Origin of the sequence: Rhizobium sp. K102 (genome assembly GCF_022385315.1) — a bacterium.
Taxonomy (GTDB): domain Bacteria; phylum Pseudomonadota; class Alphaproteobacteria; order Rhizobiales; family Rhizobiaceae; genus Rhizobium; species Rhizobium croatiense.
The window spans coordinates 1-56,448 of the sequence record NZ_CP092434.1 but is presented as its reverse complement, the minus strand read 5'-3'; the positions used below and the strand labels follow the sequence as shown (position 1 = coordinate 56,448).

Sequence of the window (56,448 nt, the reverse complement as noted above, 5' to 3'; positions counted from 1 at the left end):
GCGCGCTCAAGGGCAAGACCGGGATCCTCGCCAGCCGCTCTGACAAGCAGGAGCGAGAAAAGGCACAAACGAATGCGCCGGCGCTGGCCCGAAATTTGGAGCGCTATCTGCGCCAGCGGGCGGAGGCGGAACGTAAGTTCGAGGTCGAAGAACGCGCTGTCCGTCTGAAGGTCTCGATCGATATTCCCGCGCTGTCGCCAAACGCAAAACAGACATTGGAACGCGTTCGCGATGCGATCGACCGAAACGACCTGCCCGCCGGCCTCGAATATGCGCTCGCCGACAAAATGGTGAAGGCTGAACTGGAGGGTTTCGCCAAGGCTGTCTCCGAGCGTTTCGGCGAGCGGACTTTCCTGTCGCTTGCCGCGAAGGACCCCAATGGACAGACGTTCAATGCCGTCACGTCGGGAATGACGGCCGGACAAAAGGCCGAGGTGCAATCGGCGTGGAATATGATACGGACGGTGCAGCAGCTCGCCGCGCATGAGCGCACGACCGAGGCGCTGAAGCAAGCCGAGGCCCTGCGTCAGACGAAGAGCCAGGGGCTGTCGCTCAAATGAAGATAACCGTGTTTGCGTTCGGGACGCGACGCGCTCAGAGGACGAATGCAGTCGTGCTCTTGGCCCTGGCGGCATCCATCGTTGGCGGCGGTGTTGCTGCCGCGACCGTCGGCGGCTTTCGCATCAACATGACACCCAGTGAACCTCTCGGTCTCTGGCGCATCGTCGCGCTCGATCGCCCGGCGGTTGCCGGCGATCTCATCTTCATTTGCCCCCCGCAAACGACAGAAATGCGGGAGGCGAGAGAGCGTGGTTATCTCCGCTCCGGAACGTGCCAAGGCGGCATCGCGCCGCTCATCAAGACGGTCATAGCCATTGCCGGGCAGCATATCGAAATCGGCGCCGGCGTGACGATCGATGGACGCCCAATTGCATTTTCCGAACTGGCTGAACGGGACGGCAAGGGCCGGCCGATGAAGCCATTTCCCGGCGGCGTCGTGCCTGATGAAAGCGTCTTTCTCCTTTCACCCTTCAGGAGCTCCTATGACTCCCGCTATTTCGGCCCCCTGCCCGCCTCCGGAATCCTCGGCCTGGCGAAACCGGTGCTCACCTATGCGCCGTGAGTATCTCCAGCCAACCGCATTGATTGCCGTCGCAACCGTCGCCGGGACGGTGGGATGGAGTGGCCACGTCCTGCTTCTTCCGGTCGCCCTCGCGTTTCCGGTTCTCTGGGCGCTTGCGCGAGCACGGTGAACGGCCGCGGTCATCTCGGCCGTCTATTTCCTGACCGCATCCCGGGGACTGCCGCAGGGCGCCGCGACCTTCTATTCCTCGGACCTTTGGCCTGGATTATTGCTGTGGCTCTGTGCGTCCGCCGGCTTCGTCATCGTGCATACCGTCCTCTGGACGAAGAAGACGGGTGCTCGTCCGCGTCGCTATCTCCTGGCAGCGGTTCTGATGGCCGTTCCGCCATTCGGCATTGCCGGCTGGGCTCATCCGATCACCGCTGCAGGCGTACTATTTCCAGGATGGGGATGGTGGGGACTGGCTGCCGCGACAGCCGGCCTCATGGGCCTCGTAACCCGCATGTGGCCAGCTGTCGCGTTTGTCCTGGCAAGCTTTTGGATCTGGTCCGCCGCAACCTGGGACGAACCGAACCCACCGGAATCCTGGCAGGGGATCGACCTCGAAATGGGTGCGTCGCTGGGGCGGGATGCCAGCATTGAGCGTCACCGTGATCTGATTGCCACGGTGACGGATCGGGCATCCGGTGGCGCCCGGTCCATTGTTCTTCCCGAAAGCTCTCTTGGCTTCTGGACGCCGACCGTCAAGCGGCTATGGGTGCGAGCTTTGCAGGCAACTGACGCCACCGTTATCGCCGGCGCGGCAGTTGTCGATGCGGGCGGATACGACAATGTTCTGATCGCCATCTCTGGCGACGCCGCTCGGCTCCTTTATCGCGAACGTATGCCGGTGCCAGGCTCGATGTGGCAACCTTGGCGTCCCTTGCTTGGGGCAAGTGGCGGCGCGCGGGCGCACTTCTTTTCGAACCCCGTCGTGACCGTTGCCGGCGGACGCATCGCACCGCTGATCTGCTACGAGCAGCTGATCGTCTGGCCCGTTCTGCAGTCTATGCTGCAGGAGCCGGATATCCTCGTCGCTGTCGGCAACGGCTGGTGGACCAAGGGGACATCCATCGTCGCCATCCAGCGCGCCAGCACGCAAGCCTGGGCGCGCCTGTTCGACAAGTCCGTCGTTTTTTCCTTTAACATCTGATTTCCCAGGAGCCCAAGATGCTCGATGCCGCCCTGATTCAACAATGCGCCGACCCTTCACTGAAGCCCGCGATCGTCGAGCAGTTCGTGACCGCGGCGGGCGCAAATGATCCCTTTGCCGTCACCGTCAAATCAGGTGGCAGATTGATCCTCGTTCCGAAGGCGACAACGCAGGACGAGGCAATGGCGATCATCCGGCAGTATGTCGGCCAGACCGTGGTGCGCGTCGGCCTGACGCAGTTTCCGGCGGGCGTTGGCGTGAAGGACGCCGCCGATCTGAACTCCGATCTCGTCGATCCTTGCGAAAACCTCCGCAAGGGAACGGCGATGTTCGCCAAGGTCTTGCGGATCGTTGCCAAGTGGTACGGCAATCCGAAGAGCGACGACGTCTTCCCCAGATCTTCGACGATGCCGTCTATGCCTGGAAGAGTGGAGAGTTCGAGGGCGTGAGTGTCTTCCAGGCGGACGATCCCGGAAAAAGCGTCACGATCGACAATACGTTGCCTGCCAACCTGGACAAGGCCAGCGCGGACATACCGCCCGCGGATGCAAACACTGAAAGCGTCGAGAAAGGCGAGAGCGTTGGATCGGCAGAAATGCGGATCGACCTATCAAGGATTGGAGGACAATGATCTCCTTGGGAAGGCCGCTATGCCTCCGGAAGCGAATAGCGCGTGAGAACAGCGTCCTCGCCATCGAGGATCACTTCGATGACTTCGTTGACCATAGCCTGCTCTCCCGCCAAATCCTGTAGTATGAGGGCAAACAATTCTCGTTGCTGCGCGGGAAGCACCTGCGGGACAATGATCACCAGGCCCGTATGCAATTCTTCTTTCGCGTACAGCTTCCGGAAGTCGCGAGCATTGTTCGTGACGAAGGTAAAATCCTCCTCGATGATCCGAGGCATCAGATCCCAGTCGGCTTCGCCGCTCAGTCCCAGCCAATTCACATGGAAGCAATCGTGGCCGTGCGCTTGAGCGACGGCCACGAGAGCGTGTGAAGGCATTCATCGATAAGAAACTTCACGAGGTCGAGCCAGACGGTTTGGAGACGTTTTCGTTCCGAAGGCTCAGGCGCTTCACGGATTTCACCTTCAGGCCCTGCTCAGAAAGCTTCCTCGGACGCCCCCTGGCGGGATGGGCCGCAACCCAGATCTCGGCAAGTTCCACCATGCGCTCGGTGAGCGACGGATAACCCTCGACGATTTCCGCTGTACTTGCGCCTTGGGTCTTCATCGCGGCAATTACTCGCACGGGAACACGGGTTCGCTTGAACACCGGCTCGCCGCCCGCGACACCCTTCACACTTTCGATCAGTCGTTCGGCTTCTCGAAGCGCCTCGGCCCGCGCGGCCAGTTGCTCCCGTGCCCGAGCGACGTCGATAATGAGATAGTCGTCTGCTCTCACGGTTTCGGCATCGGGGTTCTGGTCGATCGTATCGAACAAGCGTTTGCGGCGCTCGGCAGACAAGATCGATCCGACGCCATACCAGAGCTTCAACCGAAGCAGATCCTCATCGGTGAGCGCTCGACCCCGGCTGTCAACGAGATGAGTCTCGATGATCCGCTTGTCGATCGCATTGTGCACCGACTTAACAGCGACCTCACTGACAGCCGCCGCCTCGGCGGGCGTGTATGCGTGTGACGTGGTGGTCATAATCATTCTCCTTGTGGAGAATATATAATACAGCTCACGTACCCCGTAAAGACTGTGACCGAGCTTCTCGATACCGGGGTCCCGTCAGACCGGTAAGGAAGATTCACTTCTTTTCCGGCGGCCGCTTCAGCAGATCAGATGCTTCCATTTCCAAAATCGCGGCCAGGCGGTCTACCACATCGATGCTCGCATTGTAGACGCTGCGCTCCAGAGAACTGATGTAAGTGCGATCGATATCTGCCCTGAAAGCAAGCTCTTCTTGCGACAGGCCTTTGGCCAGCCGCGCGGCTTTCAAATTTCGTGCAAATACCTCTCGAATCTCCATGATCGAGAGAGCATCGGCTTGTAGAGTATTTCACCACGGAGTATTCTCTACAAAGACATTCCGTTGACGAATCAAGATGATGCAGCAGCGTCAGAAAGTTAGTTTCGCGCGCGTGCTGAGCCGCTCAAAATATGAACTCCCTCCCATTCTGTGACGATCTGGTATTTAATCGCGAGCGTATGCAGCCTCGGCTCTTGACGTCACAAAATGCAATTTGAGGAGACGGGGATGAAGGACGCCAGCTTATCCGGCGCAGACGAAACAAACGGAAGACAATCTCGTTACAGTTCGATGCTAAAATCGGACTTGAAGGCGCTGGCTATTTCGGCAATCCGGGAACACCGTCGGCTCCTCGCAGCCGACCAAGCCGTATATGACGAGTGGGCGCACGCGAGCGACGATCCGTCGATCTCCGGGTCGGTCCTTCAAGCTCTTCAAAACGAATACATCTCGCGCCAGAAGAAGTCTGAGAACCAGCAGGAGGAACTCTCGGAAATCCTGGACGCGCTCGGCTACGTTCCGGACGTGCTGCTTGAGAATAACGAGTAATCGTCAGAGCAGGCCACGATCCTTGGCAATGGCGACGAGCTGCGGCACGGACTGGGCGTCAAACTTTTCACGCGCCTTGTCGAGATAGTGTTGCACGGTTCTAGCATTGATTCCGGTAAGCATCGCCGTTTCAGGTGCCGTTTTTCCCTTCGTCGCCCAAAGCAAGCACGTCATTTCCCGCGGTGATAGCGTTCGCTTCGGCGCCAGCTGTGTCCTCGCGGCTATGAAGCGCAGCCGGTAATGAACGACCAGCAACGCCTGCAAAGCTTGGAACGTCTGCTGCATCTCAACTAAGTCGGTCCTCGCTTCGGAAGTCGCAAACGTTAGCATCAGATGCGAGCCGAAACTGCCATCGGTCCCTATCGTGACGCCGCTTCTTAGCCCATGATCCACGGCTTGTTCTCGGAATTTTCGAAGGTCGGACGTCCCGCGAGCTGGCCAATTATCTGCAGTCCACCCAAAGGCCTCCTGTCGACGCTTCGCCTCAGTGACTACGGGGTCTATCCGTGTATAGTGACCGGATAAATATGCTTCCTGCCAGTCTTTAGGATAGTTGTTGAATGTACGGACTTCCGCACCTGACGCTTCGAGGTAAGCGTATCGCTCGAGCCCGAATGCAGCTCCATAGTTACGCAAAGCCACTTTGACCGATACCTCGTCCTGTGACGCCTCAACGGTATCGATCAAATTCCTCAGTGCGTCATTCAATCTCACTCTCCCCATGTTCGTGCCACTGTTCGAACATGCGACGGGAATGCGAGGAGATAAATCCCCGAACCGATGCCCCTAACTTGGGGTACCCACGTGAGGCGTGATGAGGTTCAGGTGTACTGCATGAGCTATTGCGGCCGACAGCGTGGGGCAACCGAGCTTATAGCGTGCTGATTTGAGGTAGCCGCGTGTTGTATGCTCGGATAGTCCCAGGATCTTGCCAATGTCCTTGCTATCTTTGCCGCGCGAGGCCCAATGAAGGCACTCGATTTCCCGTGATCCGAGCGCAGGTACGGGATCATTCTCACCGTGGAGTTCGAACACTGCTTTGCGATGCAGAAGAAATCCAAGCTCAAGCCACTCTGGCAAAAACTGGCGCTCGATCAACGTCCATTCTTCATCACTCTTCTGGGAGTTGATCGAGAGGAGCGAACGCCTCGATTTGTCGACAATCGGGACAGAGACTCCGTTGGTGCCGATCCCATGCAGCTCGGCATCGACCATGAACTCTTGCGCAGTCTCGGTAATATCGATCTCGCGCCAATCGAAAGGCAACTGTCGAGAAAAGCCCTCCCGAATGATTGGATCGACGTTTATGTAATCGTTGAGCAAATAGCGTGAAACCCAGCTATCGGGATAGGTCGTTCGTACAAACGGAGCGTCAACGTTATCGACGATTGTTCTCGCAAGATGAAACGTGACGAAATCAATGGGATAGTGCGATTGGAATTCATCCAAAGCGGCCGCCACTGTCGCCGCATTTTTCATCGCGCTGAAAGCGTCGGGATAGGTGGTCGAATGCTCATTTTCCTGCATGCTTCTTTCCGTAACAGTGATTATCGTTTGCGGGTTAGCGACCATAAAATCGCCGAGCTAGTCGCTAAATGCAACCCCTGAGAGCGGGAAAAGACCGACATGCTGCGGCCTCCGCTATCGACGCGAGTATCTTTTGGAGCATTTGCAATGATAAGAGAACTCATTACAGTTGCGACGGTCGATAAGCTTGCGGAAAAATAATATCCTGATCGACGAGCACATTGAATTTGTAGCCTGGTCGGATTTGGATCGTCGGCTGGACATTGAGGTTCTTCGAGATCGTCTGCTCGGCGACGCGACCGAAGCTTTCCGCGAAATTCCGCCTGGCCGCGTCGGACGCCGTGTCCTGCGTCGCAAGCGTTGAACTCTCCGGCATCGACATGTCGATCCCGGTTCCGATCAACGCGACGAGTGCTGCCGAACTCCAGGTGCGCCAGAGATGCCGATCGACCTTGTCCTTGAAGCCACCATATCCTTCGGCATCCGTGCCGGCCATGCCGCCGATCTGCAGCGTCGATCCATTCGGAAAGATGAGGTCGGTCCAGACCACGAGGACACGCTCCTGGCCGAACGAAACTTTGGAATCGTAACGGCCAAAGAGCTTTGCCCCCTGCGGGATGAGAAGCCGGTAACCGGTGGCGCTGTCATAGACGTTCTGACTGACCTGCGCGCTGATGCGCCCCGGCAGGTCGGAGTTGAGGCCGGTGATCAACGTGGCGGGAATGACGGAGCCGCGCTTTAGTTCGTAGGGCGACATTTGAGGCACGACCTGGTTCGGCAGATAGCCGAGATCCTTGATGTCCTGATTGAAAAAGTCCTCCTTGGAACCCTGGGCATTCTGGTCGACGTTCTGGCCCATGAGCCCGGATTTCATGGCGGCGGCGTAGAGGTCCGAGGCATTGTTGGCTGTCGCAGTCGTCGTCTGCCGGCTTGCGTCCGTGGAGTTGTTGGCGGCTTTCTCGACATCGGAGATATCCACCTTCAACGGCGAGTCCAGCGCCGTTGCCCGCGCCTGCAGCCGGGCCATCCTTTGGCGCTGAGCCTCGCGGAAATATTGCTCGTCCTGCTCCCGCTTCAGGCGCGCCTTCCATTCCTCTTCGGATTCAAGCCTCGGCCGCCGTTCTTCCCTCTCCGTCGGCCGGCGGTCTACAATGGGTGTTTCCTTCTCAGCCTTCTGTTCGACGGCGGGCGTTGGCTGAAACGCCTCACGTTCCACCGGCTCGCCGATGATGCCGTCCGTGACGCCGCGTTTGAGTTGGTCTCCGAAGTTCGTTGCGGGAGCATTCGAGGCGCTGTCGAGTTCGATGTTCCGATTGAAGGGGAGCCCGCGCCATGAAAGTCCGATCACCACCACGCCGACGAACAGCGCGATGATGACGATGGCGATGATGACCGGCAGCCGATTGAGACGGCGCATGCCTTTCTGATCGTCAGCCTGATTGGATGCGCCCAGCTGGAGCGATTGGACCATGTCCGCCTCCCCTCAATTCCGCTGGATGATTGAGAGCGGGCTTGCCGGCGTGGCGCCGGCTGCCGTTGTCGTGTAGGCCCGGCCGAGGACGATCGACTGCGTTGAAAGCTGTGCGAGCACCTGACCGTCGACGCCATCGAGCGAATAGGCGAGCTCGACCGGTTTCACGTCCTTTCCGACCTTGCCGTCCTTGACGACCGTGTAGCCCCATCCTTTCAGCGCCGCCTCCAGTGCCGTTGCGAAGTCCGAGGAGTCCTTTTGAATTTTAAGCGTCGTCGCACCTGCCGGACCGATCTGTTCGGCGAGCCAACTCGCCATGTCGCCGGCAATCGCACTTGCAGCGGGGCCAGTGACCGCGACGGGCGTGGAACTGGTCGTCAATCCGTCTTCGGCTGTCTGGCACCCTGAAAGCAGGGTGCCGGCGACGATGATGACGAGAAGCTTGCGCATGGTTCAGCCTCCCCGCCGGATGGTGATTTTTTGCTGACGCCAGCCGACGCCGGAGACGAGGATCGCTTTGTCGATCGCGTAGTCGACGATCATCATGTCGTTCTTCATCCTGTAGTTGACGATGCGGTTCTGACCGCCGCTGACGACGAAGAGCACCGGTGCATCCTGGCTCGAGACTGATTTCGAGAATTGAATGTATGTTTTCATACCATCCGAATAGACACGCTTCGGCTTCCAGGACGCGCTGCCGTTCACCGAGTAGGAGAAGTTCAGTTTGTCAGGTGCCGTCCCGGAGATGCCGCCGGTCTCGAGCCGGGAATTGATATCGGCGAGCTTGGTCGAGACGTCCTCCGGGTACTCGAAGCCGACGCGGGCCATATATTGGCTCGGATGAGACTTGAGTTGAATATGATAGGTGCGGCGCGATGTCGTGACCACCATCGAGGTGACGAGCCCCGGTTCCGATGGTTTGACGATCAGGTGGATCGCCTGCCCGCCGGTGGCGCCCGAGGTCGCCGGTTCCACCTTCCACCGCACGGTGTCTCCAACCAAGACATCGCGGACGATTTCGCCACCTTGCAATTCGATATCACAGACCTGCAGCGGCGAGCAGACGACCGACGGCTGCGTTTCGCCAAAGAGGAAGATGACCTTGCCATCGGGGCCGGTCGTCACCAGCCCTGACGTCCCACGCCACTTCCTGGAGATGTTCGTCCCCTTCACCTCGTTGTTCGTCATGCTCTGCGCCTCAGCGCCCCCGACAAAGACGAGCCCGGCCAGGCAGCCGGCGGCTGCGATCAATCCTGTTCTGTGCATTGAGAAATCCCCTGCCCTTAAAGCTGCGCTGTCCAATCGAAATCCCGGACGTAGAGACCGATCGGATTGAGGCGGATCGTCGCCTCATCCTGCGGCGCGGTGAGCGTAACCGTCGCGATCCCGCGGAATCTGCGTGTGCCGATTTCCTTGCCCTTCCGGTCCCGTTCGTATTCAGTCCAGTCGATCTGATAGGTCTGGTTCGACAGCGCCACGATGTTGTTGACCTCGATCGCCACCGTCGACGATTTCGCCTTCTCGAATGGGGAATTGCCGCGGAACCAGGCGTTGATCTTCTCGGTCGATGGATCAGATGTTCGAAGGAGTGCGTAGGTCCGGTCGATATATTTTTTCTGCACCACGGCATCGGGTGTGATCGAACGGAAGCTGGTGACGAAATTGCCGAGTGTGGCACGCACCACCCGGACATCCGCATATTCGATTTGTTCAGGGAAGCCCGCGGTCACCGCCGTGCCCAGTTTATCGACCCGGACGATATAGGGAACCAGCTTGACCTGAGTGCTGAGATACATCGAATAGCCAAAGCCTATGACGGCCATGGTCAGACCGAGAATGCCGACAATGCGCCATGCGGCGGCTGCCTGGACATAGGAGCCGTATCGCTCGCTCCATTCCTGGCGCGCAGCGAGATACGGGTTTTCGGGGGCGCGGTTCGCTGCCATCGATCGATCACTTTCTGATTGCTGTTAGTCTTTGCGTTCGGGAGGTGATTTTGGTCCGCTTTGCCCGCTGCGCGCCTGATCGAGCTTGGAATTGGCGAGCCCCAGGATAGACCCGGCATAGGCGCCGGGAGAGCCGATGGCCTTCTCCTTGGCAGCCGAGCCCGCTGCTTTTCCTGCCGAGCCGATCCCTGCGCCGAAACCTCGGAGCATCGCTCCTGCAACGGAGGACCCTGCGGCCCGCGCGCTTTGACCAGCCGCGAACCCTGCGCCCGTCGCGCCGGCCGCGAGGAAACCCGCGCCGGTCGCGAAGGATGCCGCCTGCCCACCGTGCCGGATTGCTTCCATGCCGCCCGAGACGGAGGCGCCCTGAACGACACCCTGAATGATGTTCGGCACATACATGGCGATGATGAAGACCACGACCGAGATCCCGGCGATGGCGAGCGTCGTCACGAACTGGTCCGAGGAGGCAGTTGGCGCGTTTGCCAGACCCATGAGGACTTCGGACCCGATCTTCGCGATCATGACTAACGCCATCAGCTTCATGCCGACGCCGAAGGCGTAGACGAGATAGCGGACAGCAAAGTCCTTGGTAAAGGAGGATCCCCCCAGCCCGAGCATGATCATGCCGGCAAGCAGACCGACATACATCTCGACCATGACCGACACGAAAATTGCTGCGACCAGCGAGAAGCAGATGACGACGACACCCATCGCCAGCACGGCCGCGATCGCCAAAGCATTGTCCTCGAACACGCCGAATTGTGCCTGCTGCGACATTTGCGAGGCAACCCGGATGCCTGCGTCGAACACTTCGGCGGGCGACGCGGATCCGCCGCCGGCGCCAATCTGGAAGAGGCTGTCGACGACCGCTCGGGCAAAAGTCGGCCCTTGCGTGAGAACAAAGGCGAAAAAGCCAATGAACATGATGCGCCGGACAAGCTCAGCAAACCAGCTGTCGAGGGAGGCCGCCTGGAGCGCCAGCCAGACCGCGGCAATGCCCACCTCGATAGTTGCCAGGATCCAGAACAGAGATTTCGCCGCATCCATGATGGTGGTCTCCCACCCTTTAGCGGCGGTGGAAACCTGATTTTCTAGTTCTGTCAGGACTTGTCCCTGTTGCGCGAAGGCAGGAGCTGCAAAGACGAGGCAAAGGAGGCCAGCGATCAGGAACGATTGTTCAAGGGTGCGTTTCACCATCTTGGGCGCATCTCCTGGCCGTCCTTGATCGGCGGCGGCTCCATGTTCGAGCCGAAGAACTTCTCCCTGACGGTGCGTTGTTCTTCGGCGAGCGCAGGCTTGTTGGATTCCTTGGAATTGACGATCAGCACGGTCGCCGCTGAGGAGAAAGCTGCCACAAGCGCGAGCACGGCAATGACAACGGCGCGGCTCACCAGCGGGGCTCCATCTTCTGACCTTCGGGAATGCTCTTGATCTCGGCATTGAAGAATTTCTCGCGCCGCGCCTGGGCAAGGTCTTTGTCGGTCTGTTCCGTCTGAAGCCAAGTCCCCATCATTGTCATCTGTTGGGAGACGAGACCGCGAAGCTTCTGCATTTGCGCGACTTGCTGAGCAGCAATCTCGTGGCCGACCTGCAAAGCCTTCATCTGCCCGTCGGCCGTCTCGGACATCGACCGCAGCGAGGACATCGTGCCTTCCTCGCTATCGAACTGGTCCGCCGTCAAACTCGCCGCCTTCAGTGTGCTGGCGATCGTGTCCCGGTTCGTATCGGACCAAGTTTGGTAGCTCGACGAAAAACTTGTCGCGTCCGGCAAATTGGTCTTGAGACTCGAGTAGCTTTGGAAGCGCTGCTGCAGCACGTCATCCGCATTGCCCATCGAAAACGAGATGCTTTGACCCTGATCGACGATGCTGCGCAACTGATTGAGGTCGCTTTCGACCTGCCCCCACATATGCGACGGGAGAGTTGCCGTGTTCTGAAGCAGATTTTGATAGATGTTCAGCTGCGTTTCGATCTGTTGGGCGAGTTGGCTGATCTGGGTGAGCTGGTTCTGGATCTGCTCACCGGACTTCCCGACCAAAGCGACCAGCTCGCCGTTGTTGAGGACCTGCGTCCACTCGGTGGCGGCACCAGTTGCGGTGCCGGCATCTGCGGGATTTGCGGCGGCGATCGTCAATGCGACCGCCGCAAGGCCGGCGAACAGCCTATTCGAAGTTGAGCAGCGATGCGGCATCGTGAACTCCTCTCGTTTGAAGCCAGTGGATCGGCCAGTCGCGGCCGTGTTCGGAATTGAGCGCGCGGATGCGCTTCAAGTCTTCCTTGCCCGATGCGCCGACGAAGCTGAGCGCCACGGGACCGAGCGCCATATCGAATAGGCGCCGGCCATCAAGGGTGACCACGTAATATTCGCGCTTGGGGATTGCGTTCGAAACGATCTCGATCTGTCGCTCATTGAACCCGATCCTCTCATAGAACTCGCGGGTCCCCGCCTCCCTGGCTGCGCCGTTGGGCAGGCAGATTTTCGTTGGGCAGGATTCCTTCAGCACGTCGATGATCCCGGAACGCTCGGCATCCGAAATCGACTGCGTGGCGAGCACAACGGCGCAGTTGGCCTTGCGTAGCACTTTAAGCCATTCGCGGATCTTGCTACGGAATACCGGATGGCCGAGCATCAACCAGGCCTCGTCCAGGACGATCAGGCTCGGTGAGCCGTCGAGACGCTTCTCGATACGTCGGAACAGATAGGTGAGCACGGGCACGAGATTGCGCTCGCCCATGTTCATCAGTTGCTCGATTTCGAAAGTCTGGAAGGCACCCAGCGAGAGACCATCCTGTTCCGCATCGAGAAGCTGGCCCATCGGTCCGTCGACCGTGTAGTGGTGGAGCGCGTCCTTGATCTCGCGCATCTGCACGCCGCTGACGAAGTCCGAAAGCGATCGACCGGCTGCGCTGGCCATCAACCCAATCTGGCGCGAAATGGCGTTGCGATGATCAGGGGTGATGGCAACACCCTGCAGCGTCACCAGCATTTCGATCCATCCCGTGGCCCATGCGCGATCTGCATCATTGGAGAGCTCCGATAGCGGACAAAAGGCCAGTGCCCTCTCCGTTTCGTTGTGATCTCCACCAATCTCATAGTGATCGCCACCGGCGGCGAGCGTCAGCGGTAGCAGCGAGCTCCCCTTGTCGAAGGCGAAGATCTGGGCCCGTTCATACCGGCGGAACTGTGCGGCAATCAGTGCCAGCAGCGTCGACTTCCCCGAACCGGTCGGCCCGAAAATCAGCGTGTGGCCGACATCGTCGACATGCAGGTTCAGCCGGAACGGCGTCGACCCACTCGCCACCTGCATCAACGGCGGCGAGTTCGGCGGATAGAATGGGCACGGCGCGATCGGATTGCCTGACCAGACAGAGTTAAGCGGAACCAGATCGGCGAGATTGCTCGTGTTGATCAGCGGTTCGCGGATATTGCAGTACCAGTTGCCGGGCAGGCTGCCGAGAAAGGCGTCGGTGGCGTTGAGCGTCTCGATCCGCGCGCCGAATCCCTCCGCCTGGATCAGCCGGCGGATTGCTTCTGCTTTTTCCTGCAGGGCCTCCCGGTCGTGATCAAAGAGAACGATCACCGGCGTATAGTAGCCATAGGCCACCAGCTGCGAGGAGGCTTGGGCGATGGCGTCTTCCGTCTCGGCCACCATGGTCATCGCGTCCTGGTCTACCGACCGGCTCTGCGTCTGGAAGAGCTGATCGAAGAACGGCCGCACCTTCTGCTGCCACTTCTTACGGGTGCGTTCGAGTTTTTGCCGCGCCTCTTCCGCATCGAGGAAGATGAAGCGCGATGACCAGCGATAAGTGAGCGGCATCAGATCCAGGCTGTTGAGAATTCCCGGCCAGCTCTCGGCCGGCAGTCCGTCGATCGCCACGACGCCGAGGAAACGGTTTTCGACCTTCGGCGTCAGGCCATGCTCGAGCTCGGCAGTTGCAAGCCAATCGAGATACATCGGGGCATCCGGCAGCCGGATCGGATGGTTCTCGCCTGTGACGCAAAAGCGAACGAATTGTAGCAGCTCGTCATAGCGGGCGACCCGCTCCCCTCCCCTCTCGACGGTTTCCCGGGTTTCCATGCGACGGATTGAAAGGGTGTTGGCGAAATACTGCTCGATCTCCCGGACAGCGTTCTTGAAAATGAACAGCACCGTATCCGCATAGGTCTTCTTTCGGCTTTCCTCGTCCGAGTAGATGTATTTGCTGAGCGCCGTCTTTTTTGATTCAAGCGGCCGATAGGTGAGGACGAGCGCGTGCTTGCTCTCGAAATGCCCCTGCTCGCGCGCGAAGTGTGCCCGCCGCTCGGCGTCGATCGCGCGCGTGACGGGATCGGGAAAGTGGCAACGATCATCCGACGGATAGTCGAATGTCGGGATGCGCACGGCTTCAACCTGGATCATCCAGCCGCTTCCAAGACGCGACAGGATCGTATTGATCTGCCGCGAGAGCTCGTTGCGCTCGAGGTCCGTGGCGCTTTCGGAATCCGGCCCGGCAAAATACCAGCCGGCAATCAGGCTTCCGTCTTTCAACAGGAGCACGCCATTGTCGACCAGGCCGGCATAGGGAACGAGATCCGCAAAGGAGGGGCCGGTGGCCCGGAAACGTTTGAGAGCAACCATGCCTGCCCCTCAATACCGGCGCCACGGCGAGGAGGTCGCCTTGTAGTAATGCTTGTAGGAGATATGGCGGACATAAACCTGTCGCATCAGCGGATCGGCCTTGGCCATCATCCTCAAAAGCCCGACGATGACGATCCAGACGGCAACGCCGAAGAGCGCGGAATAGACCGTGAGGACGACGAAGATCAGAATGACTGCGGCAAGGCCGGTGATCAGCACCAGTTCCCGGTCCGCGCCCATCAGGAGGTTCGGCCGCGACAGCGCACGGTGGATGCGGTTGCGTTGCAGCCCGGACAGGGACTCAGCCATGAGCCCCCTCCCCTGTTTCGCTTTGACCGATTGAGGTGGTTTGCTCGTCTGGAGTTCCGATGGAAGCTCCCGTCGCGCCGAATAGGCCGACGATGTTGGTGGCCCCAAGTAGGATGCCGGCGACGAGCACGATGTACATGAGCCGCCGCGCGAAATCGTTCAGCTCGCCGCCAAAGATCAGCATACCGCCGGCGATTGCGACCGCTGCAAGGGCAATGGCACCCGCGACCGGACCGGTGATCGACTCCTGGATCTGCTGCAGCGGTCCTTCCCAGGGAAGACTGCCGCCGGAACTGGCGAGCGCCGGCGCGACCGAGGCAAGGACGATGGGTGCCGCGAGGAGTACCGCGGCTACGACTGCGTTCCTACGCGACATGGCGCGCCTCCTGTTCTTCTGTAAGCTGGTCGGATTCGATCTCGTATTGGCCGCCTGCGAAGCGCTCGACCTGGATGACGTCGCGAACACGCCGCCCGCGCGGCGTCCGTTCAATCGAGACGATGAGATCGACCGCTTCACCGATCACTTCGTGCATCGGCTGTTGGCTGGCTTCGGCGGTCAGTTGCTCAAGGCGGCGAAGCGCCGACATTGCAGTGTTGGAATGGATGGTTGCCACGCCTCCTGGATGACCGGTGTTCCATGCCTTCAGCAACGTGAGCGCAGCCCCGTCGCGGACCTCGCCGACCACGATCCGATCCGGACGCAGGCGCATGGTGCTCTTCAACAGTCGCGCCATGTCGACTGTATCGCTGGTGTGGAGAAGCACGGCGTTGTCGGCGGCGCATTGAATCTCGGCGGTGTCCTCCAGAATGACCAGACGGTCTTCAGGGGCCGACTTGACGATTTCAGCGATAACGGCGTTGGCGAGCGTCGTCTTGCCTGATCCTGTGCCCCCGGAGATGATGATATTGAGCCGCGACGAAATCGCGCTGCGGATGGTCGAAGCCTGGTGTTCGGTCATCATGGCAGACCGCACATAATCGTCGAGCGGGATCAGGCGCAAGGCACGCCGCCTGATGGTGAAGGCCGGTTTGGCGACGACCGGAGGCAACAATCCTTCGAAGCGATGACCTCCGATCGGCAATTCCCCTGAGATGATCGGCTGCTCGGTGTCGACCTCCGACTGGAGTGCATGTGCCACGGTTCCGATCACCATTTCCGCAGCCGCTGAAGACATTTCGCCGGCTGGCGCCACGCCATGCCCCAGCCGTTCAATGAATAGCTTGCCATCGGGATTGAGCATGATTTCAACGACGGTTGAGTCGTCCAACGCGACGCAAAGCTGATCGCCGAGAGCCTCCTGAAGTTTTCGGACAAGTCGGGGATGGGAGCGAAGCTGGTTCACGGCTGTCTCCTTACGCTGCTTTACTGACGGAGCTGAGTTCGGATCGATAGTCGGAGGGTCGCAGACGTAGGAACATGCTGGCATTCACGGGCAGGATGCCAGCGACGGCCATCGTCACGCCGATCTTCTTGGGCTCGCCCAATCGCTGCAGCGGCCAACCGACGCGGGCGAGAATCCGCTCGAAGCGGAGATCGGTCACGGTGACGATGTCGGTGTAGCCATTCGACATGCACCATTCGATGATGCCTGCGAACATGGTCAGCGTCGCTTCATGCACTGAGCCGACTCCCCTGCCCTCTCCGAGGGAAGTGTCAATGCAGAAACGCGAACTCTCGATCATCGCGGCATGAGCATTGAGTTGGCCCTCGGGGAGCAGCGCCGGGAAAACGTCGGTCACCATAGTGGGGCCGAGTGCGGGAAGAAGCCTCGCGCACCCCGCCAGTTGGCCAGTCCCTGCGATGGCAAGAACGTAGGTCGGCCGAAGCGCGTCAAAATTATCCGACTCGCATCCCGCCGTAACGTCGACTTCCCAACCCAATCGAGCGGAGAAGACACGTGCGCGAAGCTGGTGGTGACTATGGAGGAGATGTGCCTCTTCGATCGTTCGAGGCGTTGAGAACGCGACAACTTGCATGAATTTCTCCGTCGTTTGTGGTCGGCGGGGAAATGAGCACGATTTAGAATTGGGATGCAGTTGTAGAATCCTACAAGCTCACGACGAGTGAGTCGCGCCGCGAAAGCCTCCAGGTTGGCGAACGCGGCTACTTTTGCGCCCAAAACGATGAGGCGGACTTGCAGGATTCACAGTAAAACGGATAGTGAACGCGCCGGAATAGAATGCTTGCTAACCGGCGAATATTCAAGGACAAATAGGCTTGGCCTTGAGTTTTCGCCTTCGTTGCGTTAACCGGCTGTTAACCATTAAGTCCTTGCCAACGAATGGCTTTTGCGTATCGTCACGGTAAATCTGCCGTTCTGGCAAAAAAACCGTGATGAGAGATTCTAACGTGAGCGTGGCGACAAACCCGAACCGCAAGGCTTTGCCCAGCGTCGATGAAACCATTGGTGAGCAGGCCGATTTGCTGAGCTCGCAGCTTCAGTCGATGAGCGAAGCACTCTTTCCGCCCTCCTCTCAGAAGATCCTGCGAAAGTTCACCTCCGGCGAAGCCGCCCGGTTGATGGGTGTGTCTGATTCCACGCTAAGAAAGATGACGCTGGCGGGCGAAGGCCCGCAGCCTGAAACGACCAGCAACGGTCGGCGGCTCTATACCTTGTCCGACATCAATCAAATCCGACGACTGCTGGCACAATCGACCCGCGGCCGCGAAAGCATCGAGTTCGTTCCTCATCGCCGTCCCGGCGAGCATCTTCAGGTCCTCGCCGTAACGAATTTCAAAGGCGGGTCAGGCAAGACGACCACCTCTGCTCATCTTGCACAGTACCTCGCGCTGCAGGGTTATCGCGTTCTTGCGGTAGATCTCGATCCCCAAGCGAGCTTGTCCGCCCTGCTCGGCGTTCTCCCTGAACTCGACGTTGCGTCCAACCAGACCCTCTATGCTGCAATCCGATATGATAGCGAGCGCCGCAATCTCTCGGAGGTTATCCGTTCGACATATTTTGACGGCCTCGATCTCGTGCCGGGCAACCTGGAGCTCATGGAGTTCGAGCATACCACACCCAAGGCGCTGAGCGCTGGCGCTGTCGGTGAAACTCTTTTCTTTGCGCGCGTCGCAGCAGCAATCGATGAAGTCGCCGATAATTACGACGTCGTCGTGATCGATTGCCCGCCGCAGCTCGGCTTTCTTACCTTGAGCGGATTATGCGCTGCGACCGCGATGATTGTAACCGTGCACCCGCAGATGCTTGATATCTCGTCGATGAGCCAATTTCTGTTGATGACCCGCGACCTCCTTGGTGTCGTTCGCGATGCCGGCGGCGACCTCAAGTACGATTTCATTCGCTATCTTCTAACGCGATTCGAGCCGCAGGACGCCCCGCAAACGAAAGTAGCTGCCCTCCTCCGTAACCTATTTGACGATCACGTCCTGACGAACCCGATGGTCAAATCCGCAGCCGTATCAGATGCCGGACTCACGAAGCAAACGCTCTATGAGATCGGACGCGAGAACCTGACCCGATCCACCTATGACCGGGCCATGGAAGCGCTCGACGCGGTAAATTCCGAGGTCGAAACCCTTATCAAGCAGGCATGGGGTCGAGCGTGACGGACCTTCACCAAATCGCAAAACGCCGGCAGGCTCGCCAGTTGTTGGGAGCTCCCAACAGTGCCGAAGTTTCGAGCGCAAAGACAGCAGGAGAGGTAATGTGAGCAGGAAGGATTCAATCGACTCCCTCTTCCTGAAGAAGCCCGTTGCGACGGCTTCATCAGCCTCAAAGTCATCCGACCGTGTGCGCACCGGCGCAATCTCGGCCATGGGCTCGTCCCTGCATGAGATGGCTGAGAATGCGAAACAGGCGAGCAAGCTACAGCAGCAGCTCGCCGAAGGTGAGGCAGTCATCTCCATCGAAACGGCTTCTATCGACACGTCGAAAATCGTCGACCGAATTCCGATCGATGTAGACCCCGCGTTCGACGCTCTGGTCGAAAGTATCGCCGAACACGGACAGCAAGTGCCGATCCTCGTGCGACCGAACCCGCAAGCCTCGGGGCGATTCCAGATCGCTTACGGTCGTCGGCGCGTAAAGGCGGCCGAGAAACTCGGCCGCCCGGTTCGTGCGATCGTCCGCAACCTCTCGGATAGCCAGCTCTATATCGCCCAGGGCCGCGAAAACCTCGATCGTAAAGACCTATCTTTCATCGAAAAAGCGTTCTTTGCAAAGAACCTTGAAGACGACGGATGTGATCGTCCGACGATCATTGCGGCGCTTGTCTCGGACAAAGCGGACGTGAGCCGCTATGTGGCTGTCGCCCGACAGGTACCGGAGGAGTTGGTCAAATTGATTGGCCCAGCGCCGAAAGCCGGACGCGCGCGTTGGATGACCCTTGTCGAACACCTCTCCTCCCCAGCTAAACTTGCGACTGCGCATGAACTGGTAGCTGGTTTCGCGGAGAACAGACTTCAAAGCGACGCGCGGTTAGACGCACTGTTGCGTGCCCTTAGCGAGCCGAGCAAGAAATCGCGCGCCAATAGGACGGACGTTTGGAAGACCCCTCTTGGGAAACGGGCTGCCCGCGTCGAGGCGCGTGAAGGAAAGACGTCAATTACTTTCGAAGAGAAAGTCGTCCCAGCGTTTGGACAGTTTGTTTCGGCAAAGCTGGACCAGCTTTACAAGGAATTTCAGGAACTCAACGGTGATGGAGATGAGCGATGAACTAAGCCTGTGATAGGTGGCTAGACCGCACTCACACGGCAAAGAAAAAGGCCCCCGAAACAGATCCCGGAAGCCCTTCTCAATTAGTTCGCACCTAAGAGAATCGCATTTCCCGGAATCCACGTCAAGAGTCTTTGGCATCGTTTTGGTGGGCGTTTTTCTGTTGCCTTTCGAAAGGTAGAGGAAAATGCAGACTGAACATATAGCGACGCCCTTTGGGCGGCGGCCGATGACGCTTGCCTTGGTGAAGACCCAATTCGAGTCCGCAGGCATCAAAAAGGGCAAATCGGCCGATAAGTGGAAGATCTACCGTGACGCCTGTGACGCGCGTTCCCTTCTCGGGCTGCGCGATCGGGCGCTCGCAGTACTCAATGCACTTCTGTCGTTCTATCCTGAAACCGATCTGATCGAGAGCGCCAACCTCATCGTGTTTCCATCGAACGCGCAGCTATCTGCCCGTGCCAACGGCATCGCCGGCACGACGCTTCGGGAGAATCTGGCGCTTCTCGTCCAGGCTGGTTTGATCCATCGGAACGATAGTCCGAACGGCAAGCGCTATGCCCGAAAGGGTCGAGACGGGTCTATTGAAACCGCTTACGGCTTCAACCTAGCGCCGCTGCTCGCTCGATCCGAAGAACTGGCGCTCATGGCTCATCAAGTTGCTGAAGAAAACCGACGCTTGAAGGTGATCAAGGAGAAGATCACCATCGCGCGCCGGGATATACGAAAGCTCATTTCCGCCGCGATCGAGGAGGGCGCTTCGGGCGACTGGCAGAGCATTGAGGACGGTTTTGTTGCTATGATTAGCAGTCTTCGAACCGCGAAGACGCCCACAGCCCTTGGGGAGATCCTCGAAGAACTGACACTGTTGCGAGAAGGCATTGTCAACTTGTTGGAAGATCAGCTTATTTCGCAAGAATCCGACGCCAATGCTGACGAAATCCGTCAGCACATACAGAATTCAAATACTGACTCCATTAATGAACTTGAACCTAGCTCTGGAAACGAGCTGGGCGGGAAGCCGAGCCAAGGGCCGAAGCTTCATGCAGAGCCGATAAGGACATTTCCACTTGGTATGGTCGCTCGGGCGTGCCCGCAGATATCGGATTACGCCCCCGGCGGGCGAATTGAGCATTGGCGCGATTTAATGGCCGCCGCTGTCGTGGTTCGTTCCATGCTTGGAGTTTCGCCGTCGGCATATCAGGACGCTTGCGAGCTCATGGGGCCGGAAAATGCCGCCGTCGCAATAGCGTGCATTCTGGAACGAGCCGGACATATAAACTCGGCCGGTGGATATCTACGCGATCTGACCGCGCGAACGCGAAGGGGCGAGTTTAGCCTTGGCCCGATGTTGATGGCCCTTATGCGGTCCGGCGGCAGAAATCTGAGGTCGGCGTAGCCGCCGCCTTCTCCAAGGTTTTTGGACGCGGATATCGCCTACGGAACTCTTTTGTTGGGAGCTCCCAACAGGTCGCAGCGTGGGGATAATATTGCGGTCTTCCAAATGGAGCGGGCCTATGGGAAGAGCGCATCAAGATCGGCGATCTGTGATCACCTCTGGGGCGGCGGCAGGGGAGACGGAGAAGCATTTGATGGGGACCCGTAGCGGAACTGAATTGATCGCGGTGTTAATTGTTCCTCTACTTGGCCGCAGTACGAACGCTTCACCGCAGGACGCCACCGGGTTGGAGGATTAACTTTTGGCCATCGGTAAAGATCGCTCGGCTGCGCATACGCTTGGTCTGCATGCACATAGCTTTTATCATTTCCCAGCGACCAGTCTATACGACGAGGTGGAACTCTCGCGTCATGCTGAATTGTTCGACAAATGCCACGTTTACATGCTTGGTCTATTTCCGACGATCAATTTTCTTGGAAGCCAGGTTGACGGATCTCGGCTGCGGCAAATCTTCTCAATTCTCGACAAAGGGTTCCAATTGGACTGGGATGTTCGTGAGGGAATGGACCCGGCTTCAATAGATCCGAAAAGCCCGCAGATCGCACATCAACTCTACAGCCGATTTGGAAAGCCCGACTTTTCGATTCAGTATATAGGGCAAGCCTATGGAACGGACGGATCACGCGCCGCGCTGGACCGCTTGGGGAAGCACGAGACGCTGCAGAAAATGGCAATCACGGGTGCACCAGAGGGATATCAGCTCCAGGTCCTCCTCATCGAGGTGTATTCTGCTACCGAGGTTCTGACGAAAATAAATTCATTTGTCGGTGACCGGAATTCCTTCGACAAACAATATCGAGCTCGTGAGGAGAAGATACTCGGAACTACAGCTGTCGAAAGAATTGCTCTATACGAGGCCTCTTTAATTCGTTATTTTAAACCGAAATACAACGTTCTTTTTAAGGACAGTTTTCCTTCAACAAATCACAAAATCCTACTCGATTGTTACGAGAAGGAATTCTGCCAGATCGCGGCCGAGTTCACATTCGATGATATGCCCATAACGTTGTCTTCTCCCACCATTCACCCGGCAGAGACGCATTTCGTGCTCTACGATCTCCAAACCGCTAAGAAGAGAAAGGCATTTTTTGGCTCAGAGCATGGCGTCGATGGCAACGTCGGAGCCGACAAAATGATTGGCGAAAACGAACCTGACGACAACGCAAAAATCGGGATCTTCATTCTTCCAGATCGGTGATTCAAACGCACCAACAATTAAGTCGTTCGGTGCGCGCCGCGGGAGCATTGGTCACTTTTGACGAGATGGGACTTTCATCCTTAAATAAGTCGTGCGGCCCGCCCGCTGCGACGACCGGCGCTGTTGTAGTAACTGGCTGCTTGTTGCAACGACCGATGTCGCGACTGCTCCATCGCCTCGGGCAGGGGAATGCCGCGATTCGCAGCCTCGGTCAGGTATCCAGACCGCAACCCATGCGCGGAAAACTCCCCCACCTCCAGCCCGGCCATTTTCACCCGCAACTTGACGATGTCATTGACCGCCTTCGGATCAAGCGCCCGCTTGGAAACATGGCCCCAGCGATCGATCGCCCGAAACACGCTGCCAGCGTCGATCTTGGCAGCCGCAAGCCAGGCGTTCAGCGCCTCGACCGGCCGGCCGGTGAGGTATACGACCTCGTCCTGGCCGGCGCCGGAATTCTTGGTGCGGCCGAGATGGATCGACAGCGAGGGGAGGGCGATCCCGTCGTCGCCGGTCACCGGCGCCTCGATCGTCAGCTGCTCCTTGCGCAGGCCGGCCACTTCGCTGCGCCGGCGGCCGCCGGAGGCGAAGGCGACCATCAGGATCGCCCGGTCGCGAACGTCGCGTAGGCTCTGTTCGCCGCAGGTCGCCAGCAACTTCGCCAGTACGTCGCCGGTGACCGCCTTGGCGCTCTTGCGGCGGCGCGTCCGGGGGACGGCCCGCACGGCGAGACGAAGCGCCGACTTGAGGGCAGGGGAGGCGAAGGCTCCATCAAGGCCGCGCCATTTGGTCAGCGTCGACCAACTCGCCAGCCGCCGGCGCACGGTGTCGGGCGCGTGCGGCCCTGGTGACCGGAGGAAGCCCCCGTCTCGCAAGGACTGGTCGACTGCGGTCGGCATGCCGTGCTCGGGATCGGTTTCGCGCCGTGCCGGGTCCCAGAGATGATGGGCGACGAATTTCAGCAGCAGCGCTTCCGGCGCCGGCCAGGGCAGGGGAGTTTCGGTCGCCGCCAAGCACCAGGCTTCGAGGTAGGCCAGGTCGGAAGTCAGTGCCCGCAGCGTATTGGCGCCCATCCCTTCGTTGACCAGGTGTTTGAGCGTCTCGACGTCCTGGTCGGTGAGGATTTCGGCGAGCTTGTCGCGCCGGTCGATCGGCAGCACCGCGGCGATGGTGTCGAGCGCTTCGGCCCGCCGGGCCACCGGATCCGGTGCTGCGGTCGGGGCAAGGATGATGTCCAAAGGTCGCTCCTGAATCGGTGGAATGCGGCGGTCAAAACGGTGGCGCTGACCGTGCAATGACACCGTTCTCGCTGATTTGCGGGCTTTTATCAATCACTTCCGATAAGCAGTACTTATCGGAGGTTAGCCATGCGCGCCGATGCCATAACGGACGACGGAAACAAATGCTGACGTCGCTTCCGTTTTGGAAAAGAACAACATTAATTCATATAGTTAATGACGTATAAAAATCTCAAGCTTCGGTTAACTTGCCGGCAGCGCACGCTGCGAAATGAGCCGACAGAGTATTCTGACCGAGGCTAAGCACTCAGCCAGTGGCCCGTCTGGCCTATGCCGCCTCCCGGTTCATGATTTTTGCGGTGAGCGCCGCCTTCCTGCGGAAGGAAATCGAGATCACTTTCTTTCAGAATTGATCTCCGGCCCCAGAAGATGAGTAATGGACACCCTGTTATTCTCGGGAAAATGCAATACAACCATCTGGTGATCAAGCGGCTGAGTTGCTACAGTGATACGGAGAGGAAGTCGATTGCCATTGTCCGATGGAAAGAACAGAATCCAGCACGCCGATCCAGAGAGTTGAACGACGCACTTTGATCGATGTCGATGAAGCGCATCGACCTTACCTTGCTGCGGCCATCCTTCGTTTCAATGCAGCGAATGCTGCGGTAAGGGTCGAGGTCTCGAAGCAAATTACTTTATCCGATGACGGTACCTCGCCCATCGACACGTTGATCGCAAATTTTCACCACTGCCTCTACCGTGAGAAAATCTATTCGGAGACGCTTTCCCTTCGACGGGCTCTCATCAGCGGTGTTCTCGGGCGATGACCGTCTTCCCACTGAAATTCACGCGGTTGGCTTCTGATTACCTCTTCGCTGACGACGCCGGTGGGTATTTTCGGGGAGATCGCAACTTCCTCGAGCGATACGTCGGTGGCAATTTGACCGCCTCAGACACCGAGTTTCTTCATTCGAACGGGCATGCATTCGATGAAGTCGGCGACCCAGCATATATCGGATTTGCATATCGGTGGGCACAGCGACTGCATCGTCCGCAGGAGCTGAACTACGTCATCCTCGTGCCGACACTTCGCTGCAATTTGGCGTGCGGCTACTGCCAGGTGTCGCGGGTCAACGAAAACACCAGTGGGTTTGACTGGACCGAGGACACGCTCGCCCAGGTTCTTCGTTTTCTCGATGGCATGGACACGGCAAGTGCGAAAATCGAGTTTCAAGGCGGCGAACCGCTTTTGCGATTGGATTTGCTGGAGACGGTTCGAGAGTTTGCGCGGCGCAAATTCAAGGACGTAAGCTTCACCGTTTGCACCAATCTGCAGTCTGTTTCCGATGAAGCCTGGGCGTTTCTCGACGCTTCGGACACATTGATTAGTACGTCGCTTGATGGCGAACTTTCGGCTCACCAACGGCAGCGGACAATCACATCCCGTGACACCGACCAGTTTGTTTCGAACCTTCGCTATGGGATCGGAAGGCTAGGGCAAGGTAAAGTGTCGGCGTTGCCCACGCTTGATGTCAACAATTTGCCAACCCCGAACCAGATCATTGAGACGTTCGGTGACTTCGGCTTTCGTTCCATTTTCCTCCGGCCTATCAACCATCAAGGTTTCGCTCGGAAGCGATACCGGACAATGGGCATGGATGAGCGATGGAACGACTGTCATGGCCGATTCATCGATGCGTTGATCGAGCACAATTGGACAGCAGATTTCCCTGTCGAGGAATTCTACTTCACGCATTGTCTTCGCCGGGTGCTGCGCGGCGGCCATAACCACCATGTGGACCTTCGCAACCCGAACATCCTCGGTAAGGACTACCTGGTCATCGATTTCGACGGCACGTTTTATCCGTCGGACGAAGCCAGGATGGTGACGAGAGTGGGGCAGATCGACCTGAGTGTCGGCAATCTTTGGGATGGCATCGATCAGGCAAAGCTGGATGTCCTGAATGAGGAAGCGACTAACTCGTTCCATCCAGATTGCATCCACTGTCCATACCAAGCGGCCTGCGGCATTGACGTGATCGACGACCTCTCCCGGTACGGTCGTATCGACGTGCCGAAGCGTGACACTACCTTCTGCCGACGCCATACCGCGATCTTCGACAAGATATTCGAGCTGCTCTATTCGGATGACAAAAAAGCTCACAAGAGCCTTGCGGCATGGGCCGAAATTCCGGAGTTCGATCCTTCGCTGGCTCCGATACACAGATGATCGATTTGCGGCTTAAGATCGATGACGTTCCAATCGACCATCCAAGTATCGTTCGCCTGCGCACCGACACGGTGGAGAGTGAGCATGATGCTGTCCTGATCGATCGTGACCACGAGAGTCAAATCTTCGATCTCGCGGGCTATTCGCTTCGAGTTTACTGCGATCCCCAAACTGATCTCGACGGCGACGTGCTCCTTCTAGTACCTGGTCGAAACTCGGCTCATCGATTGCTGCGAGCAGGGTCGAGGCACAACACCTTCCTGGTGACCGAGCAATGCGACCAGCTCTGCGTGATGTGCTCGCAGCCTCCGAAGAAATATCACGTCGACCTCTTCGACCAATTCACAGTCGCCGCCACCTTGGCCCCGGAAAACGCGCGCATCACGATATCTGGCGGCGAGCCGCTGCTGCACAAACGAAGACTGTTTCAATTCCTCGCAGTCGCCGCGAAGGCTCGACCCGACATCTCATTTCATGTTTTGACCAACGGCCAGTTTTTCGAACCTGGCGACATTGCCATAATTGATGGGGTCGGAAGGGAGCGCGTGTTGTGGGGCATTCCATTGTATGCGCCTCATGCCGAACTTCACGACAGCATCGTTGCAAAGCGGGGTGCGTTTGAAACGTTGTCGCAGAATTTCGTGACGCTAATGAGGGCCGGGGCGGCCGTCGAGCTTCGGACGGTTGTCCTTCAGCAGAACTGGGATGTGTTGCCACAGCTTGCGGACTACGCCTCGACCCGGCTTCCGTTCATTGATGTCTGGGCCATCATGCAACTAGAAAATATCGGTTACGGCAGAATGAATTGGGCGCATTCGTTCAAGGATACGTCGCTGGATTTCGGCCAACTGGGGAGCGCCATCAATCTCGCGATTGGGCGCGGTATTCATACTCTTCTTTATAATTTCCCGCTTTGCACGGTTCCCCCACCGTACCGGCATTTGGCACCAAGCACGATTTCAGACTGGAAGAACAAATTCCTGGAAGAGTGCGGCGAGTGTACGTTGCGCTCTACTTGTGGTGGATTTTTTGAATGGTATAAAGCTGATCAGGGATTTGGGGGACTGTCACGACAATGAAGAAGCGCAAGGTTTACCTGTTGCCGTCATTGATTGCGGCTGGGTTCATGCCGTCGAAAGGCGATGCAGCGCCACTTGTCGGCCTTACCCAAAAGAAGCCAGAACCCACTCTCTTTGAGCGGCTGCGGGTCAAGCAGGCCTACACCCTCGCTGGTCATAGCTCACATTCGAGCCACGCAAGTCATAGCAGTCATGCTAGTCACGCGAGCCATGCGTCAGGCTCTGGGGGCGGATACGTTGTGCCGCGCGGCGACTACAACAACAGCACGACCTATACGCAGCCCGACCCGACGCCGAGCTATTCGCCCAATCCGGGACCGGTCATCAGAAGTCTACCGACGACTCCCAACATACCGGCGACGACTTCGACTGGCAGCTATTCGACGGGGGTTGCCCCGCAATCCTCCGCGGTGAATACAGCCCCAATGCCCCTGAAGACGTTGCCGGGCAACTCAGACAAATTTCGGCGTATCGTTATTCAGGTTCAGACCGCTCTGGTTGCCTTCGGCTATTTCGGCGGCCCGATAACAGGGCAGGTCGACGCCGCAACGAGGGTTGGACTTAATAAAATGCAGGATGCCTATGGGCTGAAGGTGACCGGAACGATCACGCCTCAAGTTCTCACAGCTTTTGGTATTTCAACAAACTGATCCGATCAGATTAGGGAGGGAGCGATGCGCTCGTCTGTTTTCATTTCCTGCCTGATTTCATTGGCCGCGCTAATCGCAAGCCCCAGTCACGCAGCGATCAGATTTGCCCACGTGAAAGCGGCGAACAACGACATCTTGTTGATTCAAGGAACGTTCGAGCCCAGCGATCTTCCTGATAAGCTCGAAGCCGAAATCAAGAACAGCGCTCCGAAATTCATCGCGTTCAATTCGCCGGGCGGTGATACAGATGCCGCGATCGGATATGGCCGGGCTATTCGTCGGATGAAGATTTCGACGCTGCAAGTTTCGGGTTCGAAGTGCGAGTCTGCATGCTTACTCGCTTTTGCCGGTGGAGTGCGGCGTTATGCGGAAGACGCCTCGATGCTCGTTGATCGAACACTTCTCTCGCCGGGAAGCTCGGGCCTGCAAACCGGAACCGAAAGATACAAGGCCTACCTTGCGGACATGGGCCTCGACCCCACCTTGTTCACGTTTGTCACCAGTCTGGCCGACGGTGATCGACGGGTGCTGTCGCTGATCGACATGGCTGGCTTTGGTCTCGTGACGGGGCAGCCTACCCCTATGTGGCACCGACCGCGGAAGAAACTGCCGTATCCAACGAGGCGCCCTCGACAGCATTGAACGGAGCCGCGCTCCAGTTTTTCCTGGAAACACAGCGGACCTGGTCGACGAACGAAGGAATGTCCTTCCTCGAGAACAACTATGGAGACTCCGTTGTCTATTACGGCTCCCCGCGCTCGAAGGCGGACGTCCTAAATGAGAAGCAACAGTTCGCTGAACGGTGGCCTGTGCGCATTTATGCCGTGCGGTCTGGCACAGCACACGCAGCATGCTTTGATATCTGTACCGTCGTCGCTGTGGTCGATTGGTATACCTACAGCCCCTCACGTAAAAAATCCTCCTCTGGCGCGGTGAACGCGGTGATGACATGGGACCCCGCGACCCACAAAATTCTGGCGGAGAACGGTAAGATCACGACCAAGGATAATTCGGTAGCTGGACCAGATCGGATTATTCGTCGCTGGCTGACCGACAACGCTGCGTGCTCGTTGTCCTACGCGCAGGACGCTTGTAATTCACAAGCACTGCTTCTGACGGAATTGAGCAACAGCGGCTGGTGCCGCAAAGCCGATGCGACTTGGGGACCGTGCACTCTTCAATAGGTCCGACCACCAAACGCGGGCGGGGGCTGGAAGGTGTTCTGCACCTTGGGCTTGGTTGCTGGACGCGAAACTGGACGTTGACCAAGCAGCTCCTTCGGTACCCATCCCATCGCTGACGGACCACCAGAGACATGGACCCATCCGCTTTCCGTCTCAAGGATGGCGAGCAAAGCATTCTGGCCGACTGCCCCGACGGGGATGTATTTTGCACCGGGTCCATCCCTCAGCTGGAAGGGCTGCTTCATGTAGGCGAACTTCGGTTCCGGTGGGGCGATGTAAGGCGTGACAGGCGGCTCTGATGTCGCAACTGCCGTAGACGCGGCGGGCGCAGTCGCGGCCGCCGCGAGCGTCTCAAAGATCGCAGGATCGGGTGCGGGCTCCTGATCAGCCCGAAGGGCGGCAGGTGTCGAAGATATCTGACCATCTGCTGTCGCCGTTGCGTCAACGTTCGGTGCCTGGATGGGGGGTGCCAGGTTGCTGGTTTCCGAGGCGGAGCCAAAAGAGGTTGTGGCAGGGGCCATCGTCGACGGTGATGATGCCACCTGTGCTGAACCGGCCGCAGAGGCCGCGGGCCTTCCCGGCGTTGACGATGACGACGCAACTTGCCCCGAACCGGTGGGAACAGCGGCTTGCGTTGTGGCGGGCCTAGCCGATTTCTCCGCGTTTTGGAGTGCGGCGATAGCAATAGGAAGCCCAAAGATGCCGCCAATGATGAGGGCCATAGCAGGCACAGCGCTCTTTCGTCTCTGTGTATCCGGCAGAGGCGAACTTAGTGCCACTGGTGGCGATACTGGCGTTGCGGTCGATGGGATCGTCTTCGGTGCTTGTGAGGCCTCGATCTTTGCCCTCGCTAAAGCTTGGAAACCGGCAACAAAGCTAGCCAGCTTTCCCACTTGCGAAAATTCCAGTACCTCGTTGAGACCGCTGTCGCTTTGCAGATGAAGGGTGTCGTACAGACAGACAGGCAGTTGGCGGTTATTCCGAAAACGCCGATCGGGCCCGCCATTCTTGTTGGGGTGCTGCCAAGTGTGGTCGACGACCTTCGCGTCACGAGGGACATGACCATCTTCGATAAACCGTGACGCCTGCCAGCGAGCGCGGAGATCAGAATATGACATTGCACCGAAGCGCGAATTGTGGGCTACCAAAGCAACGTCCGGCATGAAATAGATGACCTGCTTGCCGACATGTATCGAGGGCGGCGTTATATTGCTCTTGATAACCTTGGGTAAAGCGTAGACGAGCTTCGTGGCGGTTCGCTTTACCAGGTGGGATGCGCCTGCATTTCTTTTCCAGGTCGTTAGATCGTTGATCGCACCGCCAGCCTCGATATGCCATTTGCCGGCGCAGGAGCGTAAGTCATCGAAAGCCGCGATCGTCTCCTTGTATGCCTGCTCGACCGGACCATCGATATCATAGAAGAGAACTGTCGACCGGCGGTAGGAGTCGAGCCATGACCCGATCGCCCAGGCGGGAAGGGCCGCGATCAACACCCAAATCCCCACTGGCGGCGCTTTCGCCAGCACAAGGATGCCGAGGAGGGCCGTGAGCCATCCGAAAAGAGCCGACAACCGCCATTGATTGGCCTTCGCGTTGATTTCGTCCAACACTTCGTCAAAGTTCTCGTCGCGCATCAACAAGACGTCACCGGACTCGAACTCGATCATGTTGACCGCAGGTACTTCAAAAGTGACCTGAGCGGGCGGTGGCTCGCTCACAGCCCGCTGTCGACGTTGGCCAGCATTGCCAAGTGACGTTCGATAATATAGTCCGCCTCGTCCGGCATGGATATAGTGGCCCCGAGATCCGGTACCGACCCTTAAGCCCTTCGCGCCGACAGAGACGCCGATACCTCCTTGGGAAAAATTAAACCGGAATGGTCCCGCCTTGACTGACTTGCGTATGTAGAATGGCACCCCATGCCCCCCAGTCCCATTGCAACGTGGATGTTACACAGATTCCTGGCTGCAACGAAGAATTTTGTGACTTGGCTTTTCAGGTCCGGCCCCGATCGATAGCCGCCAACAGCTCATAACGGCAAGGCAGTTCAATTCTACAAAAATTAACATCGCAGCCTGATGTGCCGGTTCGCACACATCATCGTTTTCCAAGGAACTATCCTAAGGGCAAGGTGGTCGGGATCGAGCTTCTGATCGACGAAGTCGGCAGCCGCGCGGGACGGTGACCGTGGAATTCATCGCGCGGGGGTATGTCGACAACAACAGCCGCTTGCTGATAGGTTACGCGGGAACGAGCGATGCCAGCTCGTACATGATTGCCGATTCCGATGAAGCCGCCCCTTTGTTCCGAGATGATTGCGCCCCGGGATTCCGGGATGATCTCGCCCCCCTGAGGCTGGGGTCCTGCTGGCAGTGATTGTTGTCAGTTCATTCGTGTAGCGAGTTCAAGATTTCCGGCGCTGATTTCGCCGCAAGCTTTCCCCGGATAGGTCTATGCGATGGGCGTTGTGAACGAGGCGATCGAGGATGGCATCGGCGTAGGTTGGGTTGCCGATGATCTCATGCCAGGCTGATACCGGAAGCTGACTGGTAATGATTGTCGAGCGGCGGCCGTAGCGATCCTCGAGGATCTCCAGAAGGTCGTGGCGAGCCTGCTCGTTGAGCGGTTCCAGACCCCAGTCATCGAGGATCAAGAGCTGGACGTGCCCGAGGGTTCGCTGCAGCCTTGCATAGCGGCCATCGCCGTGAGCGAGAGCAAGATTGGCAAACAGCCGCGGCACGCGCTGATAGAGAACCGAGCGATCATCGCGGCAAGCCTTGTGCCCGAGCGCACAGGCCAACCAGCTTTTTCCGACGCCAGATGGCCCGCAGATCGCGAGGTTGTCGTGGGCATCGATCCAGTCGCCGCCGATCAGCTTCATGAACAGCGCCCGATCGAGACCGCGCTCGCTGCGGTAATCGACATCCTCAGGCACAGCATGGTGGCGCAGTTTGGCAAACCGCAGACGGGCGGCAAGCTTGCGATCGTGGCGCGAGCTCCATTCTCGTTCGAGCAGCAGCCCGAGCCATTCGGCATGGGAGAGTTGTTCGCTCTCGCCGTTGCTGATCAGTTCGTTGAACGCCTTGGCCATGCCGGTCAGGCCCATGGCATTCAATTTATCAAGGGTGGGATGTGCAAGCATATGTCGTCTCCTCAGTGGTAATAGCGGGGGCCGCGGATGTTGGAGTGATTGATCGGCTCGGGTGATGCTGTGCTTGATGACGAAGATCGGTCGAGGTGATTGTCGAGAATGGAGCGCACCGATCCATAGGTTCGAGCGCCGATTTCCAATGCTCGGCCGCAGGCCGCGTTGACCCTCTCGCGTTCGAATGCTTTGACGAGGCGGATAATGCCCAGGCAGGCTCTGTAGCCCTGTTCCGGATGCGGCCGATCAGCGAGAATACGCTCGCAGAGCAATGCAACGTCCGATCCGATTGCCGACGCCTCGCGGCTAATGCGCTCTATCGTCCAGTCGGCAAAGCGGCGATGGGATGATGGCATGTGCTCGGGAGTTGTCGTGTGCTTGCCATTGCCGCTCGAACGCCGGTGGGCGGCAATCCGCTCGCCCTTGTAGAAGATCTCGATGGTATTGGCGGTGATGCGTGCCTCGACTTGCTCACGGGCAAAACGATAGGGCACGGAGTAATAGTGCTTGTCGATATCGACATGATAATCGAGCCCAGCCCGGCGTATCTTCCATTCAGCAAAGACGTATCGTTCGACGGCAAGCGGCCGCAGGGCCGGATAGTCGATCTCTTCAAACAACTGTCGCCTTGTGCGCCCGACACGACGCAGAACACGGGTGTCGTTGAGATCGGCGAGCAATTCCATGATTGCCGCATTGACGTCGGCAAGGCTGTAGAAGACGCGGTGGCGCATTCGGCCAAGCAACCAGCGCTCGACAATGCGAACCGCTGCCTCCACTTTCGCCTTGTCCCGCGGCCGGCGTGGTCGCGTCGGAAGAACAGAGCTTCCGTAGTGAGCTGCCATCCCGGCATAGGTGCGATTGACCTGCGGATCAAAATGGCAGGCCTTGATCACGGCCACTTTGGCGTTGTCAGGGACAAGCAATGCCGGCGCGCCACCAAACGCCTCAAGCGCCAGCAGGTGGCACTCAATCCAGTCGGGAAGTGTTTCGCTCCAGCGGGCGTGTGCAAATGACAGGCTCGATGCCCCCAACACCGCAACGAACAGATGCGCCTGTCGCGTCTTTCCCGACAATCTGTCGACGACCACCGTCACTGTGTCGCCGGCATAATCGACGAACAGCTTTTCGCCAGCCGCATGATCCTGGCGCATCGTCACCGGCAGCTTCACCGCCCAAGCGCGATACAAATCACAGTAGCGGCTGTAGCGATATCCATCGGGATGAAGGCCGATATACTCGTCCCAGAGGATCTGCAGCGTCACATGCTTGCGCTTCAGCTCCCGGTGAACATGCGCCCAATCCGGCTCGACACTGCGACGGTGACCGGTCTTCGTGCCGGCAGCCTTATAGAGAGCCGCCTCCAACACCGCATCGCTGACATCGTCGCCCAAAGGCCTGGAAAGTCCGGCACGCTCCAAACGGCGCAACGTCTCGCGCACCGTCGAGGGCGCCGTACCAACGCGCACCGCAATCGACTTGTGGCCAAGGCCTTCCTCAAATCTGTATCTCAGAATCTCGCGGACACGCCGCATCTTTAGTCTCTCCGCTGGCATCGCGTTCCTTCCTCTCGAGCAACTGAAAGGAAGAACGTCTCACCAGCAGGACACCCCGACAAACAGCCCCAATGAGGGGGCGGCATCATCTCGGAACAAGGGGGCGGTTAATTCTCGGAATTGGGGGCGGCATCATTTCGGAATGCGGGGGCGGATTGCCTCGGAATCTGCATACATGATTCGACGAATGTTTCGTTCAGACCACCGTCAGGTTAATTCGGTTTAACGAAAAATTCCTTGCAACAAATCATGGGGTACGATAGTTATTCGGCCGGGCCTGGCCCACGAGATCGCCTTTGCGGTCGCCCAAAAGCCTCGATGGAAACATCGGAGGCTTTTTGAGTTTTTAGGTCTTCCGCTCGATATTCTCAAAGCAGCTATATTTGGATCCGAGCATCGGCCGCTCGTCTTCCTTAATACGGCAGTCAATCAGCTTTCCATCGCCGATCAGGCGCTGGTAAGGACGATTGCTGGCATGATAGCCGCCCATGCAGATCGGCCAAAGATACAGATCCGCCAGTTGTGCCATCGGTGAAGTCTTCCGCTTGGTCTTGAACTCGTAGAGCGCCTGGGTAAACCGCTCGGGGGTCAAGGGGCCATACTTATCGGAATTGTCCTTAGCGAACGGCATTCCCTCCGCCTTTAGAGCCTTGTAATAGCCCTCTAGGTCCGCATCTTCGGCCTTGTTGCAGCGCTCAGGATGCACGCGCAGCTTCATGCCTTGGGCGATAGCGTATTTCGCGGCGCGTTCGACGACGACAGTGAAGGCGGTTTTGCAGAGCATCCAAGGATTCTGCTTGTACTGCTCGAGGTATCGTCCACAGTATCCGGGACGGTCGACAGTGCACGCGATACCCACCACGGGCGCCTCTCGCATTAGAATGTAAAGTTCTTCGTAGAATGCTCCCAGCTTGTCCTTCTCCCAGCCCCGCAGGAAATCGAAGTTCTCGTTCTGCGATCTGATTTCCGACGAGTGCAAGGGCGCCGTGATTTCCCATTTCTCGCAGAACTTTGCGTGAAGATCTCGGGCGTTGTCCTCTTCGTCACTTCGAACCAGGATTCCACCGAGTGCGAACCAGTCATACCCGTGCGCCGCTTTCTTCCCGACCTTGTGGGTGGGATGTCTAGTTCCGGAATCGTCGAGGTAGAGGTTCAAGGTGACAGGCAAAGCAATCTCTCGTGGCAGTCCATAGGATTCGTTCAACTCGACTACTAATACCCGCAAATACATAATTTTTGCTCACTACCATCCACCTTGATGTCGCTTAGCACCTGCTCAAGCTTGCGGCGGTTGGTGAGGAATATCGCACGAAGCTGGGGGCAGTCAGGCGGCTGATTCAATCCTGACGAAGGCGGTCGGCAGAATGGTCAAGAACAGCAGCCAGTGGTACGTCAGCTTTCCATATACATCGGCCACGTCGGCTTCGATCAATGAACTGGTCTCCCGGATACAAATCAGGTGGTTGCCATCGTAGGCTAGATAAAAATGTGCGGAATCCAGATCTCATTGCGCCGTCAGATCAGCCGGCGTTGCAGCGCGACCTTGCTCCAATTAACCCGATCGGTGAGAAAATGAGTTTCCTAGCCTTTTCACTTAGGACATAGGGCTTCGATGATCGCGGGGAGATATTTCCGCACCTGGTCGCGGTCGCTCTCCTTCTCATTCTCGGACAGCTCCGCATATGGCGTCGCGATCTGACGATCCCACTGCGCGACAAGGTCGGCAGGTATTAGCAGACTTCCATCGGTCTGCCGGATTCCCTTAGCATGCATGTACTTCTGCCAGTGCGACCAGCGCTCGTGTTCGATATGCGCTAGGCCTTCCAAAGTGCGCTGCAGGGCCTCTTCAATTTCTTTCCGTTTCATCAGCCGTCTATATCAGATCCTTCGCCGCCAGCCGCCTGTAGTGCTCTCCGAGGGCAGTCAGTCGAACAGTCTTCGACTCCATGGCGGCATGCCACATGTGCGGAGCTTCCTCGGGGACCAGCAAGCCGACGCGGTTGTACTTCTGCAGGATAGCAAAGATGGCGTTGTGATCCGGATCGGGAGCGGGAATGCCTCGTGGATCGGTCGCCCACGTGTCCGGCCGCTCCGGCTCGTAGGTGGGGTCAAGGTGCATCTGGTACCCAGCCGACGGGAAGAATTCGGAAATCCTCCGCAGCTCGCCGAGCTCAAGCGGCGGCCGAACCTTCCGCAGAGACACGAAGCGCTTCACGTTGGTTTTGAAAACAGGGCGTTGTGCCCATGGCCCGAGTGACTGATCGACATGAGCGTACACGCCGCCAGGGGTGACTTCACCAATCAGGTTGGCTGCAGCCCCGCCAAGCGCGTCTACCAGAAGGGAAGTGAAGACCCCGGCACCGTTCTCCTCGCTGGCATACTGCTCGTCGGTGGAGGCTGTGAGAATGCTGACGCCATCGCTGATCTCCGCAACCTTCTGCTGAAGCGCGCTCCCTCCAGCTACGCCGCTATGGCAACTGTCGAGGATGATGACACGGTTGGCGATCTTAGAATTGTTGGCCATCGTCATGATCTCCGCCAGCGAGACGCCGTCGTTGCCGGTCTTCACCTCGGACGAGCAGAGATAGCCGCCCGTCGCCTCGACGTGCCCGTGACCCGCGAAGTAGAGCAGCGAGACCTCGCCATCTCCAGCGAAAAGCTCCTTGATCGCGATCCGAAGCTCTTCCCTCGGAACCATGTCATTTGGGCCGGTGCCTGTGATATGGCGGACGCCGAAATTCACCGATCCGTCAGCATGGCGGTCGAGCATGGATTTGACCGCGAAGGAATCGTTCACACACCCATAGAGCGGCGACACATTATCGTAGTAGTCAATGCCGACGACGAGAGCTTTGCGCATTTAGAGGCTATCGATCCAGTTCGCGATATTGTCCCAAGTCCAGACCATGGTATTTAGGCCTTCGATCTTGGTGCGGTCGTCCTTGTAGCACCACATCCCGCGCACCAGCTTTCCCTCTTCCCTTGCGCACTTGATCTCCCACTTCTGACCACTCGACTTGAGTGAGTTCTCACTGACGAGAACAAGCACGCTGTCTGACCGCCTGATGCGGGTTCGCACGCGCGCTTTCCAATCCTCATCGTAAGCTTCCTTCACCGACATATCCACGTATTCGAATGGGGAGCGGGTATTGAGTGACTGACCCTTGAGGTAGTCGCGGCAACGAACGTCTTCGATCGCAAATGCTACAAAAACAACTTTCTTGTCGGCCATGCGTGCCCCACCTTCCGACTGATTCTCTTTCTGGAACACTATCAAAAAATCCGAGCGAGTAGTAACGACGACGAGCAGAAAAAGTTGTTCTTGCCGGTCTTCAGCCCCCGCCGCCGCCCCTACGGCCTCGGTCAATCAAGAGCGCCTTTAGCAAAATTGGTCGTTTTTGTTGGCGACATCGCCGCTTTCAGCGTCGCTGGTCTCAGCCGGTCTTAGTACCGGCTTGGCGGTTGCCGAACCTGTCGAACTCGGACTTTGAATCGATGCCCTGTTCGACATCGAGCGGGATATCAACGGGCTTGCCGCCGCCGATTAACGCTTGGAGCGCCGCCGCAGTCACGTTTACCGCTCATCGACGATCTGCAGGCCCGGCTTCAAACCGAGCGGTGCAGATCGTGCCGCCTGCATGGCCACACTGATCATGACGGCAAAGCTCAACAACATCGAGCCGCAAGCATGGCTTGCCGACGTTCTTGCCGCGTCGCTGACACGCTTATTGCCAGGCTGGAGCAACTGCTTCCGTGGAATTGGACACCGCCGACCATCGACGCTCAAGCGGCCTGACCTGCGGCCTCCACCGTATGAACCGTCGAGAGATACGGCCGTGAAAGTGAATGTTGCGGCTGCTAAGTAAGCATCGCAGTACAGCTCCATCTAGCGACGTGACGTGAAGGACGGGATAGCGCGACTCTGAGGACTGATTTGTCGGCAAACAAGGATCATTTTTTGCCGAAGCCGCCTACCTCCGGTGCCTGGTACTTGGCGCGGTAAACGTCTAAGTAATCCTCATCCTGACAAATGCAGCGACCCAGCCGATCCTTCTTGCGCCGCTCTGTGACTATGTCACTAGGGATATTGCGTAGCAAATTAAGTTTGGCAGTGGTCCAATCTGGCGCATTGCCTGCCGCCTGCTTGATGATTTCTCCGGCCAGCATGATGCCGGCCATCGCCGACTGGAAAGCCATCGGAACCTCGACACGCACCGGCTTGCTCCCAGCTGTGAGCTCAAACACAACGCCGCCGCAGATGGCGCCTCGGTAAAGGTTCCTCAAGGGCTGGTCTACGAATTGAAGGAGTGGCTCAACGGGGACTGTCAGCCGGCTTGCGATATCTCGCATCAATTCCTCGCTAACGGGGGCACCATCGTGAAGCATAGGTCGCACTATATCTATTTTCCGGTCCTCGAGGCCGAGGGCCTCGGCAATGACTTGGTCCTCGTCGGGAACCGTTCCGTTCGGTATATACAAGCATGCAAGGCATGCCATCTCCCCCTCAAATCCGTGGTGCGACACTCCGAGGTCACCGCGCTGAGTCCAAGAATTGATAGTCCAGCGAGGTAGCGTACCTTGTACGGCAATTCGATCCGCCGCCGTATCTAGTGCGACTGCCACATGCTGCATGGAGCGGATGATTGGCAGCGTTTGCCATCTGGCGCTATGGCCGTCGATTGTAAGGTTGCGTTGAGCTTTCAGGTATCGCCAAGCAAGCTTCACCTTGCTCTGGCCAATATCCCGCTCGAGCGCCAGCACGTAACGCTGAAGATTCCCTTGGTCTACCTGCTCGCCATCAACCACCTGCAAGTGCCCTTGCAAGTGCGGAACGCGGGAGAGCGCCCACACTGCGCCGTTACCGATCGCGCCTAGCCCGAGAAGGAATAAATCATCGAGCGCGGTGTCGGAAAGTGGCGGGTTAGCGCGCGAGCCAGGAGCGTAGTCAAACAAGGAAAACGTGACCGCCTTGTCCACTGTCGCACCGGGGATCTGATCTCTGAATATATGTCGAAATAAGTTCGACGCAGCAATGCACGCGGCGGCACCTGCGCCGAAAGCATTGTTACTGCCGGCGGTTCCGACCGGCTCCTCTGGGGAGAATTTTGCAATCCACCCGTCAGAGCCGAGGAAGAACTTTGGGCAGGAGATTTCGGGGTTGGTAGAGCCAACAACCAGACAATGCGAAAGCGCCGATGATCCACGGCGAGCGATTGTGATGTCTTCGTTGATTGAGCGAGCCAGTGAGGCGAGATTCTTGGCTAGCTTTTTTGCCTCCTCTCCCGAAGGCAACAGGCAAATGGTCGGATAGAGGCGCGCCACCAACCTGACCAGGAGATCGAGTGACGCTCTGCCCTCGGTCGCGCATGCCTGCTCATCAAACGCAATTCCGATCACTAGGTCGTTGAGCAGGTCCTCAAAATCCTTGGGGTCGAAGCCCTGGAGAATTTGTGACGCCGCCGTGGCCGCGCGAACGAAGTATTTCGCCAATGCCATGTTTCAATCCACGATTTCTATGAGACGGTTCACCGTTTCCTGCGACACCGCCATCCACTTTCCCGCTTTGTCGAGCCGGTAAACAGCGGTCTGCGAGAGATCAGTGGGACCTGTCGCAAAGTCCGGCACGACAAGCGAGAGCGAGCCGACCGCCGTTGCCAACGCGTATTCGTCGTCTGTATCGGAGTGGTACGCGTCACTAGGGTGACTGTGAATCTGCGCGAGGATGCGAAGCCCGTTATCGAAGAGCCACATGTTTATGCGATGCAACTCGGTTCCGTCGACGTGAACGCCAACTCCCGCCGCGGATCGAATAAGGCGTTGCTGAGGGATGAGCGCTCGCTCGACGGTTGCGATTTCGGCTGCCACGGTCCCCACCCAGAGCCCCAGTCCCTCGTATCCAGAGCGGCCTACCTCTGCCAGATGCTCATGCACATCGTTGACGGCCGCGCGCGGGACTACGAAGCGTTCGACAGCGGCGAGACCAATTACCTGGGTAGAGCCGCTGCGTCCATCTGGAAGCCTGAGAAGTTCATTTGAATTTGGTACTCTAGCATCCGTATTGGATTGATCCCGCTGGCCCAAATTTGTTCGAGAATAAAGTGCAACGAGCCTTCGCCAGAGCGACGATGCAATAGCCATAAGTCACCTGTATGAGCCGGATGATCGTGATATTCTCGAACCCCGGGAAGGCAAAGGAACGGGGTCTCGTCGGGGCTATGGGCCTGAAGCAGCTCTTGAACAGATAGCCGCTGTTGTTGCGCCAGAGTGGTTACGGTTTCTGGCGACGCTTCTTTCAAACCGTTGAGACGCAGCATCTTAAAACCCAGGCTTTTCGCCGGCAATGCAGTCCCAGTTGAGGGATCAACGAACGTCACCGACGGTGGCTCAAGGTCGTAGTTCGTGAAATCCAGGCGTACCGCGCACACAAGCGACCGGGGTGTGACCTTCAATGCGACAAACAAAACCAAGACAGTAGGAAACGTGGCGTCCAAAAGGAACCAACCTCGCCGGCGATACGAGTTCTTCAAGCTCCCGATACTGTGCGACTTCGCGTTCGAACTTTCGTCGAGAAACCGCCTCGTCGACGAACTGACTTTCGGTCAACCTGCGGCTCCAGCCTTAAGGCTCAGGAATAGCTTCTGTCCGGCTGTAATTCCAAGATCCTCAATCTTCTTGCTCGCGTCGAACACTGTCCCGTTCTCATCCTTGAGTTCCCAATTCTCAGGAGGCTGCCCTACGTTGCCTGATTCCTCCAGCGCCTTGGCGATTGCTGTATGAAGAGGTGCATTAACATTGGCTTCAACAGAAACCGGTTCGCCATTCACAACAATCGTCAAGGTTATCTTGTTCTTCGATCCGGTTTTTTTGCCCGCAGCCTCAGGAGCAGTATTCGGAGACTTTGCCATGCTTACTCCATCAATTGAGCGATTCGTATCTAAAGTTTAACTGAATAAAATTACGAGTAAACCTGTAGTAGTCTGACAGGCCCTTCGCTTCGGCTTAATTTCGGGCTGCTAAGGTGTCGCGTGCGATTATCTTGAGTTCCTGGCTTCCAAACGGCGTCTGCTATGCGCCATTCGAGATCTTTGCCGCTGATCGACCGTCTGCGTACAACGTGAGCAGCAGCCCGCACCCGCTTCCGAATCGGTCGCGCTAGTTCAGACCGAGCCGATGTCTGCTACGAGGGGATGCGAGACGGAAGGCTTAGTAACAACAGGGTCGTTGGTTCTGATCCCTTCAAGGCGCTCACGTTCGGTACAATGAGCCGGTCGCTGCTTGTTCACCGACCAAAGAGACTGGCGACCAGGCGCGAGCTTGCAGAGGGAAGGCGACCCTCATCCAGTCCATTTGTTCGATAGTAGGCGAGAAGTCGCTCGCGCCCGAGTGTTCCTCGTTCCAAGGGAAGGAAACGAAGCGCATTACGACGGAAGATCTTGTCGCAAATATCGTCCGAAAGACCGCAGTCGGTGCGCAGGAAGGCGTTCACGCTTTCGATATAGTGATTATAGCCTGCCTCCTTCCCAAGCATTATCCAATCGCTCCCGTAAACGATGTGATCGCAACCGCTGTCGAATTTTTCCAGCCATTTGTTGAAGGACCTCGCAAGGAAGTCTCGTTCTTTCGAGCCAGCCGAAAGCACCTCCGAAAAATAGCTGATGTCGGCGACCACGTTCCCGCCGGGATTTTCCTTGATGAATTCACCCAGCCGCCATTCCCAACTGCCATCCGGCAAAGGCATTCCTTCCCGTCCAGCCGACCGTGCGCGGAAACGACCGAAATGCGCGATACAAACCCGTAACTTGGGGAACTCCTTGAACACGGGGATCCGGTAGGCCGGATCGCCCCGCTTTGCATAATCTGGACCGGAACCGTTCGACGAATAGCCATGAGCCAATATTGGGGCATCAACATCGACACAGAGCTTGTAGAGGTCTCGAAGCGCAGCATCGAGTTCCTCGTTGGGCTCAAATCCCAGGCTCTTCACTGTTCGCTCCGGATATGGCGGCTGGTTGCCCTCGGGACGAAAGCCCATCGGCGGGTAGAGCTTGATGCCGATGAAACCATGTTTCATCAAAGCCGAATGGGCAGTCGCAAGCGAGCTTACGCTGCTTTTCCCTTTCCGGAATGCCACTTCCCGGAGTGGATCAAATCCCATGTAGCCGTGAACGACGGGACCGGATTTAGCTTTCGCCATGCGCTGCGAAATCCGGTCCATCACTACCATCTGCCGGGGTAAGGGCGAAGAGTCTACATCTTCATAGAGCCACTCATCATAATCGACGAGCGCCGGCGTTAACAGGAGCGGATTGAAGCCCTGTGCCTTGCTGTCAGCAACCAGGCGATCGACAAGGACGTGCCGGTAAAGGCGAAACAGGCTGAACCAATTGAGATAGCGCCCCACAGGATCTTGCCTCAGGAAAGCGCGCTGGCTGGCTCCGCGGGCTTCTCCAATCGTGAGCGGTTCGTTCGCGCGCAAAGTCTTGATCGGGTCACCGAGCATATAATTTAGGAACTTTTCCTCGGAGATAGATGATCGTGTCGACAGATCGCCCGGGTCTGCCACCGTAACGATCCGCCGCCTCTTCCGATCGAGTTCCAGGAGATGCTGGCTTGTGTCTTCGACCGCCGCTGCGCGCGCTTTGTCGACCGTCAGCGAGGCCGCTTTTCCGTTCCGTCCGGTCTCGAGAAACGCGATCTCCTCATCCGCCGTCGGTGCGCTACCGGTGCCGAGTAGCTTCAGAAGAAGTGCGATGAATTCGTCGGTCACGTCGGGATCACGAACTGCGAGAATGCGGGCGGCCGACTGCTTGGGAAAATCTTCGAAGACGACTTGCCGCAGGAAGCGGGTGGTCGGCAGATCCGACGCATTGAAGACGTGGCAGTGAGCGTCGACCAACGGGACGCCTTCGCCCGGTACCGACGGGCTCGGTCGTCCGCAACCCGCAGTCAATGCGACAGCAGACAAAGATGCCTGCGTTAGAAAAGTTCGACGTAACATAACCATCCCCCAACTCGGCCTCGATGCAATGCAGACATGAAATGCCCGCCAAGCGTTCTGATCGTCACGAGGGTTCAAAAATTCAGCCGGGCGATCATCGGGCAGTGATCGGAAATAGCCAATACTTGGTCTTTCCCGTTCGGGGTGCCTGCTTTGTTGCCACCAAGGTTTCCGATGCTCAGATGTTCGGCCGGGCCATCGCCTTTGATTCCGGGGCCGACGAGGATGTGATCAAGGCCTACCGGATTGCGGCACTCGAGATAACTGTCTGATGCGAGCAACTGTGTTTCCGGCATGGTCAGGTCGCGGATTTCGGCCTAGGTGCAAAGTGCCTGCCCGGCATCGCTGATCTGGCAGTGCTCGTCGAGAACCTCGAGATTGGCAGCCGCCGGCTGACCATCGGCGAATTCTTCTATCAGAGACCGCGACAGCACGCCCGCCGGCCGGGCGATGAGGTTCCGCTGGCGCCGGTCCTGGCCGGCCGCTGGTCGCGCAGTTCGTGCCAGAGATTGCGGTTAAAATCGCCGAGGAGAACGATCCTGGCGCCATCGGCCGCCGAGCGCTCAATCCAGCTTTCGAGCGGGTCGATCTGTTGCTGCAGGATCATGCAGTGATTACCACTTTCCTCCAGATTTCCACCGTCGAATGGCGACACGCAGCTCGACTTGAGGTGGACATCCATGATGCGAAGCAGTTTTCCATCGATCTTGAGTGTGACCGCAAGACCAGGGCAGCCAAGCAGACGAATGCGCTTGCGGCGGGAAGATCAGCGCCGCAACAGGCCGACGAAATCCTCAAGATCAGTGATCGCCGGCAAGGGGGCCGTAACCGTCGTGCTGCGGGTGATCTGGTTGAAGTCGGCAAATTTGACCTTCATGGTCACGGTCTTGGCGCCAACCTCAATGGCCTCGCAGTAACCCACACGCTTGCAAGCCATGCAGACTATCTGTTCAGCTTGCGAAGCGAGAGATAAACGTTTGCTTGCCGGTGCGACAATTCCGCCCAGGCGTGGTTTTTCGTAAGGTCCGGATCAACCTGTTCGGCGAGGCGCGACATTGCATCTGCGGCCGCATGAAAGCCTGAATACCATCCGGCACCAACGGCAGCCGACATGCCCGCGCCGAGAGCGGATGCTTCATTCGAGAGGCTGCGGATGACGGGAAGGCCGGTCGAATCGGCGACCATTTGCCGCCACAACGCACTGCTGGCGCCGCCTCCGATGACAAAGACACGGTCGGCTGCCACGTCCCTTCGCCGCATTTCATTGAGCGATCGAACAAACTCCAGCGTAATCGCCTCCATCGACGCGCGATAGAGATGCCCCATACCGGTTTCAGGCCCCATGCCGGTGAAGCTTGCGCGCGCATTTTCGTCCCAGTGGGGATCCATGCACCCTACGAGATAGGAGCAGACCGTGACGCCGCCCGACCCAACGCCAAGGCTGTTTGCCTCAGCCTCAAGGCGTTCGAAAATTCGGGCACCGTTACGACTGCCGGCGAAGGTATCCAGAAGCCAGTTCACAAAATAGGCGCCTCCGCGCTGGCAGCTTTCCAGAAGATAGCCCTCGCCGCTGGGCGAGGCCAGGGTGCGCCAGTAGCGGCTGAGTTCCGGTGTTTCCGACCACCCGCCGCCAACGACTGCCGTGCCGAGGTTCAGGTAGACAGCGCCGGGGTTTATCGCATTGACGCCGAGACCTGCGCAGTTTCCGTCGCCTCCGCCGGCAAAGACGGGTGTCCCGGCACGAAGACCCGTTGCCGCCGCTGCTTCTGCTGTGACGCGGCCGATCGCGGAGCCCGGCCTGTTCAGTGGCGGCAGCTTTTCAAGCGGAATACCCAGATGATCGAGGATCTCGCGTGACCAGACTTTCTTTTCGATATCGAGAATCCCGAAAGGATCGCCGCTGGTCCAGCTGGCCTGCGCTTCTCCCGTCAGCTTCTGCGTCAGGAAGTCATGAACACTGAGAATCTGCGCGGCATTGTCGAGAAGGTCCGGCTGGGTTTCGTGGAAAAACCGCAGACGGTAGACGCAGGGGATGACGTCGATCGGTTTGCCGGTGATCGCGTGGAGCCGCTCTGCACCGATCTCCGCGGCAAGCGTGCGCACCACGTCCTTTGCGCGGCGGTCGAGCCAGAGCGTCGCCGGGGCAAGTGGCTTTCGATCCTTGTCGAGCAGAACCATGGTTTCGCGCTGGTTTGATATCGCAATGCCATCCACGCGGGCAGGGTCGATCTCACGGATCAGCGATGAAAGCGCCATGCAGGCCGCTGTCCACCAGTCGTCGGCATCCTGTTCGGCATGCAGCGGATGTGGTGTTGAAATGACATGGGCGGCCCGACCTTCTGCCCGGGGTGTGCCATCGGCGGTCCAGGCAACCGCCTTGACCGATTGAGTCGATGAATCCATGCCAATGACGTATCGTTCGTCAGGCCGCATGCACGCTCCTCCACAGACGGAGGTACTCTCCGCCGATCTCCCTTGCCGGTTCCCCGGCTCCTCCTGTCGGCTTTACCCAACACTCCTCACACCGCGCTGAACGCGGTGTCCTGCGAAAGCGTTTCGTCTCTAAGGTCTGCTCCTGACGCTTTAGTTCTTTGTTTTTACGCATGTCGCTTTGCAAAATTGGTGCAATTTTACGAAACATGCCTAAAGCTCCAGCAACGCCTCTCCCGTGGCGACGTCGGTTACAAAATGTGTCGCATAGCCCGCTTCAAGGGTAGCGACGATGGCGGGTAATTTGGACACTCCCCCGGCAACACAGATCCGGCTTGGGACCTGGCGCAGATCGCCAAGGGTGATGCCGACCATGCGGTCGTCATGATCCCCCTCGACGGCGGCGCCGTGGGCATCCAGAAAACGGCCGATGATCACCGCGGCGGCGCCGCGGGCGACGTAGTCATCGATCTCTTCTTGACTGGCGATCCCGGAGACCCGAACCGTGCTGCGAGGTCCCAGATCACCGACGCCAAAAAGGATGCGATTGCAAGAATGCACCAGGTCCATCTGCTTTTTAAGCACGGGTTCGGCGAGCAGCGCGGCTTTCAGTTCGCGCGTCGACAAGACGGCCGGCGCCAAGAGGTTGACGCAGCGCGCCTGGATGCGATTTGAAAGCAGCGACGTACAAAGTTCCGGTGAAAACTCCGGCTCGCCGGTCGAGCTACCGGAAACCTGCACCACGGTCAGGTTCGATAGCGGCCGCGTCAGGACAATCTGATCCGCGACGGCAAGTACCGTACGGCCCCAGGCAACACCGATGACGTCGCCGTCCTCAATTTGGTCTGCGAGCACCCGGGCGCCGGCGTCTCCGAGGCGTTGGGACAGGCTTTCATCCGTGCCATTGGGAATGACGAAGACGCCGGAAAGCCCGTATTTGCTCATCAACGCCCGCGCAACGCTGGTACGGCCGCCGGCCTTCGGGTTGATGACGACGGACACAATCCCGCGCTCGCGAGCCTCCTGCAGGTAGTTGACGATCGTGGCGCGGGAGACATTCAGCTGCTTCGCGATCTCGCTCTGCGTCAGCTGGTCGGCATAATAGAGCCACGCCGCCCACATCACGGTATCATCGAACTCAGTGGGCACTGATGTCCCGGTTTCGTCGCCGCGTTTCACTGAAGATTTTGCTCGTCCCATGGGGCTATATGGCAGAGGTGCGTGTCTTTTGTCAATCTTTGTTGTCATGTGTATTGACAAATGGCAATCAAGGTTGTCTTTTGTCTTCCCAACGCAGAAAGACGGCAGTGCAAGCCCTGGAGGGGGAGCGGCGGTGTCGGCAAAGGAGGATCGCATGGCAGTCACAATGCCTTACGGCGGCTGGACGGCGTTGATTGATGACATCGTGGGCGGCAGGTGGAGCAACCCGGAAACGGGCATGCTGGCATCCGTTCCCTACGAGAAGATCGTCATTGAAGAGAGCCTGGACGGTCGCGAGGCAGCGCTGGTTGCTGGCCTTGAGCTAGGCGATCGCTATACGGTTGTTGCAGATGCCGATACCTGGGATGCGATGGGCTCGCGCGTGGCGAAGGCACTGGGTTCGCTTGCTCCGGTGGATACCGTTATCCTCGAGCATCCCCATGCGGACATGGCCAATGTTGCAGATCTGAGCGAAAGGCTGGCCGGCGCCGAAGGCGTCGTGGCTGTTGGCTCCGGCACGATCAACGATCTCTGCAAGTTCGTTACCGGCCGCACCAATCGCCGCTATGCCGTGTTCGGTACGGCGGCCTCGATGAACGGATATACGTCTACGACGGCTTCGATCACGCTGAAAAGCGGTCTGAAAGTGTCTTTGCCGTCCCATGCACCGTCCGGCTTCTTTATCGATCTCAACGTCAATGCCGCAGCTCCGGCCTATCTCTCGGCCGCCGGCTTTGCCGATTGCCTCGTGCGTTCGGTGGCGCAGGTTGACTGGTGGATGTCTCACAGGCTGATCGGCAGCCTTTATTCCAAGGTACCCTACATCATTCAGGATGCAGATGAGCAGGAGCTCAATACACGCGCCAAGGGTATCGCCAACGGCGATATCGCCGCCAATGGTTACCTGCACCGGGTGCTGACAATGTGCGGTCTCGGCGTGTCCTTCACGGGCATGTCGAACCACGGTTCGATGGGTGAACACCAGGTGTCACACTATATAGACTGCTTTGCCGGAGAGAAGCATCCGGGGACCTTGCATGGCCAGCAGGTCGGCGTTGCGACCCTCTCGATGGCAAGGTTGCAACGCCTATTCCTCGATAGCGAAAAGCCACCGGTGATCCGCCCCACCAAGATCGACCGAGAGGGTATGAACGCCCGCATGGGCCACGAGATTGCTGCCCAATGCTGGCAAGAAATCCAGCCGAAGGCCTTCGATGCGCGGGCCGCCGCTGAAATCAACGAAAAGCTGGCCGATATCTGGCCGACGCTGCGCCAAGAGCTGAAAGCCTTTGCGCTTCCGGTTGAAGACATGGAGCAGCTTCTAAGAGATGCCGGAGGCCCGATGACATCAGCCGATCTCGGCTTACCAGTGGAAACATACAGAGAGGCGCTCGTGCATTGCCGCGAAATGCGCAATCGCTACGCCTTCCTCGATATAGCCGCCGATGCGGGGCTGCTCGAGGACTTCGCTGCCGGGGAGGTGTAGGCCATGCGCCCGGTTGCCGAGATGCCGAAAGATGTCGCTGGCGCGGTTCGCGTGCTTTTTGCTGACATCGACGACACGTTGACTAATGAGGGGCGGCTGCCTGCTGTCGCCTATGATGCGCTCGAGCGGCTGAGTGCGGCCGGCATCGCCGTTGCCCCAATTACCGGCCGGCCGGCGGGTTGGTGTGACATGATCGCCCGCATGTGGCCTGTCGTCGGCGTGGTCGGCGAAAACGGCGCTTTCTATTTCGCCTATGACGAGGAAGCACGTCGTATGCGCCGCAGTTTTGCGATCGGCGAAACACAACGCACCGCCGATCGCCAACGGCTGGCGCGGGTCGGTGACCGAATTCTGTCGGAAGTTCCCGGCGCTGCAATTTCTGCTGATCAACTTTACCGTGAGGCCGACCTCGCCATTGATGTCTGCGAGGATATCCAGCCGCTTGCCAACACCGATGTCGATCGTATCAAGCATATTTTCGAGAAAGAGGGAGCCGTCGCAAAAATCTCTTCGATCCATGTCAACGGCTGGTATGGCGCCTATAACAAGCTGACCACGAGCCGCCGGTTTGCGGCCGATATTCTCGGCATGGATATCGATGCCGAGAAGGATCGTATCGTCTTTGTCGGGGACAGCCCCAACGACGCTCCCATGTTCGGTTTCTTTCCAAACGCCTGCGGCGTCGCCAATGTTCTGGATTTTCGAGGAACCTCGATAGCGAGCCGACCTATGTCGCGGCCAGGAAGGGAGGCTATGGATTCGTCGCGGTGGTGAACCGCATCCTAGAAGCACGGGGACAGGCGGCATGAGCGGCTCGGTTTACGATATCGCGATCATCGGTGCCGGCATCATCGGCGCATCGTTATGCGATGGCCAAGGGCGGCATCGCCGCCAGCGCGGTTCTCTGCTTCATCTTTTCGTGGACGGAATTCCTGTTCGTGCTGACGCTGACGCAGACGGGCCTCAAAACGGTTCCGGTCGTGTCTTCGACCTTCGTGACCTCCATCGGTACCGCATGGCAGCGCTTGGCGCAGCCGCTATCGTTCCGCCTTTATCGTCATTCTGCTGGTGCAGCGCCACCTGGTTCGCGGCCTCGCCATGGGGTCGCTCAAACAATAGAAAAAGAAGGGAATGGGCCTGGAGGAGGCCTGCTCCCGGCAAACGAGAAATTCGGCCCAAGCCCGGTCCCGGATATGGAGAAGGAAGAAAGCATGAATGAACATGACAGAAAATCCTATCTCGCCCTGGTGACGGATCGTTTCGTCCACGGTCGCTCCCAGACCACGGTTTCCGGGCTTTGCGAAGCCGTCATTCCGCCGCAACCGATCGCGCTGCACAAGCCGGAAGAGTGCGGTTATGGTGAAATCCCGGGTGCTGGCCACCAGGGCGGCTCTTTGCTCGCAGTCTCCAAATATTCGAAGAGTCCGGACGCCGCATGGCTGTTCATGCAATGGGCGACCTGCGCCGATAGACAGGCTCTCATCACTACGCTTGGCGGTGGAACAGGCCCCACACGCGCATCCGTCTATGACGACCCGCGCGTCAAGGGCAACGCCCGCGTCGGCGCCGGCACGACGCGGCATCTGCCGGTCGTGCGGGAAACGATCGCCAAATATATGGGATCGGAACCGGGTCTCCCGGAATGGGCGCAGATTTCGTCCGACACCATCCCTGTGAGCCTCGGCAAGTATTTCGCCGGCAGCTATGGCTCGCAGAAGGAAGCGATGGATGACATCGCCACGCAGATAGAGACCGTTATGAAGGGCTGATGACAGAAGTGGGAAGCGGCGGCGCAACCGCGATGCCCCTTCCTCAGACACTTCGCTGGAGAAAGAGGATGGAGAATGTGGTGGACAAACCTTTGATCGCAATTACCGGTGCGAGTTCCGGCATTGGCGAGGCCGTGGCCCGGGCGTTTTCCGCGGCCGGCCACCCGTTGCTGCTGATTGCCCGCAGGCTGGACCGGCTGCAGAAGCTCTCCCTGCCCAACGCGGTGCTGAAGCAGGCCGATGTGCGCGACCGCGAAGCGCTGGTTGAAGCTGTCAAAGCCGCCGAGACCCAGCATGGACCGGTGGACATGATGTTTGCCAACGCCGGCATCGCCCGGCTCGGAGATATCGCCCGTCAGCCGCCTGAAGAATGGGACGAAATGATCGACATAAACACCAAGGGCGTGATGAACAGCGTCCATGCGGTTATGAACGGCATGATCGAGCGCAAGCACGGGACGCTGATGATGATGAGCTCGATCGCCGGGCGGAAGGTTTATCCCGATCATACCGTCTATTGTGGCACCAAGTTCTTTGTCCATGCCGTCTCGGAAAGCCTGCGCGAATATCTGTCGCCGCATAATGTCCGCGTCATCGTCATCTCACCGGGCATTATCGATACGGAGGTGCTGGACAGCGTGCGCGACGAGACGACGCTTGCCAACTACAAGGCGAACAAGGCCGAGATCGGCGGCGGTATTTCGGCGGATATCGTGGCGGAACTGATCCTCGACGCCTACCAGAAGCCGCAGCGCGCCATCGTCCAGGAAATCGTCATCACGCCAACCCGGCAGAAGTATTGAAACGTGGCGGCCACCCTCCTCCATCAGGGGCAGGCTGCGCAAACGGAGTTAACACCCCCATGGCGACCGTGGTATATCAGCGCATCGGAAAGTACTTCGGCGCCTTTACGATCATGCGAGACATCTCGTTCAAGATTGAAGGCCATGAGTTCGTTGTTCTGCTCGGGCCGTCGGGCTGTGGCAAGACGACTTTGCTGCGCATGACGGCGGGCCTCGAGACCGTCACGGAAGGCGACTTGCTGATTGATGGCAAGCGCGTGAATGACGTGCACCCGCGCGACCGCTCGATCGCGATGGTGTTCCAGAACGCTTTACCCGACGATGAAGGTCTACGACAATATCGCCTTCTCTCTCGAAGTCGCCAAAGTGCCCGCCGCGGACATCAAGAGGCGTGTCGAGTGGGCCGCGGCGACGTTGAAGCTGACGGATTATCTCGGCCGCTACCCGAAGGAGCTTTCCGGTGGTCAGCGCCAGCGTGTCGCCATGGGCCGCGCCATGGTGCGTGAGGCAGCGGTGTTTCTCTTCGACGAACCTCTTTCGAACCTCGATGCGAAGCTGCGCGCGCATATCCGTACCGAAATCCGTCAGCTGCACAACCGGTTGAAAACCACCACCATCTACGTGACCCACGAGCAGGTCGAGGCCATGACAATGGCGGGCAAGATCGTCGTTATGCGTGCCGGCAAGATCAAGCAGATAGGTTCTAACGACGACGTCTATGACAGGCCGGAAAGCAAATATGTCGCGGATTTCATCGGCTCCTCGGCCATCAACTTCCTCCCGGAACGGTCGTCGTGGCCGATGGCGTTCCCGCCGTCGACACGGCGACCGGACGGGTGCCGCTGGATGCGTCCACGCGGGAAAAGCCGGGGCAGTCGGTCGTGATCGGATTGCGCCCGACCGATCTCCAGGTCGATCCCGCCGGACCGCTTGCGGCTAAATCGATCCTGCTGGAGCGTCTGGGGCATGACGCGCAGTTGTTCTGCGAAGGGCCGGATGGCCGGTTCGTCGCGGTGGTTGACAAGGCCGCGCGGCTCGCGCCCGGAAGCGACGTCCGCTTCACCGTGCCCACGTCCAAAGTTCACGTTTTCGATACTGCTACCGAGGCGCGCATCTAGGTTCGCGGGCTCTTCCAATCACAGGTTTATCGCGCCGTGCCGGACCCGCCGGGCGGTCAGGAAAGGAACTTTTATGAAATCGCGCTGGTCGGTATCCGAATTTGCCTCGGTGGTCGATGGATACGTCGCCAAAGGTATCAACCGTGACCTCGCCATCCGCACCTACACGACCCGGTTGCTCGGCTGCGACCCGGAACTGGTTCTGCATGGCGGCGGCAACACCTCCGTCAAAACCGTTCTGACCGAAATGGATGGATCCGAGGTCGAGGTGCTCGGCGTCAAGGGCAGCGGCTGGGACATGGGCACGATCGAACCCCAGGGGTTGCCGGCAGTGCGTCTTGAGCCGTTGCGCGCCATGGTCGGCTTCGAAACGCTCTCCGATGACGACATGGTGATGCTACAAAGACGATTGCTGATCGATCCCTCTGCCCCCAATCCCTCCGTCGAGGCGATCCTGCATGCCCTGCTCCCGTTCAAGCACATAGACCACACCCATGCGAACGCCATCGTATCCCTGACCAACCAGCCCCATGGCGAAGACATCATCCGCGAGCTCTTCCCGGACTCGATTATCGTTCCCTATGTCATGCCAGGCTTCGATCTCGCCAAGGTCTGCGATGCTGCCTACCGCGCCAATCCCAAGGGCGATGGCATGATCCTCTTAAAACATGGCATCTTCACATGGTCGGAAGATCCGCGCACTTCCTATGAGGATATGATCGCGAAGATAGATCAGGCAAAAAAACGTATCGCCAAGGGGAGGGCGAAGCCGTTCCAGAGCGTCAGCGTACCGGGAGGACTGGCCGATACTGCCGATATTGCCCCGATCCTGCGTGGTGCGCTGGCGGTCGACACGGGCCAGGACGGCGAACCCAGACGCTTCGTGTTGGAACACCGCTCAAGCGAACGAATCCTCGATTTCTGCAATTCGGACAAGGTGGAAAGCCTCGTGCGCCGTGGCAATGCGACCCCGGAACACGTCATTCACATCAAGCGCTTTGGCGTGGCGCTCCCGGCGCCCCGGAAAGACAAGCTTGAGGAGTGGGCTGCCACGGTGCAGGAAGCGGTTTCCAGCTATGAGGCCGACTACAAGGATTACTTCGCCCGCAACAATCTTCGCGCGGGCGGGATCAAGCGAATGCTCGATCCGAAGCCGCGTGTCTTCTATGTTGCTGGACTGGGCCTCTTTGCCGCCGGCGCGGCGCACAAGAATGCGATAGTGGCTGCCGATGTCGCGGAGGCAACAATCGAGGTCATCAGCAATGCCGAGGGGATCGATGCCTTCGAGGCCCTTTCGGAAGCCGATCTCTTCGATATCGAGTATTGGTCGCTTGAACAGGTCAAGCTTATCAAGGTCCAGGAAAAGCCCTTGACACGGCAGGTAGCGATCGTAACGGGTGCGGCAAGCGGCCTCGGTCTGTCGGTCGCCGAAGCGTTAAAGGCGGAGGGCGCCGATGTCGCGCTGTTCGACATCTCGGAAGAGCCGCTGAAGGTCGCCGCGAAACGTCTAGGTGCGCTGCCCGTCGTCTGCGATGTGACCAACCCCGATGCAGTAGATCGCGCCGTGGCGGAGGTTGCCCGTCATTACGGCGGCGTCGACATCCTGATTTCCAATGCCGGAGCGGCTTTTCAGGGCAAGCTTCTCTCCGTCGACGAGGCCACGTTCCGCATGGCGTTTGAGCTGAATTTCTGGGGCCATCACTATGTCGCCCGGGCTGCCGTTCGCATCATGGAAAAGCAGGGAACCGGCGGTGCCTTGGTCTTCAATGTCTCGAAACAGGCGGTCAATCCGGGTGCTGATTTCGGTCCCTATGGCACGTCCAAAGCAGCGCTGATGGCGCTAATGCGGCAATATGCGGTTGAACACGGTGCATCCGGCATCACGTCGAATGCGGTCAATGCCGACCGCATTCGTACCGGCCTGATGACCGACCAGATGGTGGAGGATCGCTCCAAGGCGCGCGGCCTGCCCCCGGAGGAATACATGCGCGGCAACATGCTGAAGCGGGAGGTGACCGCCGCAGACGTGGCCGCCGCCTTCCTGCATCTCGCCAAGGCGCGCGCCTCGACAGGGGCAGTTATCACCGTGGACGGCGGAAACGTCGCCGCGATGATGCGATAACGCGCAAACGGCTTTTTCGTAGGCGGCGTGCCGGTCATCGCCGCCATCATCATATGGCATTGGAAGGACATCGGGCATAGCAACCATCCTCATCCTGGGCGCAGGCGTCATGGGTTCGGCCCTCGCCGTTCCCGCGACCGATAACGGGCACACCGTCCTGCTTGCGGGAACACCGCTCGATGCTGCCATCATCGACCGGCTCAAACAGTGGGGTGGCATCCATCCCGAGCTGGACGCACCCCTTTTCGATGCCGTGCAAGTCATTGCCGGTGGGGAACTGACGCCAGCGCATGTGGAGGCTGCCGATCTCGTTGTCGTCGGCGTGTCCAACCCCGGTATCGAGTGGGTCGCGGATCGGCTGAACGGGCTGCTCGTATCGGAAATACCCATCGCCTTCGTGACCAAGGGCTGGACCGAGATGGCGGCCGCGTGGTCACCTATGCCGAGACCCTGCCGCGCCGCATCGAGAGGATGTCGGCTTTCATTGGCATCGGCGGTCCCTGTATCGCGAAAGAGCTGTCCAACCGCTTTCCGACCCTCAGCGTTTATTCTGGCCGTGACCGCGAGGCGACGGAGCGAGCGGTGGAACTGATGCGCACGCCTTATTATCGTCTTGCGATCACCGACGACGTGACAGGCGTGGAGGCCTGCGCGGCCTTGAAAAACTTCTTTGCCATCGGTGTAAGCGCCATGCAGACACGCTATCCGGACCCGACGCGACCGGACGGGCAATCCAAAAACCCCACCGCTGGTGTGTTCAATCAGGCAATGCTGGAAATGGCCTCGCTTTGCGAGCGTATCGGCGGGCACCGCGCCACAGCCTTTGATCTTGCCGGTCTCGGCGACTTGCATGTCACGGTCGGCGGCGGACGCAACAGTAGGCTCGGTCACGGGGGCTGGGGCACTCGGTTTCCGAAATAAAATCCGGTGAGCTTGCGGGTGAAACGGTGGAAGGCATCGACACGGCTGGCGTTGTTCTCTCCCTGCTGCATCAAATCGACAATGCGGAAAACGAATTTCCATTGGCGACCGCCATCACCAATGCCGTGCAGGGAGACGCGAGAATGGTCTTTGATTTTAGCAAGCTCTGCACGCAGTAGCTCGGTCGCCTTGAACTGAGTGCTGCGGTGACGATCGTCAGGGTGCGGCGCCCTTCGCCCAACCGGGAAAGAGCGATGCAAGCTTTCCCAGTGCATCTTCAGCAAGCACCCGATAGGTCGTTATCTTGCCGCCAAGGACCGAGAGAAGCGGGGCCTTCCCCGGACCGCCATCAAGCTGCGGCAAATTGTCGCGCGTGGTCTCCTGGGCGTTGGCCGCGCCGTTGTTTAAGCGCCTGTACGACCGAATAGCTCCAGACCACATTCGGCGCGTTTCACATCCTTGCCAAATAGGAAGAAACTGCCTGCACGAGATAATCGATTTCTTCCGACGAAGCCGCGACGTTCTCGGGAGCAGCATCGTAATCACGATCGGTCGTGCCCACGAGCGTAAAGTCGTCTTCATAAGGAATGGCGAAGAAGATGCGACCGTCCGGATTCTGGAAAATGTAGCAGCGGTCGTGATCATAAAGCCTGTTGACGACGATATGGCTGCCCTGAACCAGCCGGATACGATCATTCGTCTTCAGACCAACGACATCGGAGATGACATTGGCAACCCAGGGACCGGCAGCATTCACGAGGGCTTTCGCGCGCGCCTCCGATTTTTCGCCGGGCTAGCCGTTCGGTGGGCCTATTAATGCGGGCGCCCTGAAGCTTATCGCTCCCTAAAGCGTTCTCTGCTTCTCGAGGAAGACGCCACTTCCACTCGTGCGTTACTTGGGGCCGTGAGGCGGTCCAGTAAAGCCTGCCGGTCGGCGACGAGGGTGTCGAGGTGCAGCGGCTGGCTCCCGGGCCGTTCTCCATCAGCCAATCGCGCGGCCAGCGCCCTGGTGGCGTCCACGACAAATACCCCGCAATCGTAGCTGTTGTCCTGCTGGGCCATCCGCACTCCATCCAAGCGGGCCCCCAGACGTGCTGCCAGCCCCTTTGCAATGGCGCTGTTCAGGGTGCCCAAGGAGTCGTAATGATAGGCGACCGGCTGGCGCCCGCGCAGATCGACAAACAAAAGCGACCAGTGGGTGCCCCCCGCGCCAGTCCCAGCATTGTTGACCGGAAGGAACACGAAGCTGGCCGTGCCGCTCCCGAAGTTGGCTCTGCCGCCATCGATGATGTCGTGGAAAGCGGCGGCCGCGTCGGCCGGGTTCCGAGCCATGCGCAAGAAATGGGCCACCGCAGGCGCCACCAACCGTGTCCGGGCGGCGATGTCGGGACTGGCCCTGCGCAGCGCCTCGCCAAGCAGTGCAAAATCGGCCGCGATATGCTCGTCTTCGAGCAAAGGAGGGATTGGCGCGCTCCCGACTAGCCGGTTGTCACCAATATGTTCGGCATCAAAAACCGTGTGGGTGACTGATTGGTACCCCGCCTGTTGCGCGTAGGAAGTGACAGGACCTGCCCTGACTTGATCTTCAAGCCTGATCTGCCGGTTCCCCGTTCCAAAAGCAGCCCTCCTGGTGTCGATGGGCGACAACTCACTGACATCCGCCAAATCGGATTCGGCTAAATCGGGAACGTCCTTGGGGCTTGCTTGCGATGACCTCTGCGCCTCCGCTGAGGTACTGTATTCAAGGCCGCCAAGCGCCGCATCGGCTGGACGGCGTTTGCTTGCGGATCGAGATGGCGCCACCGTCGGCCGCTGCCGGCGGTAGGACGATTTGGCTTCGCTCCCCTGTTGGCAAGGCTGCGGAGAGCATCGGGTTTGCTCGGCTGATGAACTGGTTCGTCGCGCCAGCAACGCGTTCGCCGATGTTCTTGATCTCGGCCGCGGTCAGCGACGGAATTTCATGATACTCCATCACATCGGAATACGCACCAAGCCTTTGGCTTGGTTGATGGCCTGTTGCTCGGTCAGCTTCGTCGGCCTCGTGAGCCCGGTCTTGACCTCGGCATAACCATTTGCGAGGCACCACTCGATGATGCCCGCAAACCTGGTCAGCGTTATCTCATGTACTGAACCCGATCGCCTGCGCTCTTCAAGGGTCGTATCAACGCAGAAGCGGGAGCTCTTGACCATCGCCGGTGTGCGTTCAGCCTGTCCTCCGGTAGCCGTTGTTGGAAGCGGCAACGATGTAGGTTGGGTCTAGAGTCTCGAAGCCGGATGCTTGGCCGTCTACAACCTTGACCTCCCAGCCTAGCCGCTCCGAGAAGACGCGAGCGCGTAGCTGGTGGTGTTGGTGAAGGAGCTGAGTTTTGTGGACATTCCGCGGTTTACTGAGCGCGAACACCTGCATGAATTTCGCCGTCGTCGTTGAAGTCGGCACAAATCGGAGTCGGCCGCTAGTTGTAAATCTTACAAGGCAGATTCGGTCGTGAAGAATGGTGAAAGCGATC

The 56,448-nt window shown here is 58.5% G+C and carries 54 protein-coding genes and 11 pseudogenes (1 of these 65 only partly in view); 25 read left to right on the top strand and 40 right to left on the bottom strand.

Annotation, left to right across the window (positions count from 1 at the left end; all coding sequences use genetic code 11):
* The 4 genes and pseudogenes from traA to MHI61_RS03255 all read left to right on the top strand — a co-directional run.
* Positions 1-560, top strand: the 3' portion of a protein-coding gene (traA, locus tag MHI61_RS03270) for a Ti-type conjugative transfer relaxase TraA (protein ID WP_011427443.1). It extends 2,752 nt beyond the left edge of the window; the window shows 560 of its 3,312 coding nt (coding positions 2,753-3,312); its start codon lies beyond the left edge, outside the window; the stop codon is at positions 558-560.
* Positions 561-613: 53 nt separating this feature from the next.
* A complete protein-coding gene (gene traF / locus MHI61_RS03265) occupies positions 614-1,123 on the top strand; it encodes a conjugative transfer signal peptidase TraF (RefSeq protein WP_239789433.1) in 510 nt (169 codons plus the stop codon).
* A pseudogene (locus tag MHI61_RS03260) lies at positions 1,113-2,276 on the top strand (conjugal transfer protein TraB). The gene traF and the pseudogene MHI61_RS03260 overlap by 11 nt, the downstream one beginning before the upstream one ends.
* A gap of 17 nt (positions 2,277-2,293) precedes the next feature.
* A pseudogene (locus MHI61_RS03255) lies at positions 2,294-2,907 on the top strand (TraH family protein).
* 17 nt (positions 2,908-2,924) lie between these two features.
* Here MHI61_RS03255 and MHI61_RS03250 read toward each other — a convergent pair.
* The 3 genes and pseudogenes from MHI61_RS03250 to MHI61_RS03240 all read right to left on the bottom strand — a co-directional run bounded on the left by MHI61_RS03250 (position 2,925) and on the right by MHI61_RS03240 (position 4,255).
* A pseudogene (locus MHI61_RS03250) lies at positions 2,925-3,301 on the bottom strand (DUF5615 family PIN-like protein).
* Positions 3,298-3,930 carry a DUF433 domain-containing protein gene (locus MHI61_RS03245; RefSeq protein ID WP_011427448.1) on the bottom strand — a complete coding sequence of 211 codons (633 nt, stop codon included), beginning with the start codon at positions 3,928-3,930 and terminating at the stop codon, positions 3,298-3,300. Before MHI61_RS03245 ends, MHI61_RS03250 begins: the two are co-directional and overlap by 4 nt.
* Positions 3,931-4,033: 103 nt before the next feature.
* On the bottom strand, positions 4,034-4,255 hold the full coding sequence (locus tag MHI61_RS03240) for a helix-turn-helix transcriptional regulator (protein WP_011427449.1): 222 nt from the start codon (positions 4,253-4,255) through the stop codon (positions 4,034-4,036).
* A 228-nt stretch (positions 4,256-4,483) separates the two neighbouring features.
* On the opposite strand from MHI61_RS03240, the gene MHI61_RS03235 reads away from it, so the two are divergent.
* Positions 4,484-4,804, top strand: coding sequence for a transcriptional repressor TraM (locus MHI61_RS03235; RefSeq protein ID WP_011427450.1), 321 nt, complete (start codon positions 4,484-4,486; stop codon positions 4,802-4,804).
* 3 nt (positions 4,805-4,807) lie between these two features.
* Here the strand turns inward: MHI61_RS03235 and MHI61_RS03230 are convergent, their stop codons facing one another.
* The 14 genes from MHI61_RS03230 to MHI61_RS03165 form a co-directional block, all read right to left on the bottom strand.
* Complete coding sequence (locus MHI61_RS03230) at positions 4,808-5,518, bottom strand: autoinducer binding domain-containing protein (protein WP_338060908.1); 711 nt, start codon at positions 5,516-5,518, stop codon at positions 4,808-4,810.
* Between the two features lie 72 nt (positions 5,519-5,590).
* The gene (locus MHI61_RS03225) at positions 5,591-6,331 is read right to left on the bottom strand and encodes a LuxR family transcriptional regulator (RefSeq protein ID WP_032490539.1); all 741 of its coding nucleotides are present in this window, start codon (positions 6,329-6,331) and stop codon (positions 5,591-5,593) included.
* Positions 6,332-6,494: 163 nt separating this feature from the next.
* Positions 6,495-7,802 carry an IncP-type conjugal transfer protein TrbI gene (trbI, locus tag MHI61_RS03220; RefSeq protein ID WP_011427453.1) on the bottom strand — a complete coding sequence of 436 codons (1,308 nt, stop codon included), beginning with the start codon at positions 7,800-7,802 and terminating at the stop codon, positions 6,495-6,497.
* Positions 7,803-7,814: 12 nt separating this feature from the next.
* A complete protein-coding gene (gene trbH, locus MHI61_RS03215) occupies positions 7,815-8,252 on the bottom strand; it encodes a conjugal transfer protein TrbH (protein ID WP_239789431.1) in 438 nt (145 codons plus the stop codon).
* Between the two features lie 3 nt (positions 8,253-8,255).
* A complete protein-coding gene (trbG, locus tag MHI61_RS03210; protein WP_011427455.1) occupies positions 8,256-9,068 on the bottom strand; it encodes a P-type conjugative transfer protein TrbG in 813 nt (270 codons plus the stop codon).
* Positions 9,069-9,085: 17 nt separating this feature from the next.
* Positions 9,086-9,748 carry a conjugal transfer protein TrbF gene (locus MHI61_RS03205; protein ID WP_011427456.1) on the bottom strand — a complete coding sequence of 221 codons (663 nt, stop codon included), beginning with the start codon at positions 9,746-9,748 and terminating at the stop codon, positions 9,086-9,088.
* A gap of 24 nt (positions 9,749-9,772) precedes the next feature.
* The gene (gene trbL, locus MHI61_RS03200; protein ID WP_032490540.1) at positions 9,773-10,948 is read right to left on the bottom strand and encodes a P-type conjugative transfer protein TrbL; all 1,176 of its coding nucleotides are present in this window, start codon (positions 10,946-10,948) and stop codon (positions 9,773-9,775) included.
* A complete protein-coding gene (gene trbK, locus MHI61_RS03195) occupies positions 10,942-11,142 on the bottom strand; it encodes an entry exclusion protein TrbK (RefSeq protein WP_032490541.1) in 201 nt (66 codons plus the stop codon). The genes trbL and trbK overlap by 7 nt, the downstream gene beginning before the upstream one ends.
* On the bottom strand, positions 11,139-11,942 hold the full coding sequence (trbJ, locus tag MHI61_RS03190; RefSeq protein WP_011427458.1) for a P-type conjugative transfer protein TrbJ: 804 nt from the start codon (positions 11,940-11,942) through the stop codon (positions 11,139-11,141). Before trbJ ends, trbK begins: the two co-directional genes overlap by 4 nt.
* Positions 11,914-14,370 carry a conjugal transfer protein TrbE gene (locus tag MHI61_RS03185; protein WP_011427459.1) on the bottom strand — a complete coding sequence of 819 codons (2,457 nt, stop codon included), beginning with the start codon at positions 14,368-14,370 and terminating at the stop codon, positions 11,914-11,916. The genes trbJ and MHI61_RS03185 overlap by 29 nt, the downstream gene beginning before the upstream one ends.
* Positions 14,371-14,379: 9 nt before the next feature.
* Entirely contained in the window at positions 14,380-14,679 is a 300-nt protein-coding gene (locus MHI61_RS03180) for a conjugal transfer protein TrbD (RefSeq protein ID WP_011427460.1), read from the bottom strand.
* Entirely contained in the window at positions 14,672-15,055 is a 384-nt protein-coding gene (locus MHI61_RS03175; protein ID WP_011427461.1) for a TrbC/VirB2 family protein, read from the bottom strand. The genes MHI61_RS03180 and MHI61_RS03175 overlap by 8 nt, the downstream gene beginning before the upstream one ends.
* Positions 15,045-16,022, bottom strand: a complete 978-nt coding sequence (gene trbB / locus MHI61_RS03170) for a P-type conjugative transfer ATPase TrbB (protein ID WP_011427462.1) — start codon at positions 16,020-16,022, stop codon at positions 15,045-15,047. Before trbB ends, MHI61_RS03175 begins: the two co-directional genes overlap by 11 nt.
* Before the next feature lie 10 nt (positions 16,023-16,032).
* Positions 16,033-16,656 (bottom strand): acyl-homoserine-lactone synthase, encoded by a 624-nt coding sequence (locus MHI61_RS03165; RefSeq protein WP_011427463.1) that lies wholly within the window; start codon positions 16,654-16,656, stop codon positions 16,033-16,035.
* A 358-nt stretch (positions 16,657-17,014) separates the two neighbouring features.
* Between MHI61_RS03165 and repA the strand changes: the two genes are divergently transcribed.
* The 4 genes from repA to MHI61_RS03145 all read left to right on the top strand — a co-directional run bounded on the left by repA (position 17,015) and on the right by MHI61_RS03145 (position 22,012).
* On the top strand, positions 17,015-18,247 hold the full coding sequence (gene repA, locus MHI61_RS03160) for a plasmid partitioning protein RepA (protein ID WP_032490543.1): 1,233 nt from the start codon (positions 17,015-17,017) through the stop codon (positions 18,245-18,247).
* Between the two features lie 100 nt (positions 18,248-18,347).
* Positions 18,348-19,355, top strand: coding sequence for a plasmid partitioning protein RepB (gene repB / locus MHI61_RS03155; protein ID WP_011427465.1), 1,008 nt, complete (start codon positions 18,348-18,350; stop codon positions 19,353-19,355).
* Positions 19,356-19,542: 187 nt separating this feature from the next.
* On the top strand, positions 19,543-20,754 hold the full coding sequence (gene repC / locus MHI61_RS03150; protein ID WP_011427466.1) for a plasmid replication protein RepC: 1,212 nt from the start codon (positions 19,543-19,545) through the stop codon (positions 20,752-20,754).
* A 301-nt stretch (positions 20,755-21,055) separates the two neighbouring features.
* Complete coding sequence (locus MHI61_RS03145) at positions 21,056-22,012, top strand: hypothetical protein (protein WP_011427306.1); 957 nt, start codon at positions 21,056-21,058, stop codon at positions 22,010-22,012.
* Between the two features lie 80 nt (positions 22,013-22,092).
* Here the strand turns inward: MHI61_RS03145 and MHI61_RS03140 are convergent, their stop codons facing one another.
* On the bottom strand, positions 22,093-23,241 hold the full coding sequence (locus MHI61_RS03140; protein ID WP_042119575.1) for a site-specific integrase: 1,149 nt from the start codon (positions 23,239-23,241) through the stop codon (positions 22,093-22,095).
* 548 nt (positions 23,242-23,789) lie between these two features.
* On the opposite strand from MHI61_RS03140, the gene MHI61_RS03135 reads away from it, so the two are divergent.
* From MHI61_RS03135 to MHI61_RS03110, 6 genes are read left to right on the top strand one after another with little or no spacing between them, the layout of a single operon-like run.
* Positions 23,790-24,077 carry a hypothetical protein gene (locus MHI61_RS03135; protein WP_063503094.1) on the top strand — a complete coding sequence of 96 codons (288 nt, stop codon included), beginning with the start codon at positions 23,790-23,792 and terminating at the stop codon, positions 24,075-24,077.
* On the top strand, positions 24,074-25,480 hold the full coding sequence (gene hxsB / locus MHI61_RS03130) for a His-Xaa-Ser system radical SAM maturase HxsB (protein ID WP_011427308.1): 1,407 nt from the start codon (positions 24,074-24,076) through the stop codon (positions 25,478-25,480). Before MHI61_RS03135 ends, hxsB begins: the two co-directional genes overlap by 4 nt.
* On the top strand, positions 25,477-26,559 hold the full coding sequence (gene hxsC / locus MHI61_RS03125) for a His-Xaa-Ser system radical SAM maturase HxsC (protein ID WP_011427309.1): 1,083 nt from the start codon (positions 25,477-25,479) through the stop codon (positions 26,557-26,559). The genes hxsB and hxsC overlap by 4 nt, the downstream gene beginning before the upstream one ends.
* Positions 26,556-27,209, top strand: a complete 654-nt coding sequence (gene hxsA / locus MHI61_RS03120) for a His-Xaa-Ser repeat protein HxsA (RefSeq protein WP_011427310.1) — start codon at positions 26,556-26,558, stop codon at positions 27,207-27,209. Before hxsC ends, hxsA begins: the two co-directional genes overlap by 4 nt.
* A 24-nt stretch (positions 27,210-27,233) precedes the next feature.
* Entirely contained in the window at positions 27,234-27,851 is a 618-nt protein-coding gene (locus tag MHI61_RS03115) for a hypothetical protein (protein WP_239789430.1), read from the top strand.
* A gap of 59 nt (positions 27,852-27,910) precedes the next feature.
* Positions 27,911-28,393 (top strand): hypothetical protein, encoded by a 483-nt coding sequence (locus MHI61_RS03110; RefSeq protein WP_239789429.1) that lies wholly within the window; start codon positions 27,911-27,913, stop codon positions 28,391-28,393.
* Here MHI61_RS03110 and MHI61_RS03105 read toward each other — a convergent pair.
* The 8 genes from MHI61_RS03105 to MHI61_RS03070 form a co-directional block, all read right to left on the bottom strand.
* The gene (locus MHI61_RS03105; RefSeq protein ID WP_011427312.1) at positions 28,387-30,309 is read right to left on the bottom strand and encodes a DUF4236 domain-containing protein; all 1,923 of its coding nucleotides are present in this window, start codon (positions 30,307-30,309) and stop codon (positions 28,387-28,389) included. The two genes, MHI61_RS03110 and MHI61_RS03105, sit on opposite strands and share 7 nt — an antisense overlap.
* A 488-nt stretch (positions 30,310-30,797) precedes the next feature.
* Positions 30,798-31,535, bottom strand: a complete 738-nt coding sequence (gene istB, locus MHI61_RS03100; RefSeq protein ID WP_007539334.1) for an IS21-like element ISRel16 family helper ATPase IstB — start codon at positions 31,533-31,535, stop codon at positions 30,798-30,800.
* Positions 31,536-31,546: 11 nt separating this feature from the next.
* Positions 31,547-33,073, bottom strand: a complete 1,527-nt coding sequence (gene istA / locus MHI61_RS03095; RefSeq protein ID WP_011427313.1) for an IS21-like element ISRel16 family transposase — start codon at positions 33,071-33,073, stop codon at positions 31,547-31,549.
* A 367-nt stretch (positions 33,074-33,440) separates the two neighbouring features.
* Entirely contained in the window at positions 33,441-34,298 is an 858-nt protein-coding gene (locus tag MHI61_RS03090) for a DUF3800 domain-containing protein (RefSeq protein ID WP_166486932.1), read from the bottom strand.
* Between the two features lie 386 nt (positions 34,299-34,684).
* Entirely contained in the window at positions 34,685-34,960 is a 276-nt protein-coding gene (locus MHI61_RS03085; RefSeq protein WP_042119506.1) for a hypothetical protein, read from the bottom strand.
* 7 nt (positions 34,961-34,967) lie between these two features.
* A complete protein-coding gene (locus MHI61_RS03080; protein WP_011427315.1) occupies positions 34,968-35,954 on the bottom strand; it encodes a caspase family protein in 987 nt (328 codons plus the stop codon).
* The gene (locus MHI61_RS03075) at positions 35,955-36,326 is read right to left on the bottom strand and encodes a TIR domain-containing protein (protein ID WP_042119579.1); all 372 of its coding nucleotides are present in this window, start codon (positions 36,324-36,326) and stop codon (positions 35,955-35,957) included.
* A 202-nt stretch (positions 36,327-36,528) separates the two neighbouring features.
* Positions 36,529-36,666: a hypothetical protein gene (locus tag MHI61_RS03070; protein WP_176539351.1), complete on the bottom strand. Its 138-nt coding sequence runs from the start codon at positions 36,664-36,666 to the stop codon at positions 36,529-36,531.
* A 45-nt stretch (positions 36,667-36,711) separates the two neighbouring features.
* Between MHI61_RS03070 and MHI61_RS03065 the strand changes: the two are divergent.
* Positions 36,712-36,890, top strand: a pseudogene (locus MHI61_RS03065) (transposase domain-containing protein); the annotation flags it as partial.
* Positions 36,891-37,045: 155 nt separating this feature from the next.
* Here MHI61_RS03065 and MHI61_RS03060 read toward each other — a convergent pair.
* The 5 genes from MHI61_RS03060 to MHI61_RS03040 form a co-directional block, all read right to left on the bottom strand.
* The gene (locus MHI61_RS03060; protein WP_011427318.1) at positions 37,046-38,590 is read right to left on the bottom strand and encodes an E2 ligase fold family C protein; all 1,545 of its coding nucleotides are present in this window, start codon (positions 38,588-38,590) and stop codon (positions 37,046-37,048) included.
* 3 nt (positions 38,591-38,593) lie between these two features.
* A complete protein-coding gene (locus MHI61_RS03055) occupies positions 38,594-38,959 on the bottom strand; it encodes a Mov34/MPN/PAD-1 family protein (RefSeq protein ID WP_239789428.1) in 366 nt (121 codons plus the stop codon).
* A 119-nt stretch (positions 38,960-39,078) separates the two neighbouring features.
* Positions 39,079-39,585, bottom strand: coding sequence for a putative metal-binding protein (locus tag MHI61_RS03050; protein ID WP_239789427.1), 507 nt, complete (start codon positions 39,583-39,585; stop codon positions 39,079-39,081).
* 108 nt (positions 39,586-39,693) lie between these two features.
* Positions 39,694-39,999 (bottom strand): DUF2604 domain-containing protein, encoded by a 306-nt coding sequence (locus MHI61_RS03045; RefSeq protein ID WP_011427321.1) that lies wholly within the window; start codon positions 39,997-39,999, stop codon positions 39,694-39,696.
* A gap of 374 nt (positions 40,000-40,373) precedes the next feature.
* Positions 40,374-41,990: an amidohydrolase family protein gene (locus tag MHI61_RS03040; protein ID WP_225882628.1), complete on the bottom strand. Its 1,617-nt coding sequence runs from the start codon at positions 41,988-41,990 to the stop codon at positions 40,374-40,376.
* A gap of 143 nt (positions 41,991-42,133) precedes the next feature.
* Between MHI61_RS03040 and MHI61_RS03035 the strand changes: the two genes are divergently transcribed.
* Complete coding sequence (locus MHI61_RS03035) at positions 42,134-42,364, top strand: hypothetical protein (RefSeq protein WP_165779395.1); 231 nt, start codon at positions 42,134-42,136, stop codon at positions 42,362-42,364.
* A 143-nt stretch (positions 42,365-42,507) separates the two neighbouring features.
* Here MHI61_RS03035 and MHI61_RS03030 read toward each other — a convergent pair whose 3' ends face one another.
* The 4 genes and pseudogenes from MHI61_RS03030 to MHI61_RS03015 all read right to left on the bottom strand — a co-directional run bounded on the left by MHI61_RS03030 (position 42,508) and on the right by MHI61_RS03015 (position 45,722).
* Positions 42,508-42,699: a hypothetical protein gene (locus MHI61_RS03030; RefSeq protein WP_239789426.1), complete on the bottom strand. Its 192-nt coding sequence runs from the start codon at positions 42,697-42,699 to the stop codon at positions 42,508-42,510.
* Positions 42,700-42,861: 162 nt separating this feature from the next.
* Positions 42,862-43,011 (bottom strand): annotated as a pseudogene (locus MHI61_RS03025) (nucleotidyltransferase); the annotation flags it as partial.
* A gap of 23 nt (positions 43,012-43,034) precedes the next feature.
* On the bottom strand, positions 43,035-44,525 hold the full coding sequence (locus MHI61_RS03020) for an FGGY-family carbohydrate kinase (protein WP_239789425.1): 1,491 nt from the start codon (positions 44,523-44,525) through the stop codon (positions 43,035-43,037).
* A gap of 210 nt (positions 44,526-44,735) precedes the next feature.
* Entirely contained in the window at positions 44,736-45,722 is a 987-nt protein-coding gene (locus tag MHI61_RS03015) for a sugar-binding transcriptional regulator (RefSeq protein ID WP_042119508.1), read from the bottom strand.
* 154 nt (positions 45,723-45,876) lie between these two features.
* On the opposite strand from MHI61_RS03015, the gene MHI61_RS03010 reads away from it, so the two are divergent.
* From MHI61_RS03010 to MHI61_RS02975, 8 genes and pseudogenes are all read left to right on the top strand, one after another.
* Positions 45,877-47,208, top strand: a complete 1,332-nt coding sequence (locus MHI61_RS03010; RefSeq protein WP_011427326.1) for an iron-containing alcohol dehydrogenase — start codon at positions 45,877-45,879, stop codon at positions 47,206-47,208.
* Between the two features lie 3 nt (positions 47,209-47,211).
* Positions 47,212-48,017: pseudogene (locus MHI61_RS03005) on the top strand (HAD-IIB family hydrolase).
* Between the two features lie 60 nt (positions 48,018-48,077).
* Positions 48,078-48,327: pseudogene (locus MHI61_RS03000) on the top strand (carbohydrate ABC transporter permease); the annotation flags it as partial.
* 155 nt (positions 48,328-48,482) lie between these two features.
* Positions 48,483-48,977, top strand: a pseudogene (locus tag MHI61_RS02995) (extracellular solute-binding protein); the annotation flags it as partial.
* Between the two features lie 77 nt (positions 48,978-49,054).
* Positions 49,055-49,780 carry an SDR family oxidoreductase gene (locus MHI61_RS02990; RefSeq protein WP_086005040.1) on the top strand — a complete coding sequence of 242 codons (726 nt, stop codon included), beginning with the start codon at positions 49,055-49,057 and terminating at the stop codon, positions 49,778-49,780.
* A 59-nt stretch (positions 49,781-49,839) separates the two neighbouring features.
* Positions 49,840-50,898 (top strand): annotated as a pseudogene (locus MHI61_RS02985) (ATP-binding cassette domain-containing protein).
* A gap of 73 nt (positions 50,899-50,971) precedes the next feature.
* Positions 50,972-53,020, top strand: coding sequence for a bifunctional aldolase/short-chain dehydrogenase (locus MHI61_RS02980; RefSeq protein WP_011427331.1), 2,049 nt, complete (start codon positions 50,972-50,974; stop codon positions 53,018-53,020).
* A 76-nt stretch (positions 53,021-53,096) separates the two neighbouring features.
* Positions 53,097-54,120, top strand: a pseudogene (locus MHI61_RS02975) (glycerol-3-phosphate dehydrogenase).
* Between the two features lie 272 nt (positions 54,121-54,392).
* Here MHI61_RS02975 and MHI61_RS32755 read toward each other — a convergent pair.
* The 5 genes and pseudogenes from MHI61_RS32755 to MHI61_RS32745 all read right to left on the bottom strand — a co-directional run bounded on the left by MHI61_RS32755 (position 54,393) and on the right by MHI61_RS32745 (position 56,348).
* On the bottom strand, positions 54,393-54,698 hold the full coding sequence (locus MHI61_RS32755; protein ID WP_011427333.1) for an FAD-dependent oxidoreductase: 306 nt from the start codon (positions 54,696-54,698) through the stop codon (positions 54,393-54,395).
* A gap of 77 nt (positions 54,699-54,775) precedes the next feature.
* Entirely contained in the window at positions 54,776-55,588 is an 813-nt protein-coding gene (locus tag MHI61_RS02965) for a Ulp1 family isopeptidase (RefSeq protein ID WP_011427334.1), read from the bottom strand.
* A gap of 130 nt (positions 55,589-55,718) precedes the next feature.
* A pseudogene (locus tag MHI61_RS02960) lies at positions 55,719-55,940 on the bottom strand (hypothetical protein); the annotation flags it as partial.
* Positions 55,913-56,131: an acyl-homoserine-lactone synthase gene (locus MHI61_RS32750; RefSeq protein ID WP_063503098.1), complete on the bottom strand. Its 219-nt coding sequence runs from the start codon at positions 56,129-56,131 to the stop codon at positions 55,913-55,915. The gene MHI61_RS32750 and the pseudogene MHI61_RS02960, both read right to left, overlap by 28 nt.
* Before the next feature lie 13 nt (positions 56,132-56,144).
* Positions 56,145-56,348, bottom strand: a complete 204-nt coding sequence (locus MHI61_RS32745; RefSeq protein WP_063503099.1) for an acyl-homoserine-lactone synthase — start codon at positions 56,346-56,348, stop codon at positions 56,145-56,147.
* Positions 56,349-56,448: the final 100 nt, after the last annotated feature.

Excerpts from the sequence above, each read along its gene's own strand:
- MHI61_RS03245 (WP_011427448.1), bottom strand. The coding sequence starts at position 3,930 with ATGACCACCACGTCACACGCATACACGCCCGCCGAGGCGGCGGCTGTC.
- MHI61_RS03240 (WP_011427449.1), bottom strand. The coding sequence starts at position 4,255 with ATGGAGATTCGAGAGGTATTTGCACGAAATTTGAAAGCCGCGCGGCTG.
- MHI61_RS03235 (WP_011427450.1), top strand. The coding sequence starts at position 4,484 with ATGAAGGACGCCAGCTTATCCGGCGCAGACGAAACAAACGGAAGACAA.
- MHI61_RS03225 (WP_032490539.1), bottom strand. The coding sequence starts at position 6,331 with ATGCAGGAAAATGAGCATTCGACCACCTATCCCGACGCTTTCAGCGCG.
- trbI (WP_011427453.1), bottom strand. The coding sequence starts at position 7,802 with ATGGTCCAATCGCTCCAGCTGGGCGCATCCAATCAGGCTGACGATCAG.
- trbH (WP_239789431.1), bottom strand. The coding sequence starts at position 8,252 with ATGCGCAAGCTTCTCGTCATCATCGTCGCCGGCACCCTGCTTTCAGGG.
- trbG (WP_011427455.1), bottom strand. The coding sequence starts at position 9,068 with ATGCACAGAACAGGATTGATCGCAGCCGCCGGCTGCCTGGCCGGGCTC.
- MHI61_RS03205 (WP_011427456.1), bottom strand. The coding sequence starts at position 9,748 with ATGGCAGCGAACCGCGCCCCCGAAAACCCGTATCTCGCTGCGCGCCAG.
- trbL (WP_032490540.1), bottom strand. The coding sequence starts at position 10,948 with ATGGTGAAACGCACCCTTGAACAATCGTTCCTGATCGCTGGCCTCCTT.
- trbJ (WP_011427458.1), bottom strand. The coding sequence starts at position 11,942 with ATGCCGCATCGCTGCTCAACTTCGAATAGGCTGTTCGCCGGCCTTGCG.
- MHI61_RS03185 (WP_011427459.1), bottom strand. The coding sequence starts at position 14,370 with ATGGTTGCTCTCAAACGTTTCCGGGCCACCGGCCCCTCCTTTGCGGAT.
- MHI61_RS03180 (WP_011427460.1), bottom strand. The coding sequence starts at position 14,679 with ATGGCTGAGTCCCTGTCCGGGCTGCAACGCAACCGCATCCACCGTGCG.
- MHI61_RS03175 (WP_011427461.1), bottom strand. The coding sequence starts at position 15,055 with ATGTCGCGTAGGAACGCAGTCGTAGCCGCGGTACTCCTCGCGGCACCC.
- MHI61_RS03165 (WP_011427463.1), bottom strand. The coding sequence starts at position 16,656 with ATGCAAGTTGTCGCGTTCTCAACGCCTCGAACGATCGAAGAGGCACAT.
- repA (WP_032490543.1), top strand. The coding sequence starts at position 17,015 with ATGAGAGATTCTAACGTGAGCGTGGCGACAAACCCGAACCGCAAGGCT.
- repC (WP_011427466.1), top strand. The coding sequence starts at position 19,543 with ATGCAGACTGAACATATAGCGACGCCCTTTGGGCGGCGGCCGATGACG.
- MHI61_RS03135 (WP_063503094.1), top strand. The coding sequence starts at position 23,790 with ATGGAAAGAACAGAATCCAGCACGCCGATCCAGAGAGTTGAACGACGC.
- hxsB (WP_011427308.1), top strand. The coding sequence starts at position 24,074 with ATGACCGTCTTCCCACTGAAATTCACGCGGTTGGCTTCTGATTACCTC.
- hxsC (WP_011427309.1), top strand. The coding sequence starts at position 25,477 with ATGATCGATTTGCGGCTTAAGATCGATGACGTTCCAATCGACCATCCA.
- hxsA (WP_011427310.1), top strand. The coding sequence starts at position 26,556 with ATGAAGAAGCGCAAGGTTTACCTGTTGCCGTCATTGATTGCGGCTGGG.
- MHI61_RS03115 (WP_239789430.1), top strand. The coding sequence starts at position 27,234 with ATGCGCTCGTCTGTTTTCATTTCCTGCCTGATTTCATTGGCCGCGCTA.
- MHI61_RS03110 (WP_239789429.1), top strand. The coding sequence starts at position 27,911 with ATGTCCTTCCTCGAGAACAACTATGGAGACTCCGTTGTCTATTACGGC.
- istB (WP_007539334.1), bottom strand. The coding sequence starts at position 31,535 with ATGCTTGCACATCCCACCCTTGATAAATTGAATGCCATGGGCCTGACC.
- istA (WP_011427313.1), bottom strand. The coding sequence starts at position 33,073 with ATGCGGCGTGTCCGCGAGATTCTGAGATACAGATTTGAGGAAGGCCTT.
- MHI61_RS03085 (WP_042119506.1), bottom strand. The coding sequence starts at position 34,960 with ATGAAACGGAAAGAAATTGAAGAGGCCCTGCAGCGCACTTTGGAAGGC.
- MHI61_RS03080 (WP_011427315.1), bottom strand. The coding sequence starts at position 35,954 with ATGCGCAAAGCTCTCGTCGTCGGCATTGACTACTACGATAATGTGTCG.
- MHI61_RS03075 (WP_042119579.1), bottom strand. The coding sequence starts at position 36,326 with ATGGCCGACAAGAAAGTTGTTTTTGTAGCATTTGCGATCGAAGACGTT.
- MHI61_RS03060 (WP_011427318.1), bottom strand. The coding sequence starts at position 38,590 with ATGGCATTGGCGAAATACTTCGTTCGCGCGGCCACGGCGGCGTCACAA.
- MHI61_RS03045 (WP_011427321.1), bottom strand. The coding sequence starts at position 39,999 with ATGGCAAAGTCTCCGAATACTGCTCCTGAGGCTGCGGGCAAAAAAACC.
- MHI61_RS03035 (WP_165779395.1), top strand. The coding sequence starts at position 42,134 with ATGCCCGCCAAGCGTTCTGATCGTCACGAGGGTTCAAAAATTCAGCCG.
- MHI61_RS03030 (WP_239789426.1), bottom strand. The coding sequence starts at position 42,699 with ATGATCCTGCAGCAACAGATCGACCCGCTCGAAAGCTGGATTGAGCGC.
- MHI61_RS03020 (WP_239789425.1), bottom strand. The coding sequence starts at position 44,525 with ATGCGGCCTGACGAACGATACGTCATTGGCATGGATTCATCGACTCAA.
- MHI61_RS03015 (WP_042119508.1), bottom strand. The coding sequence starts at position 45,722 with ATGGGACGAGCAAAATCTTCAGTGAAACGCGGCGACGAAACCGGGACA.
- MHI61_RS03010 (WP_011427326.1), top strand. The coding sequence starts at position 45,877 with ATGGCAGTCACAATGCCTTACGGCGGCTGGACGGCGTTGATTGATGAC.
- MHI61_RS02980 (WP_011427331.1), top strand. The coding sequence starts at position 50,972 with ATGAAATCGCGCTGGTCGGTATCCGAATTTGCCTCGGTGGTCGATGGA.
- MHI61_RS32750 (WP_063503098.1), bottom strand. The coding sequence starts at position 56,131 with ATGGTCAAGAGCTCCCGCTTCTGCGTTGATACGACCCTTGAAGAGCGC.
- MHI61_RS32745 (WP_063503099.1), bottom strand. The coding sequence starts at position 56,348 with ATGCAGGTGTTCGCGCTCAGTAAACCGCGGAATGTCCACAAAACTCAG.